Below are 57,421 nucleotides of genomic sequence, written 5' to 3' on the forward strand. Positions count from 1 at the left end.
CTTCGTAGGTTCCGGCCCATACTTTTACCTTTCCAACAAAAGGCAAACCGTGGTTCATATCCTGAGCATCTCCTCTGGCCTTATCCATGTTTGCGTCTAGCAAAACCAGCTCATCCATCCTATGGCGTAGTAATAATGTATAGGCAGTAGTTGAGCCAACTGCGCCAACTCCTATTACAACAATCCTTGTTTTTTTTGATGATGTACTCATACTGTTTTTCTAAGTTAAAATTTAAGGTTTACAAGAAACATATTTTTAACCGGATTTTGTTTTACGTGAAAAAATATCTTTCACTTTGCTTTCATGTTCTGTGACGGTTGTTTTGAGATCTTAGTTTTCCTGTTAAGAAATACGATTATATTTAGCTTCGTTATGAAGGCACTATCCAGCACTCTTCTTCTCCTGATATCCAGTCTGTCACTAATAGCACAAGACAAGGCCTATGCACAAAGAATTATTGAAGAACTAACTTCTGAAAGATATTTCGGGCGGGGATATATAAAGGACGGATTGGACAAGTCTCGTGAATTTATTGTAAAAGAGTTTAAAAAATGGGACGTTGCACCCATGTCATCCTCTGGCTTCCTTCAAAAGTATTCATTTCCAGTAAATACCTTTCCCGGAGATATGATGCTGGAATTGAATGGTAAAAAATTAAGAGCCGGAATTGATTTTATAGTTAGTCCTGAAAGTGCAGGATTAAAAGCATCAGGAAAGCTTCTTATGAGGGATAGCATTCATTATATGGATCCTCAAAACCGCCTCCAAATCTCCTTCCTAAAAAAGTTAACCTGGTCGGTAGCTGGCGAACAAGCAACAAACACTTCAATTTTTATCGACCATAAGCTATTAGAAGACAAACCCGAATCTTATAGCGTCAGCATTGAGAATAAATTTATCGAGAGCTTTCCGGCAAGCAACATCTGTGGTATTATTAAGGGCAGTAAAAAGCCTGATTCGCTCATTCTTATAACCGCACACTACGATCATTTAGGCGGCATGGGGCAGGAGGTTTATTTTCCCGGTGCCAATGACAACGGAAGTGGTATTAGCCTTTTACTTAACCTGGCAAAATACTATTCAAAAAACAGTCCGGACTATTCCATTGGTTTTATCTGCTTCTCGGGAGAAGAAGCGGGACTTTTAGGATCAGCGTATTTTTCCAAAAATCCTATGATTGATTTGAAAAAAATCCGCTTCCTTATAAATCTTGATTTAACAGGAACAGGCGAAGAAGGGATCACAGTAGTTAATGCATCCGTGTTCAAAAACGAGTTCGCCTTACTTAATAAGGTTAACGATGAAACAAAGTATCTCAGCAAAATAACACCAAGGGGAAAAGCTGCTAATAGCGACCATTACTGGTTCAGCGAGATTGGGATACCTTCATTTTTCATATACACTAATGGAGGAATAAAGGCTTATCATGATGTATATGATAAAGCTGAAACACTACCATTGACCGAGTTTGAGGACCTTTTCAAGCTGATCGTCAGCTTTAATAAGAAGATAATGGCCTCTAATAGGCAGTAAACCGAAACTTAGGCATCGTGTTTTTCAAGTAACTTAACCAGAGTAGCAAAATCCTTTGGATAAGGTGCTTCAATTTTTACAACCTCAGTCTCATTTATCTTAAAGGTTAGCTCCTTGGCATGTAGAGCAAAACGCTTCATTATTGGCAACTCTTCCTGATCTTTCCCCAAATGATATCCACGTTTCAGATGAGATAAAAAGACAGGCTTACCTCCATACATGTCGTCTCCTGATATTGAAGCTCGTTGAGTAGCGAGATGGATCCGAATCTGGTGCATTCTTCCCGTGATAGGCTGGCATTCAATAAGAGTGTAATGCTTGAAGTATTTGATGGAATTGAATATGGTTTGAGCTTGCTTCCCTTCAAGTTTATTGATGGAAACGTTCTTGTTTCCAAGATTGAGAATAGGCAGGTCTATTTCCAGATCATTAAAAACGTGGGTTCCATCAACAACAGCGTGATACACTTTCTTTATCTGTCTATGCTCAAACTGCATGGAAATGAAACGGTAGGTTTCAGGATTCTTTGCTATGATCAAACATCCTGAAGTTTCCTTATCTAACCTATGGCAAATTTGGGCATCAGGAACCGACTTTCTCACAATGTTTAGCATATTGATATCTCCCCCTTCCCGTTCATGAAGAGAACTAATAAATGGGGGTTTATTTACGACAACTAAATCATCGTTTTCAAAAATCGTAATGTCTTTTAATGCCGGAACTTTCACGGGGCAAAAGTAATGATTTTACCCGGTAACGGGCAGCGGGTATTAATAATTGCTGGTTCACCTACCCTTTAGGTAAGAAATCCAACCGGAAGCTTAAAAGGATGACTATAACATAATTTATAAAAAGAAATACTTACCTTTGCAAGTAAGCAGATGATCTGTTTCAATTGAACCTAAAGAAAAAGATATTTTGCCTCGTAGGGCCTTTGCATCTTTGATGCAAAGGCTTTGTTATTTTCAAATGCCGGATTTAGATTTATATCCCTTCCACTCTATTCAATATTAGTTCAAATACCGAGAACAGATTTTTTAAAGTTCCAATATCGGTTATAGCCTCGTCCTCTATAAATAACTCTAAAAATGGCTCTTTTACTCCGGATACGTGATGAGTATGAATACCTAGAGAGAAGTTATGAATTGATAAAAGTGTCTTTCGCACATCTTCATCACTAAACACTGACCTTACAGTCTTTTCATCATTTGTCCGCACCAACATTCGTTTGTCGAAAACCTCATCACCTATCTTCACATCCTGCATTCCGAAAAACTTTCCTATTTCATCAATAAAGTCTTCTCTATGCACTGCAAACCGAAATTCTGTACTATGGGGAAGCATTGTGCTGAACGAAGTACTTGCATAACCTCCTTCAAAACCTCCTCCCAAATCAACGTCTATATCCAAAATTACTTCTCTTCCCTTTGTAGGAATTACAGCTTCATAATCTAATACGTCTTCCTTTAGCAGATCAAGTTCTATTTTTTTCCAGGTAGCTTCTGCAGCCTCACCTGAATTAATTATTGCTTCATTCATAACAGTAAAACTTACTACAAAATACCATTTGACCGATGTTTTAGTTTTTTAATATTCAAGAACTCTTCTTATTCTTTTACTTAATTTCCTTGGCAATTATCACACAAGTCTTAAATTTGTGGGGAGATTTATTGTAAGGATTCACAATTAACCTACCTTTGTTTCAAATGAGTATAATTTCAAAGACTGCTGAGGAATCGTTAACCATAATGAATGAATTGGTTATGCCTAACGATACCAATGCACTAAATAATTTAATGGGGGGGCGTTTATTGCAGTGGATGGATATAGCTGCCTCAATTTCGGCACAGAAACATTGCAACAGTATTGCTGCCACTGTTTCTGTCGACAATGTATCTTTCAAACAGCCAATTAAATTAGGAGATGTTGTTACTATAAAAGCTAAGGTTACACGCGCCTTCCACAGTTCACTTGAGGTAAGACTTGTTGTTTGGACAGAGAACATTTCAGGTGTAAAAACAAAAAGCAACGAAGCGTTCTATACCTTCGTATCGCAGGATACCAGCGGTAAAGTACTTCGTATTCCGGAAGTTGTGCCAGAAACTGAAGAAGAAATGCAGCTTTATGATGGTGCTTTAAGAAGACGGCAATTAAGGCTTATGCTTGCCGGAAAAATGAAACCAGACGATGCAACCGAACTAAAGGCTCTATTTTTCCCGGAAGAATAATAATGAAACCGGTTTCTATAAATTATTTTTCTGACTGAAACCTTTTGTATTATTTCATCTTCTATTAAAGAATGCATCTGAATAACTGCGTTATGGTGCAAAAAAGGTGATTTGAAAGCTGAATATTTTTTTGTAAAATATTAATGTTGCAGCAATAAAATTTGAATATATTTGTTTAGAGTTTAATAAATATCTAAGCGTCTTGCTAAAACACATTAGTCAATACTTAAATCCAGTTTTTAGAATAATTTTGAAAAAAAATTAAGGCTAGTAAGTCTTTTTTAAGATCTTTGCATTTATATCTCAAGCCTTGTATCTCAAATCCAGGGTTTATCGTAAAAAAGTAGGTAGCAACTTTATATTTACATAATCTACCACCATTGTTATTAAATTATGTCAAGAGTTTTTGTAGGAGGTTTCCCCCGCGATCTAGAAGAAGAAGAATTAAAAGAAATATTTCAGGCATTTGGGCTAGTTGAAGCCGTTAAAATTGTCAGAGACAAACGAACAGGAATAAGCAGAAGATTTGGTTTCGTTGACATGGACAGTAAAGAGACAGCTGACCTTGCTATACAAAACCTTCACGAGGGTTCCATCGATGAAGATGTGATCAGCGTTAAGCATGCTGTTGTTGAAGAGCCTAAACCTAAACCGGAAGTTCAGCCTCAAAGAGAAAGAGCCCAGAAAGTGCAGTGGAAGCCTAAAACCCAGGGTTACAATAAGGGCAAACCAGGTAATGGTTACGGAAAATCAAACTACGGTTCAAACCGGTCGAATAATGGCGGTGGAGGCTACGGTAACCAGAACAGAAGTTATGGAAACCAAGGTAACGGAAATGGTAGCGGCGGCGGCTATGGCAACCGTAATAATGGTAATGGATACGGTAATCAAAATAATGGTTATGGTAACCAGAACAGTGGTTATGGCAATCAAAATAGTGGATATGGCAACCGTGACAACGGAGGCTATAACAGTCAGGGTTCAGGCTATAATAACAACAATGATTACAGATCAAATCGTAATAACAATGATTCAGGATCTGGATCTGGTCCAGGAAAACCAAAAAGACCGCGGATAAATCGTAACGGATAAATACATATAAAGAAGGGAACACTGTTGAAGAGTGCTCCCTTTTTTTATAGATTTAATGTTCGTTCTCTGAACCAAGGAAAGGATACCTGAAATCTTTGGGCGGATTGAACGTTTCTTTGATTGTTCGTGGTGATACCCATCGCAATAGGTTGAGCATTGCTCCTGCCTTATCGTTAGTTCCTGAACCTCTTGCTCCACCAAAAGGTTGCTGTCCAACTACTGCACCCGTACATTTATCATTTATATAGAAATTTCCCGCGGCGTTGCGTAGTGCATAAGTGGCAGTCTGAATAGCATATCGATCTGTAGCCAGCACAGCCCCAGTTAGTGCGTAGGGAGACGTTGAATCAATTACTTTTAAAATAGAAGTATATTCTTCATCTGGGTATAGATAAATACTTAATACAGGACCAAATATCTCCTCGCACATCGTTACATAATCAGGCCGATGGACGAGAACTATTGTTGGCTGAATAAAATATCCCTGACTCTTGTCGTATTCTCCACCAAACAAGACTTCCACATCAGGGTCAGCTTTCGCTTTTTCAATATAGCTGACGATTTTATCAAATGACTTTTCGTCAATTACAGCATTTACAAAATTTTTAAAATCTTCTACTGGTCCAACTGTAATACTTTGTAAGTCTTCTAACAAAAATTCTTTTATTTCCGGCCATAAGGATTCGGAGATATATGCCCTTGATGCGGCAGAGCATTTTTGTCCCTGGTATTCAAAAGCACCCCGAACTAAAGCTGTTGCGGAGGCTTTAGCATTAGCTGACGAGTGTACCAGTATAAAATCTTTTCCTCCTGTCTCTCCCACTATTCGTGGATAGCTCTTATATAAATGGATGTTTTCACCAATAGTCTTCCATATTTTCTGGAATACTGCGGTTGACCCTGTGAAATGAATACCAGCAAAATCACGATGTTTGAAGATAACCTCACCAGCCTCTGGACCGTCAACATATATTAAGTTAATCACGCCCGGAGGTAGGCCTGCTTCTTTGAAAACCTTCATTATTACTGCAGCAGAATATATTTGAGTATCGGCAGGCTTCCAAACCACAACGTTTCCCATCAATGCTACACAAGAAGGAAGATTACCGGCAATAGCAGTAAAGTTAAAGGGAGTTAGTGCAAAAACAAATCCTTCCAACGGCCTTTGCTCCACCCGGTTCCACGACCCCTCAGGTGAAACGGGCGGTTGCTGAGTGTAAATATCAGCCATATATTGCACATTAAATCGAAGGAAATCAACCAGTTCACATGCAGAATCGATTTCAGCCTGGTACACGTTCTTCGATTGGCCAAGCATGGTAGCGGCATTAATTTCATACCTGTATGGTCCGGCTATAAGATCAGCTGCCTTTAAAAAAACAGCTGCCCGTTGCTCCCATGGCAGGTTTTCCCATTCTTCCTTCGCCTCGAGGGCCGAGATAATCGCTTCCTCTACATCACCAGTTCCTCCTCTATGATAATATCCGAGAATTTGAGCATGATTATGTGGTGGAGTAATCGCAATCCGATCTCCAGTCCGAACCTCCTCTGCTCCTATATACATCGGGAGATCAACATTCATTTGGTAAGCCCTTTCCAGAGCTTCCTTTATTTTTACCCTTTCAACACTTCCGGGAGCGTAATTTAAAACCGGTTCGTTTTTAGGGGAGGGTACTTTGAAAAATGCTTTTGTCATACCTCAATTTACTAAACTAATTTTGCAAACTTTAACCCGTTCAATAAATTATATAACAATCTATATATATTAATACCACAATAAAATGAAAGAACCATTTGACATCGAATTACAAGGCTTTACATATGCTGTCTTTCCTGAAGAAGACGACATCTATACGATCTTTCTTGAAGGTCAGGAATATCTTAAAATTCAAAAAGATACCGAGAGCCATTGGATAACCATAGATCCAGATACCGACAACCCAATATTTGAAGAAAATGAAGAAGCTCAAATGCTGGGAAAGGAAATTCTTGAATATAAGGAAGAAGAGGAGGATGAAGAAAATGAGCAAGACAAGGAATAGCTGGTGTACTCGTGAATCATTTTAATAAATAACGTATATCATTTATAACCGGCGAGCGAGGTTCGTCCTTTGTAGAAGAAAATAAAAAGTATGTCTGACTACGAATCTAGACTTGATATTCCCTCTAAAAAGAAATTTTTCTACGCTGTTAGGGATATCTTAAGGGAATACCTTCTTAAATATAACCGTGAAGTTAAACTGCCGGTACAATATTCTGATCTGCTGCGTTTTCAGATGAGTGTTCCCCTACTCGATAAGAATGGGAACGACACCTTGTGGCAAACGGTTTATTATGATCAGAGCGAGATGAATGAGCTTTTTCCAAACCTTACCTATATCTATGCATTAATGAATGCGGCGGGGGATATGGAAGTAATGGACCATTTGCAGATTGCACAGATCGACTACTGTACGTTTGGAAATTCAAAGCCCTTCAGAATTAGAGTGATTAATAAGTTTAACGATAACTATGACTATTTCTACGTGAAGGTTGCAGATGCGTCAAGGGTTTATGGATTAGAACTTGAACATATCCTTTCCCCTAATCGTCTGACCTACTTAACGGATAATCATACACTTATTGAAGAACACATTTCTGGTCTGCCTGGCGACTTATTTATCCGTCAAAGGATAAACACTTCCAAGTTCAATCAAATCAGGATCTGTAAAGAGTTTGTAAAGTTCAACGAAAGATGCTTTATCAGATTATTGGGAGACATGCGTTCTTACAACTATGTCGTACACATCACTCCCGACATAGAAGGAAATCAATATAGAATTAGAGCGATCGACTTTGACCAGCAATCCTATGAAGGAAGAAGGCAGTTCTATTTGCCTCATTTCTTCAAAGAAAATAACCCTCTGGTCAGTCTGGGTATCGAGCATATGGACAAAAAAACCATGAGACAGTACCAGGAAGAAGAACGAAGCTTGATCAAGAACCGGGCTAAACTAGTGCACTATCGGTTAGCAGATATATTAAAAGCAATGAAACAGGACGAAATTTCACCTGTGGGAAAAGTGAAACAGCTTGGATCTGATCTTGCAGATTTTCATAAACAGGATATTTTCAGGAGATGTAATTCCATGGGAGAATTGGTGGAAGAGCAGTTGAATATATATTTATCCGGGAAATTTACTTTATACTTTTAGTCTTTATGTTCACAATTTTATTAAAAATATAAAACTACACTTAATTAAGTATCGTTTTATTATTTTTGAATCAACTTCGACTATGAAATTGATTTACGCTCTCCTGGTTCTTGCTATAGTAGCAGGTGCCAGCTCTTGTAAAGTTAAATACACAGGTGCCGCAGGCAAACAAGTTGACTTTAAAAGGTATCGGAATTAACCGGTACCTTTTCTCTTTTTTTCCTATCCTTCTTAATAACTCATCTCGTCTAACTTTACCTTCCCTTTGAAAGTCCAGAATACAAATGTAGTATAGGCAATCACTAGTGGAACCCCAATTGCAGCCACTAACAACATGATTCCGAGAGATTTTTCTGAAGAGGCAGAATTATATACGGTTAGGTTATACGCTGGACTGGCGGTGGAAATAACCATGTTCGGGTACAGCTCTACAGCTACAATGATCAATAATAAACTTACTGTAATGCTGGAGGATACAAATGCAAAACGATATTGTCTTTTTGCAACCATCCTTGTAATATTGGCAATAGCAAAGACCATTGCTACCGGAATGAAGAACATCCAGCTATTATTCCTGATGGCGTTTGAAAGGTGAGGGATATACAATAGGGTGTAGAAGCTTAACAGCAATATTGATATCGAAAAAAAGATTGTAGTATTCCTAACCATCACTGTAAGCTTTGCATATAACCGGTCTTCTGTTTTCATAACAAGATAGATGGCTCCATGCATCATAAACAAAGCGAGTGTGGTAATACCTACCATTACTGAGTAAGGATTAAGAAAATAGGCAAGGGTGCCTGTAAAGTTCCCCTTATCATCGATTGGTATCCCTAACAATAGATTTCCCAACACAACTCCTAGCAAGAAGGCAATCGTGGCACTAGACAAGCAATAACAAACATCCCACATTTTACGCCACCAGGGCATTGCTTCCTTGCTTCTAAATTCGATAGAGATCGCTCTAAAAATAAGAACAGTTAGAAAGAGCATGAAAGGCACATAAAATGCAGAAAAAACAGCAGCGTACACACCGGGAAATCCTGCAAATAAAGCCCCTCCTCCTATTACCAGCCAGACCTCGTTGCCATCCCAAACAGGACCAATAGCATTCAAGGCTATTCTTCTGCTGGTTTCCTTATTAAAAAATAAATGCAAGGCTCCTGCTCCGAGATCGAATCCATCTAAAATAGCATAGCCTGTAAATACACCTCCAATTACGAGGAACCAAAGGGTTTGATAATCAAGTCCAAAAATTGTAGCCATTATTTTGTGTAACCTAATTCGTTTGCCATACTTTTTAATTGCGGACTGTGGTCAATGTCTTCCTCCGGATGACTCGGCCCGTGCTTTATCTTTTTATTCAGCAGATAAATAAACAATGCAAAAAGAAGCGTATAAACCACTGAGAACAAGATCAGAGAAAAGACAACTTGCTCAGCTTTTACCGCCTGAGATAAAGCGTCTGAAGTCCGTAAAAGACCATATACAACCCATGGCTGCCGGCCTGTCTCGGCGGCGAACCAACCAGCCTGATTAGCAAGCTGAGGAAGGAATACTGACCACATAAAAACATGCATCAACCATTTCTTCTCAAAAAGAGAGTCTTTGTACCAATGCCAACAAGCGAAAAGAGTTAGGGCGATCATAAACATTCCAATGCTTATCATGAGATGGTAGGTTTGAAAAACGACGTTCAGGGCCTGGGGCTGATCTTGCTGACGGAAGTTATTAAGACCTTTTACAGGAGCTTTAAAATCACCATGAGTTAAAAAGCTTAAGCCGCCTGGAATATTTAATCCTACCGTCTTTTTGTTCTTTGTATCTATGTAACCCAAGAGGTACATATCAGCAGCCTTGTCCTTTTCGAAGTGTCCCTCCAAGGCAGCAAGTTTTGCAGGTTGATGTTCGGCTACTACATCTGCAGAAGCATGCCCCGCAACTAACTGCAAGAGAGAGGAAACAGTAGCAACACAAAGAGCTATTTTAAAAGAGGACCTTGCGAAAGGAAGATGTTTTTTCCGTAGGATGTAATAAGCACTTATACTTAAGACCAGGAAAGCTCCTGCTATAAAAGAACCGATCCAAACATGCGATACCCGTTGTATGGAGGATGGATTGAAAACCATTTCCCAAAAGTCGGTGATCACTGCTCGGGCAGCTAAACCTTCGCCTTCTATTTTATACCCTGTTGGGGTTTGCTGCCAGGAGTTGGCTACCACAATCCATATTGCCGAAAACATAGAGCCAAGGGTTACCATTACCGTAGAGAAGAAGTGAACACGGGGACTCACTTTATTCCAGCCAAAAAGTAATACGCCCAGGAAGCCCGATTCTAGGGCAAAAGCAAAAATACCTTCAGCAGCAAGAGCTGAACCGAATACGTCTCCAACATATTTTGAGTAAGTTGCCCAATTGGTTCCGAACTCGAACTCCATTACAATACCCGTGGCTACCCCTATTCCAAAAATCAGAGCAAAGATCTTAGTGTAGAACTTAGTCATGTTCTCGTAAAGCTTGTTTCCGGTCTTCAGATAAAGGCCTTCCATCGCGACCATTACCAGACCGAGTCCAATACTTAAAGGTGGATAGATATAATGAAAGGAGATGGTAAATGCGAATTGTATTCTTGAAAGAATTTCTACATCCATTTTGTCTTGATTCTGGTGATCCAACAATTGATGTAAAAGTACGCTGCTTTAAATAATTATCAAGGTTGTTACAATTAGGATTTTGTCGTATTCTTAATTTAAAATGGTTCTATTTTGATATTTATATCCTTCTTAATGGAAATTTTATACTACGTATTAATACTCATCTCTTTAAACTATCCTGTGCTGCTTTCTTCTCCCGGCGGCTTTCACGGGCTGATTTAGTCTTATCTTTTTCTTTCTCATCCTCTTTTTCATCATCGTCTTTCTTACCGAGCTTTACCTTCAGGTTCCCGTTCTCATCATCCGAAGCAGTCAGATTAAGCACGATCCCTCTTTTAATACGCTTCTGTTTTAAGCTATCGGGAAGATCTTTGTCCCTTTCGGGGTTCCTCAAAGGGATCTGTAAACCGATGTTTGTGCCACTTTGAATTCCATAAGTTCCCTCCACAATCATGTTTAAAACACTAGTCATCACGGTCATTTGTGGAATTACAATTTTATCACCTTTAACAATAAGTGTGTTAGAAAGATTACCGATGGTGATATTAGAAAAATCCCGGTTGGGGAAAGCAATTCTACCAACTTTTGCCATTGGTGCAAATCCGATTAAGGCTCCGTTTCTTAGCTTAAAATCTATTTTACCTTTAAAAGACCGTGGTACGATAGTCCCAGATTGATTCATCAAGCCCTTTACATTTACCAGAGCCGAAAACTTCCCCTTTATATTTTTACTTGTAATGCTCTGCTGCCCAAAATTTTCAAAAGCATAGAACAGGTGTTGAATATCCACATTCTGGAGCCTGGACACTACTGCTATTGGATTTATACGAACCGCTTTCTGATCAATACTCCCGCTAATATTCAGTTTTCCACCGGCATGCTCTAAACTCACATCTCTAATAATTATTCCGTTTTGGTTTAGGTTCAAGTTAGCATGTGTATTGGTTGCCGCAAATCTCTTATAAAGCAGTTTATCTGATTTCAACTCAAGATGCACACTTGCTTCATCAAGAACGTTGTTCAATTGCCGGAATAATCTGCCAATTTTATTTTTGCGGTATTTTCCTTTAATCTGTTTCCTGGCTGCAAGGAAAGCCAGGAACTCCTTTAAATTTATCTGAGGGCTGGAAATATTCCAGTCAAGTAGGATCTTCTTAGGATCGGTGTAATAAAAGTTGACAAAATTCTTAACCGTTCCCTGCATGTTAAGCCTACTAAAAGCCGTCTGCACAACAAAGTTCCTCAGATATAGGTCCTGTCCCTGAAACTTCAACTGGCCATTCACGTTTTTAAAAAGCAGATCTCTTGGTACGTAATTCAACTCTCCCTTACGAATATCAATTGTGCCGGAAATAAACGGCTCTATAATACTGTTTGAATTTAGTGGGGCTTTATAAAACAAATTTATACTAGCAGTACCTCTATTTGCAAGAAAGGTCTCTGAGCCGGATGCTTCATTTAATTGTTTAAGCGGGAAGTTGGAAACGAAGCGCCCTTGAAGAACAGGAAACTTTAAATTGAAAACTTTTAATGAATCTGAGCTGAATGGGATACCTCTCCAATTTCCCTTGAAATTGCGCAGGATTATCATAGAGTTGGGATCTGTCCTTGGCTTTCCTCTCACTACTTCGTTAGAATAAGCGCCAGTGAAGGTACATTTGTCAATAAGTTCTCCAGTAAGAGCTATGCGGCTATTTTTGACGGCCCAGTTAACATTTACAAGAGGAGTATCGGCGCCCTTCAGTTTTCCACGAATGGAAGCTGAAGTTGAGAAAGCTTCCGCGATCTCATAACGTTTTAAGACTTTCGAAATTTGAGGGGTGAGCAGTGTAAGAACTTTAGGATATGTAATTGATGAAGCTTTTATATTAAGGGAAAAAGCTGAGCTATTGGGGGCAAAAGAAAATTCTCCTCCCAAGTTGAGTGGAGCTCCTCCTATTTTGATTCTTTGAGAGGGAATACTTAATATATGGCTCTCATGATCGTAATTTAAATCCAAATTTGCCTGTAATTGTTGGTTCTTTATAAAACTCCCCTTACGGCTTTTGAAAGTAAGAGAACTCACCAGAGTGTTTATCTTCACCTTTGCCTTCCAGTTTTTAGGATAGTACTTTACCCTACCCTTAAAATCTTTGATAGAAAAATCAAAAAGCTTATCTTTTAACCTGTTATCATAAACAAACCTCACGTTCCTAAGCTCAATTCTATTGAATTTGTTTCCAGGCTTCCCACTCCCACCTTTCCCAGAGGATTTAAAAATTTCAGTATTCTTATAGCCAAGGCTGTCCGTATATAGGTAAATGGCCGCATCTTCAACTTTCATCCATTGAAATGTTGGCTTTCCCTTGAGTAAGGAAAATGAATTTATTGCTACGTAGATCTGGCGGGCCCGTAACAGGTCGTGCTTGTGGTCTTTGTATAGGCTATCCCTGAGCAAAACATTCTTCAGAGATACTGCCACTCCAGGAAAGCCCTGAATTAAAGAAGGTTCCATACTTTCTATGGTTAGTTGCCCACGGATATCCTGATTTATTTCCTCGGTCACCTTCTCTAAGATCTCCTTCTTGTTTATCGTAACGTAAGCTGCCACCCCAAGCCACATGATTAAGATCAAAACTGTAAAAACCCCAAGGATGATAAGGCTTACTTTAACGAATCGGTTCATACAGAGAGCGATAGAATTAACATTTTATAAAGAATGATTTGCTTTCAAACAGGTTAATCCTCAAGATGTTCGATATCCCAAGAAATGTTTTTTGCAACACTATCCTGACTAAACAATTGCCCATGTCTTTTGTACTAGATGAGATGGACGACTCAGATTCAATTATCAGATTATTTCTACTGGCAATACCAATTGCCTGCGTAGCCTGGACTGTAACCCATGAGGAAGTTTTCAGGGAGCCTCGTGAATTCTGCGTTGAGAAATCCCAGAAAAGCAGGCATCTTTTGAAAAGGAAATTCTTCTATCTGTTTACCTGCGAGTATTGCTTCTCACACTACGTTACAGCACTATTTCTTATAATGACTAACTATCAGCTTCTATTCGACGATTGGAGGGGTTACATTATAGGAGGCTTTTCACTGGTTTGGATAGCGAATATCTATATGAGCCTTTATGCTATGATCAGGATCGATTTAAAGAAAAACCGCATTGTGGCGAAAATAGAGGAAAAAAAGGCAGAAGAGTTAGAATGAAAAAAGGGAGAAAGCTCTCCCTTTGATATTTATAATGATCTAAATTTCTTCGTTAACATCCCAGGTTTCAAGGTAATCCGCAACTCGTTTAAGGAATCTTCCTCCAAGAGCTCCATCTACCACCCGGTGGTCGTATGACATCGATAAGTACATTTTATGTCTTATAGCTATCACATCCCCATGCTCGGTTTCTAATACTGCAGGTTTTTTCTGTATACTACCTACTGCAAGGATTGCAACCTGGGGCTGATTAATCATGGGCGTTCCCATGATATTGCCGAAGGGGCCTATATTGGTAATAGTAAAAGTTCCGTCCTTCACTTCATCTGGCTGCAGTTTATTGCTGCGAGCACGCTGTGCAAGGTCATTAACCGCTCTTGTAAGACCTACCAGGTTTAGCTGGTCTGCGTTCTTAATTACCGGAACAATAAGATTTCCACTTGGAAGAGCAGCAGCCATCCCAATATTTATATCTCTCTTCTTTATGATCCTTGTGCCGTCTACAGAGACATTGATAAGCGGAAAATCCTTTATAGCCTTTGCTACTGCCTGGATAAAAACAGGTGTGAAGGTGATCTTTTGGCCTTCCCTTTTCTCAAAAGATGATTTTATCCGATCCCGCCATTTAACAAGGTTGGTGACATCTGCTTCAACAAAAGAAGTAACATGAACAGAAACTTCCTTACTCATTACCATGTGCTCTGAAATCAATCGGCGCATACGGTCCATCTCTATGATTTCATCACCTGGTCCAATGGTTATCATTGGCTGGTGCTCTTTTGATACGCTTCTTTCGATGGGATATTGGTATTCCTGGAAAGTGGTGGGCCCTTCCGTAATTGCGTTTGTTTGGTTTACTTCCGCTTTTGCAGAAGAAGATTGACCAGATTTTTTTGATTTAACAAATTCAAGCACATCCTGCTTGGTGACTCTACCCTCCGCACCAGTTCCTTCAATACCATCTAACTCTTGTTGGGAAAGGCCTTCCTCCGTAGCTATACTTCTTACCAGAGGGGAATAAAAACGGATTCCTTGTTTAGGAGCAGGGGATTTCTGTTCTGAAGTTTTAAAGCTTCCTGAATTATTAGGAATCATTACATCGGCCCCAGGAAGGTCCTTAATCACAGGAGGATTATTGAAAACTTCTTCAACTTTTTTCTCTTCTTTATCCTCTCCTTCTGTTCTGATGATCGCGATAACAGAGTTTATTTGAGCTACATCATTATGCTGATAAAGCTGACTAACTAAAACTCCGGCTACCGGCGACGGCACTTCTGAATCGACTTTATCTGTCGCAATTTCAACCACAGCTTCGTCTTCCTTTATGGTGTCTCCTGGCTGCTTAAGCCATTTAACGATGGTAGCTTCAGCTACGCTCTCTCCCATTTTCGGAAGCAATAATTCGAATTGAGCCATATTATTGAATAAAGTAGGGTGCAAAAATAAATCTTTTTAACACTTACACATGCTCTTCCTTAAGTAATTTAAAGAGCATAATTAAGGCATTAATTGCAGAGCGTTCAATATTTTGCTGTCTTCTGCTTCCAAACTGAAATTTACTTGTAACTACTTTCCTTTTTCCTGCCACTGCTACCCAAACTGTTCCAACGGGTTTTTCTTCAGTTCCACCACCGGGACCTGCAATTCCTGAAATTGCAATACTGTAGTCTGGCTCAAAATTGCTGAGTGCACCAAGCGCCATTGCCCTTACTGTTTCCTCGCTTACTGCCCCAAATTGCTCTAGGGTGTTTAACGGGACGCCTAATACGGATTGTTTCAATTGATTGGAATAGGTTACTGCTCCTCCCATAAATACCTCGCTTGATCCTGGATGTTGGGTAAAAAGCTGTGAAAGGAAACCTCCTGTACAACTCTCTGCAACAGCCACTGTCAGGTTCCTCTCCTTCATGAAATCCATTATAGCTTTCTCCAGAGGCTTATCCTCTGAAGTTACAACAAAGTCGCCAACAAGAGCAGTAATCTCATCTACATAGATTTTGATTTGATCACGAAGGATTTGTTCGTTTTGGCCATAAGCGCTGAGGCGTAATCTCACCTGCCCTAGCTTGGGAAGATAGGCCAGCTTTATATGAGCGGGCAAGGCATCCTCCACTGAAGCGATGGCTTCAGCCAGAAAGGATTCCCCTATACCAGCGGTAAGGATAGTATGATGGACAATAGCCTCAAGATTAAAGTGAGCCTTAATTCTCGGCATTACTTCCCCCTCTACCAGATACATCATTTCAAACGGAACGCCTGGCATGGACACATATATCTTTCCATTGTTTTCGAACCACATTCCCGGCGCCGTACCGTTCTTATTTAGAAGGACTGTACAGTTCTCCGGGACATCAGCCTGACGGATGTTTATATCTAACAGTGGACGATTGTGACGTTTAAAAATACCCGCTACCACCTCAAGGGTTGCAGCATCTCTTTTAAAGCCTACATTAAAATATTCTGCAAGCGTTTTTTTAGTAATATCATCCTTAGTAGGTCCTAGCCCACCTGTAATAATAATAATATCTGCCCTTTGTTCAGCTTCTTTTAAACCCTGAATGATATGCTGCCTGTCATCAGATATAGAGCTGATTTGTTTTACCCGAACACCAATGGAATTAAGTTGTTGAGCAATCCAGGCTGAATTGGTGTCTACGATCTGTCCGATCAGGATCTCATCGCCAATAGTTATTATTTCTGCTTGCATTATAGAGTGATTGGGTTGTAAGCACTTCTTCTGCTCAATTTCAAATCTTGTAAAATAGAAGCTCTTACTCTTAAGTCAAAACTATAGCTTTTATATGGACCGAAGGGCACCCAGTTAAAGGACATATCCCAGCAATGGAGATCTCTTGCAATAGAAAATGAGGTCATTGTAAAAGTTTTCTGTTCAAAATCCCATCCGGAAGTATACATTACTTTCCACTTAGGCGTAACGCTAAAGTCACCATTAAAATTCAGTGAATTGACTAGATTATTTTGCGCGCCCAGATTATTATAAGTTTTGGTATAGGTTAAACTATACGTGAAGTTGAACGACCAGGGAATAGTAAAGTCGACGAATTGATTAGGGTTGTTCAGGATCGTAGAGATATCCTGTCTCTGCTGCTGACTAATCTGAGGATTCTCTTGTTGTTGCTCGAGGTTCTCCTGTCTTTTCTTCAACGCTGCAGAGTTGAAATTATACCCCGTACTAAAGGTAAAGGCAGTTAGGCGTGGCAACCTGCCATTACGGAAAGTATAAGCATCGATCTCCCTTCCATTCGCACCAACTTGATAAGGGTTAAAAGTTCCCCCAAAGTTTAAGCCTAACTTCTGATCAAATAAAGCCGTACGACCACTGAAGGAAATTGGAGAAAGTTTAAAAGAATCTGCAAGGAAGTTATAGCTTCCTGTGAAGTTCAACCCTTGCAAAATTGGAATCTTTTTGAATGCATTTGCTGTATCACCAGTTGTTTTAACTTTAGCCTCAATAGTGTTATCCAAGGAGAATGACATACTAGCACTTCGCCCCATGCCCGGAGCAGAAATGCCTGAACCTTCGAATATGGAGTATCTGGTTGTGGCGCCGGTGGTTGAGTTATAATAAGACCGAAAGAAACCGAAGTTATCAGAGCCGAAGTTCGGGGTATAATTAAAACTTGTAGAAGGAGTAACAATATGGCGGATAGCACTAACTTTTCCTTTCTTGAAATTTTTCATTCCATAGAATTTAGTAGACAAACTTCCATTCAGCCCATAATCGAAATTCCTGGCAAAACCTCTTACATAACTTGTATCAACTTTTTTTGCTTCTTCATTATAATTATACCGTACCGTTCTAAAAGTCCAGCGTTCATTGTAGCTGGTACCTGTACTAAATTGCAGATATTTAAGGGGACTGAACGCAATACTGATTGGAATATTCTGGGTAATACCGTTCTGAGCATTCTTAAAACCTTTGTCAAACAGGTCGTACTCTTTTTCTGTCACACTGTTATTTCCCTGCATGCTGTACCCTACGGAGATCTTTTCATACCATTTCTGCTCACCCGTTCCGTTCTTATTCTCGAAGGGGTTGAGGGTAGTCATACTCAGGTTGAACGAAGGGAGCTCCAAGTTTACAGTGGAGTTACTAAAGTCCTGGCTACTTCTGGCGCTGGCACTAAAATTAAAAAGATTATTCGCGAAAGTCCTTCCATAGTTGATACTGGAAGAAGATTGAGACCGTGTCAATTGATTTACATCATAACTGGCTCCGGCACGACTTTCAGTAAAATACTTTGCGGTCTGGATAGACACGTTAGCTCCAAAGTTTACGCCAGGGTGTGCTGCTGCATTCTGCTGATGTGTCCAACTTAAGCTGAAGTTTTTAGATGGTTTGTAAGATTCAGTCCCTTCTACTCCTCTGCCTGGCAATGTAGAGCTATAAGCAAAGTTTAAACCTCCGTTAAACTTATAGTTCTTACGATAGCGCACTGCCAGATTTCCCAAATAAGAGCCCTTACTATAAATGGTTGCCAGAACATCTGCATCCCAATAATCATTAATTCCAAAGTACCAGCCGGTATTCCTTAAATAAAAACCTAAAGTACCGTCCTCTCCTACGCTTGGAAAATGGAATCCGGAAGCTCTTTTATTCGTTTTAGGGAAAAATCCAAAAGGTAAAACGGCGGGAAAAGGGATATCCTCTATCTCCAGATAAGAGGGTCCGCTTACAATCCTCTTCTTAGTAATAATTCCCTTAGAGATGTGAATACCAAAGTGTGGATGAGGAAGGTTACAGGTACTGTAAACCCCATTTTTAAAAGAAACTTCGTCGTATGGGCTCTTTTTAGAGGTGGCAGCTGAAATGTAACCACCTTCCACTTCGGTAAAAGAGCTATAGACCAGCCCCTTTTTACTTTCCATATTATAAATCAGGGAATCCGTACTAACCGGAGGTTCTTGTCCTTGCTTAAAAATAGGACGACCACGATACTTACCATATTTATCTTTTAGCCCACTGGCGAACATAGCTTTGTTCTTCTGGTCAAGCCTTATAAAATCGGCAGACAATTCCATTTCCTCATAAGAAACACGGGCATTTCCATAGAGATAAACAATAGTTCTGTCTATATTGAACCTGATGGAGTCTTCAGCATGATATTCTATTACAGAATTTAAACCAGAAGTAGACTTTTTTTTCAAAGTATCCGTTAAATTTGCAGTTACCGTATCAGTCTTGCGGGTAATGGGTTTAGGAGTATTTTGTGTCTGTTGTGCATCAAGTTTCATACTAAATGCAACCATAAAAACCAAAAATACGTATCTCGAGAATATAAAATTGATAGATTCCAAGTGTGATGATGTATATTAATTTTTCAATTAAAAATTACAGTTCAAATTTAATGAAATTAAAACCATTAAAACGATTCATTATTGCCTTTGCAGCCGTAATGCTGCTGCTTCCCTTCTCATCTTTCTCTAATAACTCCAACATACCCCCCTATCGTATAAAGACTATTGTAATTGACGCAGGGCATGGTGGTGAAGATGGAGCGACGCGGGGAGCAATTGCTAAAGAAAAGGAACTGGCATTACAGGTAGCACTCAGGCTTGGGAAAGCAATTGAAGATTCAATGCCGGATGTAAAAGTGGTGTACACACGTACCAGTGATGTATTTGTCCCTCTTTATGAACGTGTTGGACTGGCCAATCAGGTTAAAGCAGATCTGTTCATCTCGATCCACTGTAATGATATGCCGAAAAACTTTAAGGGCAGAAGCTCGACGAAAGGTGTCGAGACCTTTGTATCAGGTTTTCACCGTCTTGATGAGCAAAATAAAGCCATTAAAGATATTGCTACACGTGAAAACGAATCTATCTTATTAGAGAAAGATTATAAGAACAACTATGATGGTTACGATCCTAACGATCCGGAAAGTATGATCATTTTTTCTTTAATGAAAAATGCATTCCGGGAGCAGAGCATAAAATTAGCTTCTTTTATGCAGAACGAGTATGTAAAAGTTGGACGCATAGATCGCGGTGTTAAAGAAAAAGGATTAGCTGTACTGGCACGTGCAGGGATGCCCGCAGTCCTTACCGAAATTGGTTTTGTATGTAACAAGGAAGAAGAAGAGTACATGGTGTCAGAATATGGTCAAAACGAAATCGTAAATTGTTTGTTAAAAGCAATTCAGGGTTATAAGAAGCAGGTAGAGCTTTAAAAACCTGAAAGGTATACTATATTTGGAAAAATTATTAACGCTTTGAAAATAACAAACGAAACTAAAGTAGGAATATTAGCAGCTGTTGCCATCACTATTTTAATTTTAGGATATAGCTTTTTAAAAGGAAACGACGTTTTTTCGAGAGAAAATGAGTATTACGCCATCTACGAAAATGTAGAGGGCGTTGCTGTTTCAAAACCAGTATTGGTAAATGGCTATCAAATAGGGCGAGTTTCTAACCTTACCTTGCAACCTAATGGCACAATACTCGCCGAGTTTAAAATTAAGCCCGAGTACGAAATCCCTAAGAATACCATTGCGAAAATAGAAAGTACCGACCTGCTTGGCAGTAAAGCAATTGTATTTGAGCTTGGAGAGGGAGGCGTTTACGCCACAAGCGGGGATACGCTGAAAGCTAATAAATCAAAAGATCTTTTGGAACAGGTGCAGCCTGTACAGAAAAAAGCTGAACAGATCATTGCGCGTTTAGACTCTATATTGACTTCAGTAGATAATACTATCAGTCCCGAGTTTCAACGTAACTTCAACAGCAGTTTCGCGAGTATCGCCAAATCACTTAAGACCCTTGAATCTACTACAATGAAAGTAGATCATATGGTTGGAGCAGAAAGTAGCCGCCTACATGCTATCTTCTCAAATCTGGAGTCAATTTCAACAAACTTTGCTCAAAACAATAAAAAGATCACGACCATCATGTCGAACATTGAATCCGTGTCTGATCAGTTCGCCAGAGCAAACTTTGAAACTACTATTAAAAATGCTGATAAGGCGATAGCAGACCTTCAGACAGCAGTAAACAAGGTAAATACGGGTGAAGGTTCTTTAGGGCAATTACTTAACGACAAACAACTCTATAATAACCTCAATAGCTCAGCTGAAAATTTAAATAAGCTAATGATAGATCTTAAAGCAAATCCCAAAAGGTACGTGAGTTTTTCAGTATTCGGTGGTCGCAAAGATTAGGTAGAAGATATACGTATAAAAGGAAAGCCCGTTTAGTTTTAAACTAGACGGGCTTTCCTTTTATACGATTTCTGATCGTTACAATTGAAAAACAGTACCTTCAATAGCTAATTTCGAATTAGGAAATACCGTTTGCGCTTCGAGCAGTAAGGGCTCCAACTCTCTGTACCGGGCTGAAAAATGGCCAAGAAGTAATTGTTTAGCATTAGCTTTTACAGCTATTTCGGCTGCTTGCAAAGCCGTGGTATGAAAGGTCTCCTGAGCTCTGTCAATCATATCATTCATAAATGTCGACTCGTGATAAAGTGTATCAACATCTTTGATAGAATCTAGATATTTCCAATTACAGATGGTATCAGAACAATAGGCGTAAGATCTCGGCTCGTCCGGATCAGTAGTAAAATCTTCAGATCGATACACCTTTCCATCCATGTCCGTAAAATCTGCACCCCTTTTAAAAAGATGGATTGCTGGTAATGGAAGATCCAGTGCCTCTACTTTATCCTTTAATAACTTTCGTAAACGCTTTTTCTGGGTAAACTTAAATCCGGTGCAAGGGATACGATGCTCGAGGATAATAGTTTCTACTATTACATCCTGGTTTTCGAATATCTTTTCCGGAACTTCCGGATTGGTAAAGTAATATTCTATAGGATAACGAATATCAGTCTGTGAGTATTTAAACTGAATCTCGAGGATCTCTTTTAATTCAGCAGGAGCATAAATAAAAAGAGGCTTCTTTCTTCCGTTCAAATGCATGGAAGAAAGAAGCCCTACAAGACCAAGATAATGATCGCCATGTAGATGGCTTATAAAGATATGCTCAATTCGCTGGGCTTTGATACCGTTTCGCAGTAATTGCAGTTGAGTACCTTCACCACAGTCTATAAGGAAATATCTCTCATTAATATTTAAAAGCTGTGCGCTTGGATATCTGTTAAAAATTGGGGTAGCTGAACTGCTTCCTAAAATAGTTACATCAAACCTCATGAACTCAGTGAAGCAATTATCTCGCCTCTTTTTTCAGTTCACGTTCAATCTCCTCCATAAAAATCAGATCGATCGCTTCTTCAACAGTAGGCACTATTGTTAAAACGCTTTCTAATTGTGAAATAGTAATGAGGCGATCAATATTTTCGTTAACGCCGGTAATTATAAAACTACCATCAGCATTTTTACAGAGGCGGTGACCTACTAACAGGCTACTTAAGCCTGATGAATCAGAGTATTTAACCCCCGAAAGGTCAAGAACTATATTGCGAATCCCCTCTGTATTAATTAGAATCAACTCCGATTTAAGTTGAGGAGAGATAAGGCTGTTGAGCTTTGCTTCATTCAGCTTAATTAATACGTATTTCTCGTGTTTGTCTACCGTAAATTTCATAGTTACCGTCTGCAATATGCTTTTACAATATTAAAAAATTATTTCTAACGGCACAATTGTTTTTAGTCGCAATTGCCCTTCTGTAGATGATTTTCTTAATAATATTACAATAATCCCACCAGCCTAAACAATTTTGAAATTCTTACCCTAAACGATTAAGACTTTCAAGTATATTATTTTCTACTCTCTTAAGAACTTCTGAGGCTTCGGCTTTCCTAAAAGCATCGCCTGTTATATGTTCATAAAGCTCTATGTAGCGATCTGAGATGGATTGTATCAAGTCAGGTGTCATCTCTGGAATGGTTTGACCCTCCTTGCCCTGAAACCCATTTTCAATAAGCCATTTCCTTACAAATTCTTTCGATAATTGCCTTTGAGGTTCACCCTTCGCCTGCAACTCTTCGTAACCTTCCTGATAGAAATAGCGTGAAGAATCAGGTGTATGAATTTCATCGATCAAATAGATCCTTCCATCCGCTTTTCCAAATTCATATTTAGTGTCGACCAGAATTAAACCTCTTTCCTCTGCAATTTCCGTTCCTCTCTGAAATAATTGCCTGGTATACTCTTCTAGTTTCAGATAATCTTCTTCTGTGACAATTCCCTTGTTCAGGATCTCTTCACGGGAGATATCTTCATCATGCCCTACAGATGCCTTTGTTGTAGGCGTTATAATTGGCTCCGGAAGCTTATCATTCTCCTTCAATCCTTCGGGAAGCCTTACTCCACAAACTTGTCTCCTACCAGCTGAATATTCTCTCCAGGCGTGGCCTGCCAGATACCCTCTAATAACCATTTCAACCTTAAAAGGTTCACAGATTTTACCAATAGTTACAGACGGATCCGGAACATCGATCACCCAATTAGGTACAATATCTTGTGTTGCATTAAGAAACTTCGCAGCAATCTGATTTAGCACCTGTCCTTTGTAAGGGATAGGCTCAGGTAGTATTACATCAAAAGCTGAAATCCTGTCGCTTACTACCATTACAAGATAGCTATCAGAGATAGTATATACATCCCTAACTTTTCCTTTATAATAATTGGTCTGACCCGGAAATTTGAAGTTTGTTTCTTTTATTGCCGACATGGGTGGTGTTGAAATGAATTTTTTATTGAATGAATGAGTGAGTGAATTATTTTAATGAATGAATGAATGAATGAGTGAATGAGTGAATGAATGATTGATTGACTCGTGAGTTAACTAATAAATTCAGTAATGAGGCAAAAATAGTTTTTTTATTGATTTCGGTCATTAGAGAAATTAAAAACAATCATTCTATCATTCCATCATTCTCTCCTTCCATCATTCTCTCTTTCTATCATTCATTCATTCTATCCTTCTATCATTTCCTCCTTCTATCATTCCATCACTGTATATCTCCGTAAGCCTTAAGGATCTGCTTAACAAGCTTATGCCTTACCACATCTTCTCCGCTCAGATAGATTATATCAATACCCTTAATGTCCTCGAGGATCCTAAGAGCTGTATGCAAACCGGAATGCTGTTTCTTTGGCAAGTCGATCTGGGTGATATCCCCTGTTACGATGAATTTAGCTGAAGGTCCCATACGGGTCAAAAACATCTTCAATTGCATATCCGTCGCGTTCTGGGCTTCATCCAAAATCACAAAGCAGTTATCTAGGGTACGTCCACGCATAAATGCAAGCGGAGCCACTTCTATTGTCCTGTTCTCCAGATAAGCCTTCAGTTTTTCAGGAGGGATCATATCGTCCAACGCATCATATAAAGGACGTAAATACGGATCTATCTTCTCCTTCAAATCACCAGGTAGAAAACCAAGGTTCTCGCCTGCTTCAACGGCTGGACGAGTAAGAATGATGCGCTTTATCTCTTTATTTTTCAAAGCCCTTACCGCAAGCGCAACGGCTGTATAAGTTTTTCCTGTACCAGCAGGACCAATGGCGAATAGTATATCACTTTTATTAAGCCCTTCTACCATCCTGCGCTGATTTGCAGTCCTCGCTTTTACAACAATACCGTTAGGGCCAAAAACGATCGGTTCACCTCCACCACCTTGGGGCTTATCTCCGCCTTCACCTTCTGTCTGTACACTCACAGAGGCCCCAAGAAAATGCTCAAGGTCGTTATTGTTAAGACTATTGTAACGCTCCACATGTTTTAAGATTTCTTTAAAACGATTGTTGAAAGCATTCAGCTCCGCATCATCTCCCAGCACTTTTACTTCTGTCCCACGGGCAACAATTTTTATCTTTGGGAACTGTCTTTTAATTACTTCGAAATACTCGTTATTAGGGCCCCAGAGAACAATGGGGTTAACATTCTCAAGATCAATCTTTAATTCGTTCAAGTTATCCTTTTTTTAGTTTTTGATTTATTTGTGCAATTAAAATTCAATATTTGCAGCTTCAATCTATAAGCAAGATTAATAATTAATATTCACATTTTAATGGCAATAATTACTTTAACAACCGACCTCGGTTACAAAGATTTTTATCAGGCTGCCCTTAAAGGAAGTATCTTAAGCCTGATGCCGCAAGTGAATATTATTGACGTTACTCACAGCATTTCTGCATTTAACATCCTTCAAGCCGCTTTCGTTTTAAAAAACGCTTTTCCATATTTTCCAAAAGGAACTGTTCACCTAATTGGTATTGATTCGGTGTATAATGAAAACACGCGTTACCTTGCTGTGAAGTATAAAGATCATTATTTCGTAGGATCAGATAATGGCGTATTTTCCCTGATGTTTGAAGGCAATCAACCAGAGGAAATTGTAGAGCTTAACATCATGCAGGATTTGAAGTTCCTTCACTTTCCGCTAACTGATATTTTCACTAAAGCGTCCTGCCATATTGCAGCTGGTGGAAAACTGACAGACATAGGTATTCCAGTTTCGGGACTTGAAGAAAAGATGACGCTTCATCCTGTTATTGAGAAAGATACTATTCGTGGAAGCGTTATCTATATTGACTCTTTTCAGAACGTTATTACGAATATTTCAAAAGAGCTTTTTAACCGGGTGCAACAGAACAGAGCCTTCACTCTATACTTCCGGAAGAACGAAACTATATCACAACTGAGCTGGCATTATAACGAAGTGCCTGAAGGGGAAAAGCTTTGTCTTTTTGGAATAAGTAATCACCTCGAAATTGCAATAAACAAGGGAAATGCAAGCGGTCTTCTTGGACTTCATTTGGGGGATATTGTGCGGGTTGAGTTCAGATAATATTACTCTTTCCTGATTTTACCCCACATCTAATGCTGTAAATAAAACCTATTTTTGTGCGCGCTCGAAAAGCGCTTTTTTTTTATCAGGAGACGAGATGGCCCGTAACAGATTTAATAGTGGAACTACACCAGAAGAAGAATTACCAAAGGCTAAATTAAATAAAGAGAGCATTAAGAGAGCAGAAGGATTACTTCAATACATGAAACCTTATCGCTGGAAATTCTTCATTGGCTTGTTTTGTTTGTTTGTATCCAGTATAACTTTTCTAGCTTTTCCTGCCATATTAGGGGCACTACTAGATGCAGCGCAAGGGAAGCATAAGTTGCCTTTTATTCAACCTAGTATAAATGCTTTGGGGTATGCAGCTTTTGGTATTCTGTTTATTCAGTCGATTGTTTCATTTATCAGAGTTCGCTTTTTTGTTGAGGTTGCGGAAAAAACAATCGCAGATATAAGAAAGGATACCTATTTCAAACTTATAACTCTTCCTATGGATTTTTTTGCCAATAGAAGAGTTGGGGAATTGAATAGTCGCTTATCTGCAGATCTCTCTCAAATACAGGATACGTTAACCACCTCTCTCGCCGAAATTATTCGACAAACCGTAATGTTAATCGGGGGTATTGCTATATTGATTTTTGTATCGCAACATCTAACGCTTTTTAGTTTGGCTATTTTGCCTCTTGTGGTAATATGTGCAGTATTATTTGGAAAAAAGATCAGAGCGGTATCGCGGGAAGCTCAAGATAAATTGGCCGAATCAAATACGATCGTTCAGGAAACGCTTCAAGGAATATCGAATGTAAAAGCCTTTGCTAATGAAGCCTATGAAACAAAAAGGTATGACAACAGCTTAAGGGACGTAGTTTCTATTGCATTGAGAGGTGCAACTTTGAGGGGTGGCTTCGCGTCCTTTATAGTGTTTTGCCTTTTTGGTACCGTGGTTGGAGTCGTATGGTACGGTGCTACTCTAGTTGCTAATAAGGAATTATCAGTTGGGCTTCTAGGGACCTATATCCTCTATTCTGCTGTAGTTGGGGCAGCTATGGGTACTTTTCCTGACTTATTTGCTAACCTCCAGAAGGCGATAGGCTCAACTGAAAGAGTGATGGAAATCCTCCGGGAGCAAAATGAGCCTATTTCTATCGATCCAGAAGAAAACAAAACCAGGCAGGTTATCAAAGGCTGCCTTGAGTTCGACAATGTGTTCTTCTCCTACCCTTCCCGGAAGGAAATTACAGTTTTAAAGGGCTTGTCTTTTAAGGCTACCGCCGGAGAAAAGGTGGCTATTGTCGGACCCAGCGGCGCAGGTAAATCTACCATCGCCTCTCTTATCCTTCGTTTCTACAATCCTCAGGAAGGTGAAATACTGTTTGACGGCCTTACATCTGAAAGCTATGCATTAACCGACATACGTAACCAGGTTGCTATCGTTCCTCAGGACGTGCTTCTATTTGGAGGAACGATCCGTGAGAACATCGCTTACGGAAAGCTGAACGCGAGCGATGACGAGATTACAACGGCAGCAAAACAGGCAAATGCCCATAACTTTATCCATAGTCTTCCTGAAGGCTACGATACAGTTGTTGGAGAACGGGGAATTAAACTATCAGGAGGTCAGCGCCAGCGTATAGCTATTGCGAGAGCTCTACTAAAAGATCCGGCTATTTTGATCTTAGATGAAGCCACATCCTCCTTGGACTCGGAATCTGAAAGATTAGTACAGGAAGCCCTGGAAGTACTGATGAAGAACAGAACTTCTATTATTATTGCTCACCGCCTTTCAACCATCCGTGAGGCCGATAAAATTGTGGTACTTGAAAAAGGTGTAGTTGCTGAAAGCGGTACACATGAAGAGCTGATCCAGAACGAAGAAGGTTTATATCGCTATTTAAGTCAGCTTCAGTTTGAAGCATAGGCTGATTTACGAATTACGGTCTTAGATTTACGATTAACAGAACAAAGCATTCCTAATTGAGTGTTATTTGAGAGACGTAAGATCATTACCTTAAAAAGCATTTAATGAAGTTAACTATTTGGGGTGCAGCACAACAGGTAACTGGAAGCATGCACCTTCTTGAAATAAATAATTATAAGATACTTGTCGATTGTGGCCTGGACTATGAGAAAGGCACATGGCTGGAAGAAAATGAGCTTTTCCCTTTTAACCCTGCGACGATTGATGTTGTGATCCTCACCCATGCTCATGTTGATCATTCAGGAAATATCCCCACCCTCATCAGGCAGGGATTTGAAGGACAGATCCTGAGCACTCCTCCCACTGCAGACCTAGCTGAAATCCTATTGATGGACTCAGTGAATCTTTTTTTGGGAAAGGAACAAAGACATGCCAGGAAAAAGAAAAAACGATCTTCAGGGCCTAAAGCGCTTTATCTGCAAAAGCATGTAATGGATACGATGGAGCGATTTGTTACCATTGGTTTCCATAAACCTTTCCGTCTTAATGGAGACATTTCCCTTGAATTTATTCCTGCGGGGCATTTATTAGGTGCAGCAGTAGCTGTTTTGACGGTTAATGACCACGGATTCGAAAAGACCATTGCCTTCACAGGTGATATTGGCAGGAAAAATTATCCTGTACTTGTAGAGCCTCAACCACTACCTGCAGTTGATTACCTGGTTTGCGAATCGACTTATGGGGGAAGGTTTCACACGAAGGGGAAGAGCGTTGAGGAGGTGCTGACTGAAGTGATCGAAGAAACATGTATCAAGACGCCTGGCCGACTTATCATCCCTGCTTTTAGTATTGGAAGAACGCAGTCCCTTGTATTTTCGCTAAACAAGATATTCTCGTCGGGCAAACTTCCACCAGTGAAAACGTTTGTGGACAGTCCGCTTGCAAACTTTGCTACTGATGTTTATCGTAAACATCATCAATATGTAAGCGAGGACGCCAAGGAATTTTATAAGCACAAAGGTGATGAATTCGAGTTTGATAACCTGTTCTATGTTCAGAATCTGAAAGAAAGCAGGGAAATCTCCAATTACTATGAACCTTGCGTCATTGTTTCCTCTGCGGGGATGCTGGAAGGCGGAAGGATACAAGATCATTTGTTCCATAATATCCAAAACTACTACTGTACTATTCTTTTCATTGGCTATAGTGCAAAGGGAACCCTTGGTAACCGCTTGCTAAGAGGTGATCCTATTGTTACGATCAGGGATAGGGAACTTTCAGTGTATGCCACAATAAAACAGACGGACGTTCTGAGTGGACATGGAGATCACGACGATCTTTTGAATATCATCAAGAGTCAGCCAAAGGATAAATTAAAGAAGGTATTCCTCGTGCATGGAGAACCTCAAAGTATGGAAGCCCTAAAAAAGGATCTTACAGATGAAAGTTACAATGTAGTGATCCCTGAAAAAGGTGAAGTTTGGGAAATCTAATAAAGAAAATGGCAGGCTTTTAAAGCCTGCCATTTTAAATTAATTTCTAATTCAATTTATCCATTCACAATCTCACCTCCATTAGGATGCAGAACCTGGCCTGTCATATAACTGGAATCATTGGAGGCAAGGAATACATAACATGGAGCTACTTCCTCCGGTTGTCCCGGTCTTTTTAAAGGCACCTCACTTCCAAACTGAGCAACTTTATCTTCCGGGAATGTTGACGGAATTAAAGGTGTCCAGATTGGTCCAGGAGCAACACCATTTACCCGGATGTATTTGTCAGCAAGCGACTGAGCCAGGGAGCGGGTAAAGCCCACAATTGCACCTTTAGTAGAAGCGTAGTCTATAAGGTTAGCACTTCCGCGGTAGGCGGTAACGGAAGTAGTATTGATAATAGCCCCTCCTTTTGGTAAATATTTCAAAGCCGCTTTTGCCATGTAGAAATAGGCAAAAATATTGGTACGGAAAGTTTTCTCAAGTTGTTCCGCGCTGATCTGTTCCAAACTATCCTGGGGATACTGTACAGCAGCGTTATTTACCAGGATATCCAATCTGCCGAATTCAGCTACAGTTTCTTCCACTATTTTTATACAATGTTGTTCGTCACCAACGTCTCCTGGTATAAGAAGGCATTTTTGGCCTTCCTGTTCAACCTGCCATTTTGTTTCTTTAGCATCTTCATGTTCATCCAGATAAACGATAGTAACATCTGCGCCCTGACGTGCAAAAGCTACAGCTACAGCCCTTCCAATTCCACTGTCGCCACCCGTTATGATCGCAACTTTATCTGCAAGCTTTGAAAAAACATCTGATTGTTCTCCTTCATAAGCCGGTCGCGGTGTCATTTCAGATTCCAGCCCGGGCTGTTTCTCCTGATGTTGAGGAGGATTTACGTTTTGGGGTTCATTTGATTTTTGCATAGATAGATCGTTTTGCCTTGGTAACAAAGTAAATCCTGCTGAGTTTGTACAGTCTTAAAAAGGAGTAATTAGCCTGCAAATGAATGGAAGGATGTTTCTTTACCAAGTAATAGGTTACAAGGATAGCTGGAGGACTAAAAGGATTTTCTTCCCCCCAGAGGAGGTTTAGCTAAGACCCAAATCCAGCGACATAACTACTTTAACCGCAGCTTTTCAAAATCAAGGCTATCTCCTTTAAATACGTTCATGTCCACATCATGGTTAACTCCATTGATAGTTGCTCGGTCTGAGTGTTGCCAGAACTTCCAGTTCGCATCCTTACCCAGGCGCATCTTGCTCTGATAGTAGTTTGCTATCCAGAAAACGTAGCCTTCGAAGTCTTTTTTCAGATAGTCCTGGTAAAAAGATAAATTCGTATAGATGATGGGTTTTGTATCGGTTTTAGCTTCCACATATTTGATAAAAGCCTTTAACTCTTTCCGCATCTTTTCGGAGGACTGTCCGTCTAATGTTTCTACGTCCACTACCAATGGAAGGTCCCCCCTTTCCGGTCTGGCATTCTGCAGAAAAAACCTGGCCTGCCACTTACCGTCTTTGAAAGGACGGAAGAAGTGATAAGCACCAACCACAATTCCTGACTTCGGCGCTTCTCTCCAGTTTCGCTGAAAGTATGGATCCACGGTCAACAACCCTTCAGTAGCTTTTATAAAAGCAAATCTAATTTTAACTCCATCCTCCTCCATTGCCCTGACCTTCTCCCAGTCAATTTTTCCCTGGTAGTACGAAACATCTATTCCATGAATAGTATAGTTCTCAGGAATTGGAATACCAAAATCGTCATAGGAATGGTACCCTTTTTTTACCCCTATATCTTTGAACCATCTGAAAGTAGACGTGAAAATGCCTAGAACATAACCGTAATAGAATGGAGATAGCAGGATCAAAAGTAAAGCTGCCACCGGAATCTTCCAGTTAAAGCCTGGCTTCTCTCCTTTCTTAGCTCTGCTCTTAACAGTTCTTTTCACTGGCTTCTTTGCGCCTGTTGTCTTTGCTGGTCTCTGTACGGCCATAATAGGGCTGTAAAAGTACAAATATGATTGAATGCTTAACGAGCAAAGGACTTAAAACGGTGCAGATGTTGAAAGATTTAGGGGTATCTTCTTTTTATTTATCGTCAAATAGCAGCAACACACGTTCGTCATGGTCGCGCCATTCCCCGCTTTCGTCTTTTCTCCATGCTTTGATGAGAATCGCAGGATCAGGAAGAAGCTTCTGATTCGAAATATCCTCGGCAATTTCCCAGGTTAATGACTCTAATGCCTCTTTAGCTTCGCTGAAATACAGGTACTCCCGTTCACCTAGTATTGGTCCGTAAACTAATTGATCACCCCTTTTCTCCTCTTGTTGAATACTTATCTTCCCTTGATTCTTTTGTTCCATAGTTATACTTTTTCGAATGAGGAACAAACACATTCTAAAGAATGTTTCTAATTATGAATACTGTGGATAGAGTCGAAAAAAGTCCGGGCAATTCAGAGAGTAATTAAACGATTTACATTTAGTGCTTTCTATCGGACTATCTGTGCTTTATCCGGGGAGTATCTGGGGAGTATCCCCGGAGTATTTGAGAAGCTATTGCTAACCAGCCAGCCCTATCTGCGCCCTGTTATATTTATTTCTATATTCGATCGGCGACAAGCCCGTAGTCCTTTTAAATGTTGTTCTGAACGCCTTTGTATCGGTATAACCCACTTGATACATTACTTCGTTAATGTTGATCCTGGAACTCTCCAGGCTCTTTTTCGCAGCCTCGATCTTAACACATTGCATATACTCCACGATAGTATTGGTGGTTGCCTTCTTAAATCTTCTTTCAAGACTTCTTCGATTGAGGGCTAACATATCAGCGATCTGGTCAACAGTGATCCTTTCCTGATAATTCTTCTCAATATACTCCTGCGCTTTGCGAACCAGATCATCCCCATGCTCCTTTTGTCCCTTGAAAATAATGAAAGGAGACTGGCTATGCCGGTCCATTTCGATCTCAAAAACTTTTGAGCACATTATAGCCATATCCCTGCCAGCGTACTTTTCGATCAGGTATAAAACCAAGTTCATTGATGAGAATGCTCCCCCGCTCGAATACAAACCAAACTCGTCTGTTATAATCTTATCAGGTACCATCTTTACTTCGGGAAACATAGATTTAAATTCAGCAGCTGAAAGCCAGTGTGTAGAGCATTCTTTTCCATTGAGGAGTCCCGTGGAGGCGAGAATAAAAGCTCCGATACAAAGACTTGCCACTTCTGCCCCTTGCTTGTACTGGCTGATGATCCATGGCACATAGTCCCGGTTTAGCTCCAGAATATGTTTTATAGGACCATGGACTGCCGGAATAATTATCAGGTCAGTCTTTATCAGGTCTTTTATCGTCAGTTGCGGAATAACTGTAAACAGCCCGTTCGTTAGGCGTGTTTCCTTAGAAAGCCCTACCATCTGCACCTTGAATAAAGGTGCTTTTCCGGCACTGGCAAGAAAACCATTAACCATGTTAAACATTTTGTAAGTGGCCTCCAGGTTGCTTAAGCTGGTTTCTCCTTCTAAAGCAAGGATCGATATGTGCTTCATAATTCAAATTTAACATCTTCCATTGTCGCAATCAACCCCTTAAATAGACGTAGATACACCTCACTTAAGGCAACCACCCCGGCTAACTTTACATCAATAAATGCTGGAACCAGATGCAGACGGTTGAAGTTTTTAAAACGGATGTACAGAAAGATTGTGAGGCTAAAGCATTAATTGAAATTCTTGTAAAGATTTCGCCTGGCTGCCTCATTAACTTTGATCTCGATGATTGTGATAAAATTCTTCGTATTCAGGGTGAAAAAATAGTGATCAGGGATATTGAGACGATCGTATCGCAACGTGGGTATGTTTGTGAATGCCTTGAATAGCAAAAAAGGAATAAACATGAAAAAGATTATTTTATCGGTAATGGTTTCTCTTGACGGCTATATTGAAGGACATAATAAGGACATAGACTGGCACGTGTGGGACAAGAATATGGACGATTACATGAGCGATTTCTTCAAAGGTATAGATCGTATAATTTTAGGAAGAGTTGCCTACCAGTTAATGGCAAATTATTGGCCCAGTTCTTCTGCTGAATCAGAAAATCCTTTAATCGCCCATAAAATGAATAAGCTGCATAAGCTGGTTTATTCCAGGTCGCTTAAATCCTCTGATTGGCGAAACACTGAAATTATTAGTGAGCTGACGGAAAAAGACGTCCTTGAAATCAAAAGTCAGGGAGAAAATGATATAGTAATTTTTGGTGGGGCTGAAATAATTCAGCAATTTATCGATCTTGACCTCATTGATGAGTACCGGCTTATTATCAATCCGGTTATCCTTGGAAGCGGAAAACGTCTTTTTAAAGAGGGAGCTGAAAAACAAAAGAATTTTAAACTACTTCAAACTATCCATAATAAATCAGGGAATGTAATTCTTTGCTATTCCCGGAATTAGAACACCAAAAGATTACCTCAATATAAAAACCATGAAAGTCATGAAAATCGTGTTATTTACCCTTGCTGTTATTATCGCCCTTCCTTTGATTGCTGCCATATTCATTAAAAAGGACTACAGCATTAAAAGGGAAATAATCATTAACAAACCAACGGGCGAAGTTTTTAATTACGTAAAGCTGCTCAAGAATCAGGAGTATTATAGCAAGTGGGTGATGTTAGACCCCAATTTGAAAAAGCAATATAAAGGCACTGATGGAGAAGTTGGATTTGTGTATTCGTGGGAGGGAAATGATAAGGCAGGCAAAGGGGAGCAGGAAATCAAAAACATAGAAGAGGGTAAAGAAGTGAATATAGAAATCAGGTTTGAAAAGCCGTTCAAAGGAATAGCTTATGCCCCTATAACTACAGAGGCTGTGAATGACAAACAGACTAGGGTAACCTGGGGAATGAGTGGAAAAAGCAACTACCCGATGAACTTCGTGAACCTTTTTAACGATAAAATGCTGGGTGGTGACATCGAGCAGAGCCTTGCTTTACTTAAAAAGAACCTGGAGCAGAGAAATTAATTATTCATAAACTTAAGAATACACTTATGCTTACTATTCATCCCTATTTAAATTTTTCCGGCAACACTCTTGAAGCCTTTAATTTCTACAAGAAAGTATTTGGCGGAGAGTTCTCGCTTGTGTTACGGTTTAGAGATACATCCGAGGCAGGTCGTGTTCCTGAGGAACATCTGGATAAACTAATGCACATAGCACTTCCTGTAGGTCAAAGTGTTTTAATGGCTACCGATGCCCTGCCCGAGATGGGTCACCATCTTCAGCCGGGCAATAATTTTCACATTTCTATCATGCCTGATAACAAGCGGGAAGCCGAGCGTATCTTTAATGAGCTATCTGAAGACGGAAAAATCTCAGTACAATTCCAAAAAGAATCATGGGGAGAATATTTCGGCATGTTTACCGACAAATTCGGAATGAACTGGATGGTTAATTGTAAAGCAGAAGATTAAATAATAGAAGTATATTTAATTAAATTACGTTTACCATGAAAACAGTAGAATCAATTAAGAGAACTCTAACTCTTAATGCTCCTAAAGAGAAGGTGTGGGAAGTATTGACAAAGGACGAATACACCCGTGAATGGTATAAAGAATTCAGCGAGGGGTCTCATGCAAAGAGCGATTGGAGGGAAGGTAGCAAGATTACCTTTCAAGATTTAAGCGGACAAGGAATTATAGGGGTAATAACTGTTCTTCAGCCCCATGAGCATCTCGAATTTAGGTACAATGGTATTTTAAATAAGGGAGTTGAAGACTTTGAGAGTGAAGAAGCTGTGGCTGTAAAAGGCTTTAAGGAACTATACCTTATCAAGGAAACAGATGGCGTTTGTACGCTGAAAATTGAAAGCGATATGAACGAAGAATATGTCCAGATGATGGAAGAAGCCTGGGACAGGGCGTTGAAAGTTCTGAAAACATTAGCTGAGGGCTAAAAGAATTGTGATCAAATAATAATTAAGGGAGTTGTGGATTAACCCTCATGGTAATTCGCAACTCTCTCACTCGCTGATCAATGGAAAAACTAGTATTAACCGAGTCAATAGATTTATTTTGCATTAGGGCAAAGTCCTTTCCTGAAGGCATTAAAGATGCATTCGATACGCTTTCAAATCTGTTAACTGATTCTTCCTCAGAAAGAATATTTTATGGTATCTCCTACCCTGATGAAAAAGGTTCTATTGTTTATAAAGCGGCCGTGGAACAAAAAGCAGAAGAAGATCTGGATAAAGCAGAATTAGAAAAATTTACTATTCCTTCCGGTATTTATTTAACAGAGAAAATTGAAGACTTTATGCATAATATCCCGGCAATTGGAGATTGCTTTATGAGACTTCTTGCCAATCCTGAAATTGACCGGTTTCCCTGCATCGAGTGGTACAATAACAGCAAGGACGTGATCTGTTTGGTAAAGCTTAAAGATTGACAGCTTTCCTAAATAGTAAGCTGTAAAATAAGATCTGAGTATTTATAACTGCAGGTTACGCTTGTATTCACAACTTTCGATTGCCTTCTTATAATCTTCCAGCGTATCGAAGTTCAGGCATCTTTGAATGGCTTTCTTGTAACACAAGATCGCTTCATCATAATTCAACTGGAATTCTTCAGCTATACCAAGACGATAGTATATTATAGACTTATCTACAAGAGGAATATGCAATGCTTGATCGGCTATAGGCCTGATCTTGGACCATTCCTCCAGGTTTGTATACAGAATAATTAAATTACTGTAAGGATGAGGATAGTACTTGTTAGTCTTAAGTGCTTTAAAAAAATGGTTCTTTGCCCGCTCATAATCGTCAAGTTGCGTACGATAGATCCAACCCAGGGAATTGTGAGCAGGAACATAGTCTGGCTCTTCATTAATGATAGACTCCAGCAACTGTTTAGCGTGAACATAGTTAGCGTTACGAATAGCTTCCTCTGCTTCCAGGTAAATATCTTCTAAATGGATCATTTCTTCTCACAAAACTAAGCCACAAAGTTAAATATCATACCGATAAAACAAATCGCCCGGGCTTGTTTCATAATTTCATCCTCCAATATTCTTTCTACCTTAGACATAAATTGGACATTAGATGAAGTTATACCAAAGATCGTTAAGACTAAAAGCAAGAAGAAGAGGGTTTCATATCATTACTTCGGAGGTGGCTCAGGCGTTGCCGGAAATAATTACTATCAAAGCAGGAATGTGTCAGGTATTCATTCAACATACTTCAGCCTCTCTTACCATAAATGAAAACGCAGATCCCACCGTAAGGCAAGATTTCGAAATGTTCTTTAATAAAACCGTTAAGGAGAATGATCCGGATTATCTGCATGATTATGAGGGATCTGACGATATGCCTGCTCATTTAAAAGCATCGATCCTGAGCTGTTCTGTTATGATACCCGTTAGTAATGGAAGGTTGGCGTTAGGAACGTGGCAGGGTATTTACCTTTGCGAACATCGAGATCAGGGAGGTGAAAGGAACTTAGTGATAAGCTTATGGGGTGACTAAGGCTATCGATGAAAGCATAAAAAAGCACAGTTTCTTTTTGAAACCGTGCTTTATATTATTTAAACTGAGACTAGCCTAACTTTGCCTCAAGCGTGATAGCTACTGAACTTAATGCTTTACTTACCGGACATCCAGCTTTGGCTGCATTAGCAAGCTCTTGAAACTGCTCTTCAGAAATACCCGGAACCTTAGCCTCAAGTTTCAAAGTGATAGCAGTAATACTAAAACCACCCTCTGATGGATCAACACGAACAGCTGCTTCAGTTTTTAGTTCTTCAGGAACAAAACCAGCTCCTGATAATTGAAAGCTTAAAGCCATTGTAAAACATCCCGCATGTGCTGCAGCGATTAACTCTTCAGGGTTTGTTCCTGCTTTACCGTCTTCGCTTTCAAAACGTGCTGCAAATGAATAAGGGGTGTTACTTAATACTCCACTTGTTGAAGTTAAGGTTCCTTTTCCTTCTTTACCGGAGCCGTTCCAAACGGCAGATGATCTTCTAATCATATTGAAATTATTTGTTGCTAAAATTAAAACTTCAACATTCAATTCCAAACGAAGTTTTAACCATCTAAAGTAAAATTTTACTGCTTACTTCTTTGTCAATTGTGATATAACCGGGGTAAGTGATCTTTTTGCCACCCAAGCCGATAGTTGGCTTAATTTTAATGGTCATTATTCCTTTGTCTTCTTTTCCGCTTTTGCCTGCTGTTATAAAATCTGCAATATCCTGGGCGGCTTTAGTATCTGAAAGCAGATCGTAAATATTCGAATTAAGTTTGATGGGCACGGTGGTTTGACCTCCACCAGGTTCAACTGCGATCGCCTGATTAACTAAGCCTTCTGCAAGCTGATGGTTCTTAAAAAGTATCTTGTACTCAAACTGGTTAATTGCGGCGAGGTCAGCAGAAGGATTAGTTACCTTTAAATTTAACTTTGCGGAAAACGGTACATCTCTTCGAAGCAGGGCAAGCGCTAACCGTGGTGCCTTGGCATAATCAAAGCCCTTCTCGCCCACCAGGTTCATAACCGGAACATTAGCAATCGAAACACTGTCTGCAGAGAGCAAATCATACTTACATTTTTCAAAAGCTTTTAATTGCTCAACTTGTTTATTAATGCCGCAGGCTGCTAACAGCAGGATAACACTGCAGGACAAAATCAATTTCTTCATGGTTTCTTTAACGTAATTTGTAAATAAAGTGTGTGTTTCTTTTTTTAAGACGATAGAAATTGCAATAAGGTTTAATGCTTTTTAAAAGAAGTTGGAGAGGATCATGGCCACCGCTGCCCCAATGAGGGTATTAATAAAATTAACAGCATTATTACCCAGGATCCCCTTGCGTTCCCAGGTAGCGCCAAGAACGGAATCACTCAGATTTCCGACTAATCCGGCAACTATGATGGTAAAACTCCACGGTAAATTATTGCTGTAGTAGAAAAAAATACTAGCGACAAGTATGCTTCCAGCCAACCCCGCGATAGTCCCTTCAAGACTTATTACACCATCCAGGCCACGTTGGTCATTTTTAAAAGTCAGTACATTAAAATATCTGCTACCATAAACGTTTCCCAGCTCGGAAGATAGCGTGTCAGCCGTTGCGGAAGAAAAAGCTCCTGCAATCCCAGCATGAATAAAGCCATTCCACTCTGGAAAAAACAAGGCGCAGTACCCTATCAGAGCAGCTATACCTCCATTTGCCAATACCTGGCGTACATCCCTTTTTCCATGATTTGCTTCACGAAGGCCAAGTTTTTCTTTAGAGGTCTTTCGCCATGAAGTTGCCAGGGTTGCAAGCAAAAAAAATGCGCCAAGCATAAGTATGCCTGGATAACCTGCACCTGAGAAAACCCCAATCGCGACAATACCTCCGGCCAAAGTTCCAGCTGCTGTCAACTTTTGAGCACGATACACCAGGAGCATTAAGAGAATTAAGGTAGACAGAGGAACTATATATTGAGACATTTGAATTAAACGATAGGCTTTTTTACAATAATAGCACTTGAAAAACAATATAATTACCATTAGCAATAAAAATCGTTTGAAAGCTTACTCATTAGCCCTACTTTTGCGGCCAATCTTTTGGAAACGTTTTGATGGACAAGAGTCGGTACAGAGCATTTTTAACAATATTCTTTTTTATAGCAGGGGTTTGTTTTTCCACCTGGGCATCACGGATACCCACCGTAAAAGCAAGCTTTCATCTTAATGATGCTGAATTAGGTACTTTACTTTTGACTATGCCCATATCCTCACTGATAGGTTTACCTATATCAGGCTTTCTGGTTTCAAGGTTTGATAGTCGCGTGCCACTTACTATAGCATTTCTCGGGCATGCTTTGGCCCTCACCCTTATAGGATTTGCAAGCTCGCTTATAGTTCTTGTTGCTTCAGTTGCACTTTTCTCTTTTAGCACCAGGATCTTAAACATCTCTATGAACACGCAGGCTATCACTATTCAAAAGATGTATGACCGTAAAATTAACGGATCATTTCACGCGCTTTGGAGTACAGGAGGGATAGTAGGTATAAGTTTTTCTACACTGTTGCTAAAGCTGCATGTTCCTATTCACATCCATTTCAGCATTGTTGCAGCATTTACCGCCATTGCCACTTTAATATTTTCCAATCATCTGCTCAAAGGTGACAGGTCAGAAAAGGGCAACAAAATTATTATTGGGAAGCCCGATCCTTTTGTTCTCTACCTTGGGGTAATCGTCTTCTTTTCAGCAGTGTGTGAGGGAGGAATGTTCGATTGGAGTGGGATCTATTTTAAGGAAGTTGTTGGCGAAGACATTTTCACCGCAGGCTACCTCATCTTCATGACATTCATGGCGCTCTCCCGTTTTGTTTCCGATCGTATTGTTGAAAGAATAGGGATGGCAAAAACTTATATTCTAAGTTCAGCACTAATCGTATCGGGAATACTTTTGGCTATTCTTTTTCCTCATTTCTGGTCAGCTCTTGTCGGTTTTTCTCTTGTCGGTTTTGGAACCGCCTCCGTCATCCCTATGACCTTTACTCTTGCCGGAACCTCTAAGAAGTACTCTCCCGGACTAGCTATATCCATCGTAACTACTTATGTTATTGTTGGAATGTTGCTGGGCCCGCCACTCATCGGCTATATAGCTCATGCTTTTGGTTTGCAAAGAGCTTTTATTGCCTTTGCCATAGCGGGTTTAATGATAACTCCGATGTCCAGGATGTTCTTTGCGCATAAAAGAAAGATAGAGGCTGCCGACTAGTTTATCCAGGCCTTGATCATTCGCTCTTTCCCCTGTAAGTCGGTACGAATCTCAGAATGAAAGCCTTTTTCCTTCAGCATGCTCTGGGTGTCCTTTCCTAAAGCCTCGTTGATTTCAAGGAACAGCAAACCATTTTCGCTTAAGTGCTTGACTGCGAAGTCGGCGATTTTGTTATAAAAAAGCAGAGGATTGTCATTAGGAACGAAGAGTGCGGTATGAGGCTCATGTTCCAGGACATTTTTGTGCATTTGTTCTTTTTCGTTCTCGGCAATATAAGGTGGATTACTAATGATAAAATCAAATGTTAGAGGTAATAGATTGAACGATTCCTTCAGGATATCAGCAAGAAAAAAATGAACCTCTGTCTGATTTAAAACTGCATTTTGAACTGCTGTATCCACAGCTTCCTGAGAGATGTCACAGGCACAAACTTCCGCTCCCGGAAGGTTTTTCTTTATAGCAATAGGGATACAACCAGTACCCGTACCAAGATCAATAATATTAAGGGCGCGCTGTTTGCCTTCTTTCACGCATTCTAACACCCAGAAAACTAACTCTTCGGTTTCTGGTCTTGGTATCAGAACGCTTGAATTTACTTTGAATCGCATTCCATAAAAGTCGGCTTCTCCCAATACATATTGTAATGGCTTACCAAAGCGTAACTCATCAAGCACTCTGATCAATGACGTTTCTTCCTGCAAAGTCAAATCATGCCCCTTATGAAGCATAACATAGCTTTTGCTTTGATTACAGATAAATTGAACGGCTAACTGTGCAATATTCCTGGCTTCCTCTCTATCATACATTGGAGGAAGCTGATCTACGTAAATACTTTCAATTTCGGCTATGGTCATAGTTTGGCAAAGTAATCAGAAATAGCCTTAGGCTAATATATTTTTTATCACTTTTGTTAAGCGTTTTTATACAATTAAGTTTTAGAAGAATTACAATTTGTGAATTTAGAAAGATACATGCGACGCTGTTTAGATCTGGCTGAATTGGGGGCTGGACATGTAAGTCCGAACCCGATGGTGGGATCTGTAATAGTTCATAATGATAAGATAATAGGAGAAGGTTATCATCAGCAGTATGGTCAAAGCCACGCCGAAGTAAATGCTATAAATGCGGTTATAGATATTTTTGGAGATCAAGCCGAAGCTTTGCTAAGGGAGTCAACACTGTTTGTGACTTTGGAACCTTGTGCACATTTTGGAAAAACGCCTCCTTGTGCCGACTTGATTATCAGGCATGGAATCCCGAAGGTTGTTATAGGTTGTCCTGATCCCTTTGAACATGTAAATGGAAGAGGAATTGAAAAATTGCGGAATGCAGGTGTTATTGTGGAGGAAGATATACTCAGAGAAGATTGTGAATTTCTAAACCGGCGTTTTTTTACAAGGGTTCGAAAACAACGTCCTTACATCATTTTAAAATGGGCGCAAACAGCCGATCTTTATTTTGCTCCGGAGGGAAATGAACAAAAATGGATAAGTTCTCACCTTGCCAAGACCTTATCTCATAAATGGAGATCTGAGGAAGATGCGATCCTGGTAGGGAAGAAAACAGCCTTAATTGACAACCCGCAACTTAACGTACGGGAGTGGCCCGGAAGGAATCCAAAGCGTATAGTGATCGATCGCAATCTTGATCTTCCGGAAGATCTTAAGTTGTTCGATCAATCCCAGGATACGATCGTTTTTAACAGCAAAAAGACCTATGTTAAGAACAAAATAAAATATTTGGAATTAGAAGATTTCGATCACTATTTACCGCAACTTATCTCCTATCAGCTTTACCTGATGGATGTTCAATCCTTGATTGTTGAGGGTGGAGTAAAAACCCTGGAGCTATTCATAAAGGCAGGTTTATGGGATGAAGCCAGAGTGTTTACCAGTGAGGAATATTGGGGAAAAGGTTTAAAGGCTCCGGAAATTAACCGACGACAGGCCAGTAGGACGAAGGTGGAAACAGATGTTTTAGAGGTCTTTTTTAACAAGTAATAATTCTTGATTAAATAACATAATAATAATGGCAGTATTAAAATACAGTGAGGCAGAGGTACAACATCCTTCTGAAGGAATTGAACGCAGATTAGTCCATTTAGATAAAATGCTTACCGCGGTGTTAGATTTTAGTAATGGACCTCAAACAGAACCTGATCCGATGCACTCCCATCCCCATGAACAAACTAGTTATATTGCAGAGGGCGAGGTACTCTTTTTTATGGAAGGAGAAGAAACCCAACATCTTAAAGCAGGTGACTTGTTCTATGTGCCTTCAAATAAAAGGCACTGTATACAGTTGCTAACAAAGACAGCCAGGCTGGTTGATAGCTTTTCTCCTGTTCGTGAAGACTTTTTAAAGTAAAAAGATCAATAGGCCAACGTAATTAATCGTTCTCTACAGCGGCGAATGCATTAGCGGTTACTAGTTTAACCGCTTCATCCATTTGATCCAGTACCAATCCCATCAGGGGAAGATATTCCTTACTTTCCTCACTCGGCAACGTATTGATCAGGTACATTAAACCTTTCATCGTAGCTACCGGACCACTGATCTGGTGTGACATTACAGTAGCGAGCGATTGTAACTGCTTGTTTTGAGCGTCGTATTTTTCCCTCAACATTTCTTCTGAGCTTTGCATGTTTTTTTTCTGATCATTTACCAGGTTTAGAGCTATTCTTAATTCCAGAAGGTAAATGACATGAGTTGAAAGCATTTTTAGGCTCTCAATTTGATAGGTGCTTAGTTGTTTGGCATTAGAATCAATTATACAAAGTGTACCGATATTATAGCCCGCATGAGTCTTCACTGGCATTCCTGCGTAAAACCTTATGTGAGGCTCACCGGTAACAAAGGGACTGTTCTGGTACTTAGAGTGTTTGCTAGCATCAGGGATGATGACCAGGTCATCTTGCTGAATAGTATCTACGCAAAAGGTTTGGCCTAAAGGCACACTTTCGACATCTATACCTTTTTTTGCAATCAAAATTTGATTTATATCATCCATCAATGATACATAAGCAGTAGGGACGTCACAGATCTTAGATACCATTGCCACCACGTCTTCCAAATTTTTCAGATTCTCTATATCCTGCTCCAAATATCGTTTGGCTGCAGCAACCCTTAAATGCTCGTTTACAAATTGATTTTCAACACCCCCGATGTCTACTAAACTCATACAATTAATTCCTTAGGGTAAATTAAAGGATTTTTATTGTAGCAAAACAAATTTTACGGGAGTTTTTTTTACATATTGGGCAATCCCATCCCCTACGCACACTTCCAAACAAAGACAAATATCAACCTAAGCACCTGATTACAAATATTTTGAAACCAATCACAAAGGATTGAAAATTATTTAAAAAAAATCAAACCAAAATCATGCCTCTCTGTTGAAGAAAAATCTTTTTTTAAACTATTCACTTAATAGTCGTCTGTGGGAAGTAATCCTTTTACTGCTGGATGCTGTCAGTTTCCTAAGTACTTTTTTCCCGCGTGATTGCATTGCTGCAGATCCGTCTTTTAATAAAAATTCTGTTTCAGCCCTTAGCTCCTCCGCAATCCAATCTTCCTGATCTTTCAGGGCCAGCAATATGTCCAGGCAATTAACCTTAACTGCCACAGGGCATTCCGGGTCTGTCAGCCACTCAAAGGTCGATTCAATAACAGGGCTCCAATCAAAGTTTCCCAAGCCTATTTTCTGCGTCTTTTTATGAAGCATCCACATCAGGATCTTTGTAAAATGCCTGCGACAACTATTATTAGATTGACCAGTATATCTATCCAGAAAAAAGCCGGCGCTATCCCAGAATTTGTCCGGGTGTAAGTTGGCGGCAGTTTCAAGGATCCAGCTGGCCCGAAAAGCGATGGCTTTATCCTTATGAAAACTAAGGTCTATGAGATCATTAAACTTCGAATCACTTCTACCCGCAATGGCAGCTAATTTTTCAACTTTCACCTTTTCCAGGGTCTGTTTTATTTCTGTAAGAAGCTCGTCCTTCGTCATTTGGGACTAAAATAAATCTTTTAAGCTAACTGGCATATCTTATTCCTATTGACTAGCTTTGCACCTCAAATTACAAGGCATGATATCGGTTTCTAATCTATCTCTACGTTACGGAAAACGCACTCTTTTTGAGGATGTTAACTTAAAATTTTCACACGGTAACTGCTATGGGGTCATTGGAGCTAACGGCGCTGGAAAATCTACTTTTATGAAGATCTTATCAGGCGACGTAGATCCAAGCACAGGTTCTGTTGCAATTACCCCGGGAGAGCGTATGGCTGTTCTAAAACAAAATCACTACGAGTTCGACGAGTTTCCGGTGATTGAAACTGTTTTGATGGGTCATAAGGAGCTGTACAACGTGATGAAGGAAAAAGACGCTTTGTACGCGAAAGAAGACTTTACAGACAAAGATGGGGAAAGGGCTGGAGAGCTGGAAAATATCTTTGCTGAAATGGATGGCTGGAATGCTGAAAGCAATGCTGCTACACTTTTAAGCAATCTGGGAATTAAAGAAGAGCTTCATTATAAATTAATTAAAGAATTAGACGGTAACCAAAAAGTACGCGTGTTATTAGCACAAGCTTTATTTGGTAACCCTGATATCCTGTTGCTGGATGAGCCTACCAACGACTTGGATATCGACACTATTGGCTGGTTAGAAGATTTTCTTGCCGGATACGAAAACATCGTATTGGTAGTATCCCACGACCGTCACTTCCTGGATACCGTTTGTACCCATATTGTCGATATCGACTTCGGTAAAATGACTATTTTCACCGGAAACTATTCGTTCTGGTACGAATCCAGTCAGTTGGCTCTACGTCAGCGTGCAGACCAGAACAAGAAAATGGAAGATAAGGTAAAGGAATTACAGGAATTTATCCGTCGTTTCAGTGCCAATGCTTCAAAGTCTAAACAAGCTACCAGCCGTAAAAAAGCTTTGGACAAGATTAATCTGGAAGAGATTAAACCGTCGAACCGTAAATACCCGGGAATATTATTCAATAATGTAGCCCGTGAAGCTGGCGACCAGATCTTGCAGGTTGAAAAACTTAAAAAAGTATCTTCTGGAGAACTGCTGTTTGGTAACATCACTTTTATGGTGAATAAAGGTGATAAAATTGCTTTAATTTCACAGAACAGCTTAGCTACCAGCGCCTTCTATGAGGTTTTAACGGGAAGAGATAAAGATTTTGATGGGGAGTTCAAATGGGGAGTCACTATTAATCCCGCAGATATTCCTGCTGATAACTCCGAGTATTTCGAAGGAAAAGACCTGAACCTGATCGACTGGTTGCGCGAGTATTCAGAGGGGGAAAAAGATGAGCAGTTTATCCGTGGATTCCTTGGAAGGATGTTATTTTCAGGAGAAGAAGTTCTTAAAAAATGTTCGGTACTTTCAGGGGGTGAAAAAATGCGTTGTATGTTCTCCAAAATGATGCTTCAGCAAGGAAACGTCCTTTTGTTTGACGAACCGACCAATCACCTTGACCTGGAATCGATTACTGCCCTGAACAATGGAATGAAAGATTTCAAGGGTACCATCCTGTTCACTTCCCGTGACCACGAGCTTACCCAAACTGTTGCAAACCGCATCATCGAGATCACTCCGAACGGCATCATTGACAAACTGATGAGCTATGATGAGTATATCACCAGCGAAACGGTTAAAAAACAAAGAGAAGAATTGTATGCCTTAGCATAAAATTATACCGTAGTCAACTTAGAAGGCCATCTCCCAAAGGATGGCCTTTATTTTTGCAATTGTGTTTCTACTAAAACGGTTTCACTTCTTTAATTTTTCCCTCAGCGTAAGCAGAAGGCACGGTTCCAAATTCTGCTTTAAAGTATTTCGCAAAGTATTTTGGATTATTAAAGCCTGTTCTAAAGGCTACTTCTGCTACGGTTAACTGTGACTCCAGCAGTAATTGCGCGGCTCTCTTCAACCGGAAGCTTCTAATGAATTCTGCCGGAGCTTTCCCTGTCAAGGCCAGCATCTTTTTATATAGAGCAACCCTGCTCAGATTCAAAGAGGAGCTCAGCTCCTCCACAGAGTAATCTGCATTCGCAATGTTTTTCTCAAGCTCTGCTAATGCTCTACTGATAAACCGCTCGTCTGAACTTTCAATCTCTACCTTGACCGGAGAAGCGTCCACCTGTTTTACATAGGTTCTCTTCAACGTATCCTGCTGTTGTATAAGGTTCCGTATTTTGGAAAGCAGTATTTCGAAATTAAAGGGTTTTGTCATATAATCCGTTGCGCCAGTTTCTAAACCTTTCAACTGCTGTTCTTCTCCAGCGAGAGCCGTAAGCAGGATAACTGGGATATGGGTAGTACGCTTATCCGCTTTCAACTTCATACAAAGATCGATACCGTTCATCTGCGGCATACTTATATCCGATACGATAAGGTCTGGATGAGTAGCCAGTGACTTCTGCCATCCCTCCTTTCCATCACCTGCTTCAAGTATGTTGAAGAACTGCCTCAAATTATCCTTTAGATAAAACCTGAAATCGTCGTTATCCTCAACCAGCAATACCGTTTTCTTCTTATGGTTCAATTCCTGCTGCTGAGCAGGGGAAGGCTTATTTTCTGCTATTTCCTCGATCTCCACCTTTTTGGCCTGCATTGCATCCGTAATTTTAAAAGTAAAGTTCAAAATAAAGCAGCTTCCCAAATTTTCCTCACTCTCTACCCGGATAGTTCCACCATGCAAAACTACAAACTCCCTGGTAATGGCAAGCCCAATGCCGCTTCCCTGGTTTACTATCGAACCCGGCATCTCATTCTGGAAAAAGCGCTCAAACACTTTATCACGCTTTTCTGCGGGGATGCCGATACCCGTATCTTTCACCCGTATTTCTAATGAAACCTGTTCAGTCTCTTGCCTGCTTAGAATTTCCAGGCTTATCTGACCATTATTAGGAGTAAACTTAAAGGCATTTGATAAAAGGTTGAAGAGTATACGCTCTATTTTGTCGGAATCAAATTCGGTGTTTAGACTGTCGATATCAGATTTGAAACTGAAGCAAATATGTTTTTTATCGGCGATATCTGTAAATGAAAAAAAGGTATCTCTCATAAAATCGATTAGATCACCTTTTCGTGTATGTAACCTTAATTCCCGTACTTCCATCTTCCGGAAATCCAGTAGCTGATTTACCAGGTTGAGCAAACGCCTCCCATTGCGATGGATCATTTGCAATTGATGTTTTCTCTCTGGTTCATGAACCTCTGTCAGTATCCTCTCTACTGGCGCAAGGATCAGAGACAAAGGAGTACGGAATTCATGACTTACATTAGTGAAGAACTTGATCTTTAACATATCCAGTTCGTGCATCCTGCGGGCCTCCTGGCGCTCGTGCTCAAGTGCAAACTGTCGCTTGAGCTTTTCAATGCCCCTCCGTCTAATAAATAATAGAGCTCCCACCGCCGCAAGAAAATAGAGGAAATATGCAACGGGAGTTTTCCAAAAAGGAGGGTTAATTACCATATTTAAAGAGAGGACTTCCTCGTTCCAGGAACCATCATCGTTACTTGCTTTTACCTTAAAGGTGTAATGTCCTGGATCAAGGTTGGTGTACGTAGCCTTTCTTAGCTTCCCATCTGTATTGAACCATCTCTTATCAAAGCCCTCGAGCATGTAAGCATAGTTCACTTTTTCGGGATTACCGGCGCCGAGAGCAGCGAACTCTATTGCAAATACATTTTGGTCGTGATTAAGAACTACTTCTTGAAGCGAATTGAGCGATTCAGGCAAAATAACATCATTGTCTACTTTCTCATTAATCCCCACACTTTTATTGAATAATGAAAAGTCTGTAAAGGCAAGCTTATGAGGTTTTCGTGTAGAATGAAGGCGTGCGGGAAGAAAAATATTGAAACCGTTTGGTCCTCCAAATATCAGTTCGTCTGTTGATGTCCTCAGCGCTGCATTCTCATTAAAAGACCTGCCTTGCAAACCATCAGCTTCGTCGTAGTTTTTGAATGAAAAGTGGCCTTCTCTACCATCCCTTATAGTAATTTTAGATAATCCATTTGGTGTACTGATCCAGAGATTGCTATGAGCATCTTCGAGAATATTGAGTATTGTATTATCAGGTAGGCCATCAGCACTGCTAAGCGATTTAAAATAGCCCAAAGCAGGATCATAATAATTTAATCCACTTCTGGTGCCCACCCAAATCAATCCTCTTGAATCGCATAGCAGCGAGTAGACAAAATTATTGCTTAGAGAATGAGGATTACTTTCTAAACGCACAAAATTAGTGAACCTTCCAGTCTTACTATTCCTTACGCTAAGCCCGTTTGCTGTCCCAACCCAGAGGTTCCCTGCTTTATCTTCAGCAAAAGCGGAGATATAAGTTGAATTTACCGAATTGGCTCTTCCGGGAATAAAATGTCTGAATTTTCCAGATTCTCTATCCAGAAGGTCCAGTCCCGAAGAAAGAGTTCCTACCCATAAGTTCCCCTTTCTGTCTTCCAAAATCTCCCAAACCTTATCATCCGACAGGCTCTGCGGATCTTTGCTATTGTGCTTGTAATGCTTAAAGGTCTTTCCATCAAAGCAATCCAGGCCTCCGAAGAATGTGCCGATCCAAAGCTTATCAGACCTATCTATCCACAAGCTAACAATTACATCATTACTTAGACTATTAGTATTTCCAGACTGGTGCTTGTACTGCCGGAAGCTGTTCTTTGATCTATCAAAATAAATTAAGCCTCCTCCGTTCGTACCAATCCATAGATTACCCTTTCTATCTTCCGCAAAGCGATTCACGTCATCATAGGGCAAGTTTGAATTATTATAAGGCTGATGCTGATATATAGGGAATCGAAATGCATTCTCATTATAGTAGCTAATTCCCCTTTTATACGTCCCTGCCCATATAAATCCAGCCTCGTCCCTATAGATTGTTACAAGGCTGTTCTGAGCAATACTCCTTCCGTCACCTTCCCTGTTTTGCAGATACCTAACTGTAAAATCATTTTTATTGATGATGTTTATTCCTCCATGATCTGTACCGAGCCATATATTTCCCCTTCCGTCTTGCACAACGCCATTAATTAAATTACTACTAAGCGGACATCTGGACGAGCCTTTATTAAAATGGGAAATGGACTTAGCACCCGGATCCCTATAAAAAACCCCTTGAGGGTTATCACTTACATACAGCCAAATCCCGTTTTGCTGATCTATAAAAAATTTATTTCTACCATGAGCTTCAGTTTTAGTTCGCTCCAGAATTCTGCGGCACAAGTGATCTCTTTTCTCTATAGAACCGTTTGTATAAGATAGCCAAAGATTACCTATGGCATCGTTGTTAATGAAACTAATATTCTTTGTTCCAGGAATTTTTGCAACGATGTCATCCCCAGGCAATAAGCGATATAGTTCATCGCCTGCAATAAACCAAAACACCTGCTTGGTATCCTTGTGAACATAGGTTACGGTAACCGGAAGTTGAAGTTTTTTGAAATAATCAACAGCTTCCCGGTCGAAGGACTCCGTATCAGGGTCATATATATTAAATCCCGATCCTGTTTCAATCAGCATCTTTCCTTTAGGAGCATCATATATTGCAGTAACGTACTCGTCGCTTAAACTTACTTTGTTATTCTCATCGTGCCGGAATATTTTAAAGCGGTAACCGTCATAGCGGTTTAGTCCGGCTAATGTTCCTATCCATAGAAAGCCTTGTTTGTCTTTATATATCGTATTTACCTGATTGTGCGAAAGGCCCTGACTATTATTAAGATGCGAAAATGTATAGGTGCTTTCCTGTGCCTGCAAAGGGAACTGTACAATTGCCAGAGAAAGAGACAATAACAATGCGATACGGAAGATAGACATGAATTGTAGCAGGATAATTGGTTATTACAAGTATAACTAAAATAGCTAAGGCTTTGCAGGAAAACAAATTTGTAATTAGCTCAGCTTTTCTTGTAAAGGGGCAACTCAACAAGTACCTTTGCAAATCCCATAGCAATACTTCTTTAATGCGAAATTCATTTCTTATTATACCGTTTGTTGTCCTGCTGAGTGCATGCCAGTCTGGTTCAGATAATAAACTTCCCATCCTTGGGAACCGTGAAGCTGTTGAAAAAACAGTTGACGGTAAGACAGTTGTTGACACTGTTTATCAAACTATACCTCATTTTAGTTTCCTTAACCAGGATAGTGTTGCCCTTACCGACAAAGATTTTGACGGTAAGATCTATGTAGCGGATTTCTTTTTTACCTCCTGCCCTTCTATCTGCCCTGTGATGCACCGAAATATGCTGAAAGTATTTGAGGAGTTTAAAGGAAATGAAGAAGTGGGGCTTTTATCGCATACCATTGATTACAAATACGACACTCCATCTAAACTCAAGGCCTATGCACAAAAACTTGGTGTTTATGGCAAGCAATGGCAATTCGCCTGGGGAGAACGCGACGTGGTATACCCGCTTGCAGAAAAAAATTACCTTGTGGCCGTAAATCAGGATAAAGACGCCCCGGGGGGCTACGTTCATCAGGGCTGGTTTATACTGGTGGATAAGGAAAAACGCTTGCGTGGAGCATATGATGGAACGAAACCCGACCAGGTGGAGCAAATGATCAGGGACATGAACACCCTGCTTAAGGAATACAAGTAATGAGATTAAGGGGCTTAATTTTTATCGTATCAGCTGTCTCTTCATTTATTGCGCTCGACTCTTGCCAGAATCAGGATCAATTGAGCTATGTGCGCTATTACACTAACGGCAAAATGCTGTACGACCAACATTGTCAAAATTGCCATAATGCAAATGGAAACGGCTTAGGGAAACTTATTCCTCCATTAACTGACTCTTTATTCCTCAGGAAAAATAAGGCTCTTCTAGCCTGCATTATCAAACACGGTCTTAATGATTCCATCACAATAAACAACACTATCTACCATGAGCAAATGCCTGGGAACTCTCAGTTAACCGACATTGACATAGCCCAGATCATTACGTATATAACTAATTCTTTCGGAAACAAGCAGGGCTTTTACGATGTTTCTAATGCCGGCAACGACTTGAAGAACTGCCGTGATTAGACTATGAGTGACCAGGTTATAGGCATTATTGCCGGTATTTTAACGTCAGCCTCAACGCTGCCTCAATTAATAAAAACTATAAAAAAGAAGGAGGCATCCGATCTGTCTGCCTATATTTTTATCATGCTGATAGTAGGCACAGGGCTTTGGGTATATTATGGAGTTCTAAAAGATGATATTCCAATCATTGCCACAAACTCCTTTTCTGTTTTACTAAACGTGATCGGACTTTTCCTTAAGTTTAAGTATTCGCCAAAAGAAGAGATGTTATCTTAGAATTTATAGGTATTCAAAAATAGCAATCCCTGCCCTCTATCCAGCAGCGATTGCTATTTATATAAAGTATTATCTGGAATTTGCCACTCCTGCAAAGTTTGTTTTCCCGCCTTCAATTGCTTCATATATCACATCCTGAATCCTTGGCCGGATTCTTAAACTGTTTAATTTATTACTAGCACTTGGGTAAACCCTGTTAGATAGGAAAATATAGATCAGGTTTTCTTTCGGATCAACCCACACGCATGTACCGGTATATCCTGTATGACCAAAGGTTTGGTTAGAAGCATAATGACAGGGGTAGCTTCCGCCACTGGATCTGTCAAATCCTAATCCTCTCCTGCTAACGTTAGACTGACTTGAAGTGAAAAGATGAATAGTTTCGGACTTCAAAAACTGTTTCCCACCATAATTACCTCCATTCAATAGCATTTGATTCAATATTGCAAGGTCATTCGCGCTGGCAAACAATCCCGCGTGCCCCGAAACCCCGTTTGACAATGAAGCTCCGGAATCGTGCACATAACCCTGCAATAGCGTTCTCCGGAAATAGGTATCTCTTTCAGTAGGTACAATCTGGTCCTTATTAAATCTTCTGAGCGGCAAATAGCCGGCAGTTTTCATTCCCAATGGCTGATAAAAGTTATCGTAAACATACTTATCAAGAGTAGTTCCTGACTGATGCTCAATTACCTCTTTCATCATAAACATGCTCAAATCGCTATACACGTATTCACCTTTGGTAGGAAGTGATGTACGAACCATCTTGGGCCACATTACATCTCTGTAAAAATCTCTCCTTAAATAGTAGTTATCAGAGATCTTAACAGGAAAAAAGAAAGAGGAATCAGTGCTGTGATCAGCAGGTTTTACATAACTTAAGAAATCAAGATTAACAAGGCCTGCCTGATGTAACAGAACATCGCGAACAGGAATGAAATCTTTATTTGTGCCCCTAAGATCTTCAAGGTAGGTACCTAAACCAGCGTTTAGATTTATCTTCTCCTCATCGAACAGCTTCATCGTAGCTATTGTAGTAGAGGCAATTTTGGTAACAGATGCTAAATCAAAAATATCCGAAGTACGGGTTGGCTGGTCATCTCCATAAGTATGATTTCCGTAAGCCTTTTCAAATACCACATTACCATCTTTCACTACCATTACCACTGCTCCCGGGGTAGCATGTTCCGAGATCGCCTCGTCCATAATGTTGTCGATCTTTTTAAGCTTCGAAACATTCATTCCAAGGGACCCGTTGCTTATATAGCTGAGTCTTATCTTCTCGGTAGCGAAACCAGCACCAGCAACAAAGCTTGTGCTGATAGTAACAGGTAACCGGCTATTAAGGGCTTCCCCTCCGAAAATAATCTGAGCGGAATGCTGAACAGCCAGAGGAGTTTGCTCAGGGTTCCAGATAATTGGAAAAACACTACTATCAAATCTCTGAAGAGCGGCAGAGGGACCGAAACCCGCTACAATCACATCCTTTTTTTGTGCAAGGGTTGTAATAAAACTAAGTGCATCAGCGGATAAAAGCGCCGCTGAGGAAACGTTAACTATGATAGTAGAATATGAGTTAAGCTCTGAAATTGTATTGAGGGGGTAATTAAAACTTTTTATCTGAGCATACTTACCTAGCATATCATCAAACGCTACGCTATTAATATTTCCGATATTAACAGAAGCAATCCTTCTTCCGGCAAGATTTTTGAGCGGAATGGCAGAGGTTTGATTATTGAGAAGAACAGGACTTTGAAGGACTTCATTAGTCCCTTCCAGAGCTCTTAACAGCTCGTTCCTGGGAACAGAATGTCCAAATCCGCCGATAAGTACTACCGATAAAAGAAAAGCAATTTTCAAGGCATTGCTTAAACCTGTTGTTTTAAATAAGAAGTTCCTTTTCACGTTACCCTAAACAGATGTTAACCCTTGTACGAATAGACTCTTTTCAAGTTACAAACGACTTGATAATAAATATATTGGATTTAATGAAAATAAAAAGGACGTAATTAATCCGGCGGGAAGTACAGGAAGGGAGTTACCTATAGAATGTGCAAAAAAAAACGCCCGGAATTTCTCCCGGACGTACTCGACATATTAAATTTCTAGGTAATACTCTATTGAAACAAGTTACTTGTACTTGAATATTAAATAAATCTATTAATGATATTCTCAAGGTACTCTTGTTTTCCACTTTTTGTTTCAGGCTCACCGTTTTCAACAGCATAGGCTCTCAAATCTTCAAGCGTCAACTTACCTTCTTCAAATTCCTTACCTTTTCCGCTATCAAAAGAAGCATAGCGCTCCTGGCGGAATTTTTTATAATCAGATTTCTGAAGAATGTTATCAGCAGTGATCAAAGCACGTGCGAAAGTATCCATACCACCAATGTGAGCAATGAACAGATCATCTGTATCTGTAGAATTCCTTCTGATCTTAGCGTCAAAGTTTACACCTCCTCCCTGTAAACCACCGGCTTCAAGGAAGATTAACATCGCTTCTGTTAATTCATTAATGTTATTTGGGAACTGGTCTGTATCCCAGCCATTTTGATAGTCACCACGGTTTGCATCGACAGAACCTAGTACCCCTGCATCTGCAGCTACCTGTAATTCATGCTGGAAGGTATGTCCGGCAAGCGTTGCATGGTTTACCTCGATGTTGATCTTGAAATCGTTTAACAGATCGTGCTCACGTAAGAAGCCGATAACCGTTTCACAGTCGAAATCATATTGGTGCTTTGAAGGCTCAGCTGGTTTTGGTTCGATGAAGAAATTACCAGTGAAACCATTTTTACGAGCATAATCCTTCGCGGTGTGTAAGAAACGGGCCAAGTGTTCTTTCTCACGTTTCATATCTGTATTTAGCAAGCTCATATAACCCTCACGACCGCCCCAGAAGACGTAGTTTTCACCACCCAAGGCGATTGTTGCATCAAGCGCTGCTTTTACTTGTGCTGCTCCATGTGTTAATACATGGAAATCAGGATTAGTAGAAGCTCCGTTCATGTATCTTCTGTGCGAGAAAAGGTTAGCAGTTCCCCACAAAAGTTTAATTCCTGTTTCTGCTTGCTTTTGCTTCGCATACTCAACGATAGCTTGTAAACGTCTGTCGTTTTCTGCAATGTCGTTACCGTAATCTACCAGATCCACATCATGGAAACAGTAATAAGGAAGATTCAACTTGGTAAGGAACTCGAACGCTGCATCCATTTTATCTTTTGCACGCTCTACTGCATCAGACTTCTGATCCCATGGGAAAATGTGGGTTTGACCACCGAATGGATCAGAGCCATTACCACAGAATGAATGCCAGTAAGCGCCAGCGAATTTGAAATGCTCTTTTAATGTTTTACCTGCAACCACCCTATTCTCGTCGTACCAACGAAAAGCTAAGGGATTGTCAGACTCAAGGCCTTCAAATTTGATTTGGCCAATTCCTTTAAAATACTCTGTTTCTACAGATGAACTAATTGACATGGTATTAATTTTTTTTATTTAACGATTTATAATTAAAGAACTACTTCTTCAGATTTTGAAACTATAGTCCCCAACTGGTTCTCTAACTGTTTTTTCCATTCCTGGTACACCTTCTCGTACTCGCCAGCTTTTGTCGGCTCTATTAGCTGAAGAGGTTTCATATTGCTAAAAGCTTCTTCTTCAGAGCTGAAGATTCCTGCACCAATTCCTGCTCCGAGGGCAGCACCTGCACTACCATCGTTGGCATAAAACTCTACAGGAACATTTGTAGCATTAACAAATGCTTCGGTAAATACTGAACTTAAGAACAGATTTGCCTTTCCAACCCTGATCACTTTCGGGTCCATTCCATTCTCGCGCATGATATCCAGTCCATAGCGGAATGCAAAAGCTATCCCCTCTTGTACAGCTCTGAAAATATGAGCGTTAGTATGGATATTAAGATCTATATTACTGAAATGAGCTCCTACGATCCTGTTGTTCAGCATACGCTCAGCACCGTTTCCAAAAGGCAGCACCCTTAGTCCCTTGCTTCCAATCTCAATAGACGATGCTTTAGCATTCATTTCACTGTAGGAAACGCCTGAGCCGATTAAATCCTTTACCCAGCGATTTAAGATCCCTGTACCGTTAATACATAACAAAATTCCCAGTCGCCTCTCGTTTGTAGTATGATTGACATGTGCAAAGGTATTTACGCGGGACTGAGGATCATAAGCCAGGTTATCACTTACACCGTATATTACACCAGAAGTTCCTGCTGTTGCCGCTACCTCTCCCGGCTTTAATACATTTAATGACAAAGCATTATTCGGTTGATCGCCTGCCTTATAAGAGACCGGAATTCCAAACCTTAACGAAAGTGATCTTGCTACCCCCTCAGAAACTTCACCGTGATTTGTAAACACGTTCTTTACCTCGGGAATTATTGTCGCGTCGAAACCGAAATAGGATATGATATCCTTCGATATCTCTTCATTTTTGAAATCCCAAAAGATTCCTTCAGACAGAGCTGACTCGCTTGTGGTTATTTTTCCTGTAAGCTTCATGGCAATAAAATCCCCGGGAAGCATCACTTTATGAATTCTGGAGAATATTTCAGGCTCATTTGCTTTTACCCATGCTAGTTTAGAAGCAGTAAAGTTACCTGGCGAATTTAAAAGATGAGATAAGCTTTTCTCCTCTCCTATTGTATCAAAGGCTCTATTACCGATTTCAACTGCCCGGCTATCACACCAGATGATGGAATCTCTAAGAACGTTTTGATCCTTATCTACCACCACCAGGCCATGCATCTGGTAGGCAATTCCAATTGCTTCAATATCCTGAGGATTGTAGAGACCTGAAGAATTCGCTTTTAAAATTGCTTGCTGAACATGTTCCCACCACATATCCGGCGATTGTTCAGCCCAACCTGGTTGAACTGACTTTATCTCCGATTCGGTTTCTGGAAACTGTGCGGAAACAATGATCTCCTGCGTTGCTGATTTTACGATTGATACCTTAATTGAGGACGTACCTACATCTATTCCTAAAAGATACATTTTATAATTGGTTGCTTTATTGCCAACGTTGGCATAAAGGTATAGGTTAATAATTCAAACGCAAAATATTTTTATAAATAATTCGCATTTTTGAGAAATAAACCAGACTAGTTTGAAAAGGGTAACCATACTTGATATAGCCAAAGAGCTTAATATAACATTCTCGACAGTAGCAAGGGCCTTGAATGACCACCCTGCTATCAGCGACGCGACAAAGAAGGCTGTAAGAGAAACGGCAGAAAGGTTAAATTACAGACAAAATAAGATCGCATCGTCTCTGAGGTCTGGGCGCAGTAATGTTATCGGGGTAATTGTTCCCTCTCTTCATGTCAGTTTCTTCAGTTCCGTTGTTCATGGCATTGAAAAAGTAATGAACGCTAATGGTTATGCAATCCTGCTCTATCAAACCAACGAATCGGAAAAGCAGCAAGCCAAAGGGATCGACACCTTTCTGCAATCACGGGTAGACGGAATCATTGCATCTATCTCTCTTGATACGCAAGATGATTCTTCTTTTCAGGAAATCATTAAAAGAAATATTCCATTGATATTCTTTGACCGTTCTTTTGAGGACCTGAATGTTTCTTCAGTAACCATAGACGACTATAAGGGAGGATTTATTGCGACGGAACATCTGATAAAACAGGGTTATAGAAAGATCCTTCATATTACTGCAGAGCAGAACATCTCCATTTTTAAAGAGCGCCTTCGTGGCTATGTTGACGCACTTGATTATTATAATATCCCGCTCAATGAAGATCTGATCATCAAAGGCAATTTCTCGCTTGAATTCGGAAAGGACGTAGTGAAAGAGATGAAACAGAAAGGCATTGATTATGATGCTGTTTTTGCTCTGGAAGACTACACCGCTGCAGGTGTCATCCAACAGCTAATGGAATATAATATTCGCGTTCCTGAAGAGGTTGGTGTAATTGGCTTTGCAAATGAAGCATTTGGAAGTCTGGTAACACCGCGTCTTTCCACAATTGACCAGCAAACAGTAAAGATGGGAGAAGAAGCTGCAAAGTTGTTTCTTGAGCTTAACAAGAAAGACAAAAACGCTACTGAAAGCACACGTAAAACAATAGTATTAGACCCCGTTTTACTTGTCCGGTCCTCATCAGACAGGAGATTTTAAAAAGCTGAACAAAGTGTAAAAAATACACTATAAAAAATATTGAAAAAAAC

55 protein-coding genes (1 of these 55 running past the window's edge) are annotated in these 57,421 nt (G+C 40.0%); 26 read left to right on the plus strand and 29 right to left on the minus strand.

The features are described from left to right. Positions 1 to 211 carry the 5' portion of an L-lactate dehydrogenase gene (locus tag J4N24_RS09275; RefSeq protein ID WP_207533389.1) on the minus strand. It extends 716 nt beyond the left edge of the window, so only the first 211 of its 927 coding nucleotides appear in the window; the start codon lies at positions 209 to 211; the stop codon falls past the left edge of the window. Between the two features lie 162 nt (positions 212 to 373). Here J4N24_RS09275 and J4N24_RS09280 point away from each other — a divergent pair, with 162 nt between their 5' ends. After that, positions 374 to 1,534, plus strand: a complete 1,161-nt coding sequence (locus J4N24_RS09280; protein WP_207533390.1) for a M28 family metallopeptidase — start codon at positions 374 to 376, stop codon at positions 1,532 to 1,534. 8 nt (positions 1,535 to 1,542) lie between these two features. Here the strand turns inward: J4N24_RS09280 and J4N24_RS09285 are convergent, their stop codons facing one another. Together J4N24_RS09285 and J4N24_RS09290 are read right to left on the minus strand one after the other, a co-directional pair. After that, a complete protein-coding gene (locus J4N24_RS09285) occupies positions 1,543 to 2,262 on the minus strand; it encodes an RluA family pseudouridine synthase (protein WP_207533391.1) in 720 nt (239 codons plus the stop codon). 256 nt (positions 2,263 to 2,518) lie between these two features. Beyond that, complete coding sequence (locus J4N24_RS09290) at positions 2,519 to 3,073, minus strand: hypothetical protein (protein WP_207533392.1); 555 nt, start codon at positions 3,071 to 3,073, stop codon at positions 2,519 to 2,521. A 167-nt stretch (positions 3,074 to 3,240) separates the two neighbouring features. Between J4N24_RS09290 and J4N24_RS09295 the strand changes: the two genes are divergently transcribed. Together J4N24_RS09295 and J4N24_RS09300 are read left to right on the plus strand one after the other, a co-directional pair. Continuing rightward, a complete protein-coding gene (locus J4N24_RS09295; protein ID WP_207533393.1) occupies positions 3,241 to 3,762 on the plus strand; it encodes an acyl-CoA thioesterase in 522 nt (173 codons plus the stop codon). A 393-nt stretch (positions 3,763 to 4,155) separates the two neighbouring features. Then, on the plus strand, positions 4,156 to 4,854 hold the full coding sequence (locus tag J4N24_RS09300) for an RNA recognition motif domain-containing protein (RefSeq protein WP_207533394.1): 699 nt from the start codon (positions 4,156 to 4,158) through the stop codon (positions 4,852 to 4,854). Positions 4,855 to 4,906: 52 nt separating this feature from the next. On the opposite strand, the gene pruA is transcribed toward J4N24_RS09300, so the two are convergent. Continuing rightward, positions 4,907 to 6,550 (minus strand): L-glutamate gamma-semialdehyde dehydrogenase, encoded by a 1,644-nt coding sequence (gene pruA / locus J4N24_RS09305; RefSeq protein WP_207533395.1) that lies wholly within the window; start codon positions 6,548 to 6,550, stop codon positions 4,907 to 4,909. A gap of 85 nt (positions 6,551 to 6,635) precedes the next feature. On the opposite strand from pruA, the gene J4N24_RS09310 reads away from it, so the two are divergent. After that, entirely contained in the window at positions 6,636 to 6,896 is a 261-nt protein-coding gene (locus tag J4N24_RS09310; RefSeq protein WP_207533396.1) for a hypothetical protein, read from the plus strand. 90 nt (positions 6,897 to 6,986) lie between these two features. Further along, the gene (locus J4N24_RS09315; protein ID WP_207533397.1) at positions 6,987 to 8,048 is read left to right on the plus strand and encodes a hypothetical protein; all 1,062 of its coding nucleotides are present in this window, start codon (positions 6,987 to 6,989) and stop codon (positions 8,046 to 8,048) included. Between the two features lie 231 nt (positions 8,049 to 8,279). Here J4N24_RS09315 and cydB read toward each other — a convergent pair whose 3' ends face one another. The 3 genes from cydB to J4N24_RS09330 form a co-directional block, all read right to left on the minus strand. Beyond that, entirely contained in the window at positions 8,280 to 9,314 is a 1,035-nt protein-coding gene (gene cydB / locus J4N24_RS09320; protein WP_207533398.1) for a cytochrome d ubiquinol oxidase subunit II, read from the minus strand. Further along, the gene (locus J4N24_RS09325) at positions 9,314 to 10,699 is read right to left on the minus strand and encodes a cytochrome ubiquinol oxidase subunit I (protein ID WP_207533399.1); all 1,386 of its coding nucleotides are present in this window, start codon (positions 10,697 to 10,699) and stop codon (positions 9,314 to 9,316) included. Before J4N24_RS09325 ends, cydB begins: the two co-directional genes overlap by 1 nt. 163 nt (positions 10,700 to 10,862) lie before the next feature. Further along, a complete protein-coding gene (locus J4N24_RS09330; protein ID WP_207533400.1) occupies positions 10,863 to 13,367 on the minus strand; it encodes an AsmA-like C-terminal region-containing protein in 2,505 nt (834 codons plus the stop codon). Positions 13,368 to 13,489: 122 nt separating this feature from the next. Between J4N24_RS09330 and J4N24_RS09335 the strand changes: the two genes are divergently transcribed. Further along, the gene (locus tag J4N24_RS09335; RefSeq protein ID WP_242691573.1) at positions 13,490 to 13,900 is read left to right on the plus strand and encodes a hypothetical protein; all 411 of its coding nucleotides are present in this window, start codon (positions 13,490 to 13,492) and stop codon (positions 13,898 to 13,900) included. Between the two features lie 39 nt (positions 13,901 to 13,939). Here the strand turns inward: J4N24_RS09335 and J4N24_RS09340 are convergent, their stop codons facing one another. From J4N24_RS09340 to J4N24_RS09350, 3 genes are read right to left on the minus strand one after another with little or no spacing between them, the layout of a single operon-like run. Continuing rightward, the gene (locus tag J4N24_RS09340) at positions 13,940 to 15,316 is read right to left on the minus strand and encodes a dihydrolipoamide acetyltransferase family protein (RefSeq protein ID WP_207533401.1); all 1,377 of its coding nucleotides are present in this window, start codon (positions 15,314 to 15,316) and stop codon (positions 13,940 to 13,942) included. 43 nt (positions 15,317 to 15,359) lie between these two features. Beyond that, positions 15,360 to 16,607 (minus strand): competence/damage-inducible protein A, encoded by a 1,248-nt coding sequence (locus tag J4N24_RS09345; RefSeq protein WP_207533402.1) that lies wholly within the window; start codon positions 16,605 to 16,607, stop codon positions 15,360 to 15,362. After that, entirely contained in the window at positions 16,607 to 19,156 is a 2,550-nt protein-coding gene (locus J4N24_RS09350) for a putative LPS assembly protein LptD (protein WP_207533403.1), read from the minus strand. The genes J4N24_RS09345 and J4N24_RS09350 overlap by 1 nt, the downstream gene beginning before the upstream one ends. Positions 19,157 to 19,269: 113 nt before the next feature. Here J4N24_RS09350 and J4N24_RS09355 point away from each other — a divergent pair, with 113 nt between their 5' ends. Then, a complete protein-coding gene (locus tag J4N24_RS09355; RefSeq protein WP_207533404.1) occupies positions 19,270 to 20,091 on the plus strand; it encodes an N-acetylmuramoyl-L-alanine amidase family protein in 822 nt (273 codons plus the stop codon). 42 nt (positions 20,092 to 20,133) lie between these two features. Continuing rightward, positions 20,134 to 21,078: an MlaD family protein gene (locus J4N24_RS09360; protein WP_207533405.1), complete on the plus strand. Its 945-nt coding sequence runs from the start codon at positions 20,134 to 20,136 to the stop codon at positions 21,076 to 21,078. Positions 21,079 to 21,156: 78 nt separating this feature from the next. Here the strand turns inward: J4N24_RS09360 and J4N24_RS09365 are convergent, their stop codons facing one another. The 4 genes from J4N24_RS09365 to J4N24_RS09380 form a co-directional block, all read right to left on the minus strand. Further along, on the minus strand, positions 21,157 to 22,068 hold the full coding sequence (locus tag J4N24_RS09365; RefSeq protein WP_207533406.1) for a ribonuclease Z: 912 nt from the start codon (positions 22,066 to 22,068) through the stop codon (positions 21,157 to 21,159). Between the two features lie 16 nt (positions 22,069 to 22,084). Then, positions 22,085 to 22,462, minus strand: a complete 378-nt coding sequence (locus tag J4N24_RS09370) for an STAS domain-containing protein (RefSeq protein ID WP_207533407.1) — start codon at positions 22,460 to 22,462, stop codon at positions 22,085 to 22,087. A gap of 142 nt (positions 22,463 to 22,604) precedes the next feature. Beyond that, entirely contained in the window at positions 22,605 to 23,552 is a 948-nt protein-coding gene (locus tag J4N24_RS09375) for a phosphoribosylaminoimidazolesuccinocarboxamide synthase (protein WP_207533408.1), read from the minus strand. Positions 23,553 to 23,832: 280 nt separating this feature from the next. Beyond that, positions 23,833 to 24,795: a PhoH family protein gene (locus tag J4N24_RS09380; RefSeq protein WP_207533409.1), complete on the minus strand. Its 963-nt coding sequence runs from the start codon at positions 24,793 to 24,795 to the stop codon at positions 23,833 to 23,835. A gap of 99 nt (positions 24,796 to 24,894) precedes the next feature. Here J4N24_RS09380 and J4N24_RS09385 point away from each other — a divergent pair, with 99 nt between their 5' ends. The 3 genes from J4N24_RS09385 (at position 24,895) to J4N24_RS09395 (ending at position 29,088) form a co-directional block, all read left to right on the plus strand. Continuing rightward, positions 24,895 to 25,674 (plus strand): SAM hydrolase/SAM-dependent halogenase family protein, encoded by a 780-nt coding sequence (locus J4N24_RS09385; protein WP_207533410.1) that lies wholly within the window; start codon positions 24,895 to 24,897, stop codon positions 25,672 to 25,674. 97 nt (positions 25,675 to 25,771) lie between these two features. Beyond that, complete coding sequence (locus J4N24_RS09390) at positions 25,772 to 27,595, plus strand: ABC transporter ATP-binding protein (protein ID WP_207533411.1); 1,824 nt, start codon at positions 25,772 to 25,774, stop codon at positions 27,593 to 27,595. 104 nt (positions 27,596 to 27,699) lie between these two features. Beyond that, positions 27,700 to 29,088, plus strand: a complete 1,389-nt coding sequence (locus J4N24_RS09395; RefSeq protein WP_207533412.1) for an MBL fold metallo-hydrolase RNA specificity domain-containing protein — start codon at positions 27,700 to 27,702, stop codon at positions 29,086 to 29,088. Positions 29,089 to 29,144: 56 nt separating this feature from the next. Here J4N24_RS09395 and J4N24_RS09400 read toward each other — a convergent pair whose 3' ends face one another. The 4 genes from J4N24_RS09400 to J4N24_RS09415 all read right to left on the minus strand — a co-directional run bounded on the left by J4N24_RS09400 (position 29,145) and on the right by J4N24_RS09415 (position 32,642). Further along, positions 29,145 to 30,014: an SDR family oxidoreductase gene (locus J4N24_RS09400; protein ID WP_207533413.1), complete on the minus strand. Its 870-nt coding sequence runs from the start codon at positions 30,012 to 30,014 to the stop codon at positions 29,145 to 29,147. A gap of 194 nt (positions 30,015 to 30,208) precedes the next feature. After that, complete coding sequence (locus J4N24_RS09405) at positions 30,209 to 31,084, minus strand: glycoside hydrolase family 25 protein (protein ID WP_207533414.1); 876 nt, start codon at positions 31,082 to 31,084, stop codon at positions 30,209 to 30,211. A 94-nt stretch (positions 31,085 to 31,178) separates the two neighbouring features. Beyond that, entirely contained in the window at positions 31,179 to 31,454 is a 276-nt protein-coding gene (locus J4N24_RS09410) for a hypothetical protein (RefSeq protein ID WP_207533415.1), read from the minus strand. Positions 31,455 to 31,652: 198 nt separating this feature from the next. Further along, entirely contained in the window at positions 31,653 to 32,642 is a 990-nt protein-coding gene (locus tag J4N24_RS09415; RefSeq protein ID WP_207533416.1) for a GlxA family transcriptional regulator, read from the minus strand. Positions 32,643 to 32,755: 113 nt separating this feature from the next. Between J4N24_RS09415 and J4N24_RS09420 the strand changes: the two genes are divergently transcribed. From J4N24_RS09420 to J4N24_RS09445, 6 genes are all read left to right on the plus strand, one after another. Then, positions 32,756 to 32,971, plus strand: coding sequence for a hypothetical protein (locus J4N24_RS09420; RefSeq protein WP_207533417.1), 216 nt, complete (start codon positions 32,756 to 32,758; stop codon positions 32,969 to 32,971). Positions 32,972 to 32,987: 16 nt separating this feature from the next. Next, positions 32,988 to 33,545, plus strand: coding sequence for a dihydrofolate reductase family protein (locus J4N24_RS09425; RefSeq protein WP_207533418.1), 558 nt, complete (start codon positions 32,988 to 32,990; stop codon positions 33,543 to 33,545). A 31-nt stretch (positions 33,546 to 33,576) separates the two neighbouring features. Further along, positions 33,577 to 34,113, plus strand: a complete 537-nt coding sequence (locus J4N24_RS09430) for an SRPBCC family protein (RefSeq protein ID WP_207533419.1) — start codon at positions 33,577 to 33,579, stop codon at positions 34,111 to 34,113. Positions 34,114 to 34,139: 26 nt separating this feature from the next. Then, a complete protein-coding gene (locus J4N24_RS09435; RefSeq protein ID WP_207533420.1) occupies positions 34,140 to 34,562 on the plus strand; it encodes a VOC family protein in 423 nt (140 codons plus the stop codon). A 35-nt stretch (positions 34,563 to 34,597) separates the two neighbouring features. After that, positions 34,598 to 35,044: an SRPBCC family protein gene (locus tag J4N24_RS09440; RefSeq protein WP_207533421.1), complete on the plus strand. Its 447-nt coding sequence runs from the start codon at positions 34,598 to 34,600 to the stop codon at positions 35,042 to 35,044. Positions 35,045 to 35,124: 80 nt separating this feature from the next. After that, a complete protein-coding gene (locus tag J4N24_RS09445; RefSeq protein WP_207533422.1) occupies positions 35,125 to 35,535 on the plus strand; it encodes a hypothetical protein in 411 nt (136 codons plus the stop codon). A 42-nt stretch (positions 35,536 to 35,577) separates the two neighbouring features. Here J4N24_RS09445 and J4N24_RS09450 read toward each other — a convergent pair whose 3' ends face one another. Continuing rightward, positions 35,578 to 36,066: a tetratricopeptide repeat protein gene (locus J4N24_RS09450; protein WP_207533423.1), complete on the minus strand. Its 489-nt coding sequence runs from the start codon at positions 36,064 to 36,066 to the stop codon at positions 35,578 to 35,580. A 121-nt stretch (positions 36,067 to 36,187) separates the two neighbouring features. On the opposite strand from J4N24_RS09450, the gene J4N24_RS09455 reads away from it, so the two are divergent. Next, positions 36,188 to 36,610, plus strand: coding sequence for a secondary thiamine-phosphate synthase enzyme YjbQ (locus J4N24_RS09455; protein WP_207533424.1), 423 nt, complete (start codon positions 36,188 to 36,190; stop codon positions 36,608 to 36,610). Between the two features lie 70 nt (positions 36,611 to 36,680). Here the strand turns inward: J4N24_RS09455 and J4N24_RS09460 are convergent, their stop codons facing one another. The 3 genes from J4N24_RS09460 to J4N24_RS09470 all read right to left on the minus strand — a co-directional run bounded on the left by J4N24_RS09460 (position 36,681) and on the right by J4N24_RS09470 (position 38,574). Next, positions 36,681 to 37,115 (minus strand): OsmC family protein, encoded by a 435-nt coding sequence (locus tag J4N24_RS09460; protein ID WP_207533425.1) that lies wholly within the window; start codon positions 37,113 to 37,115, stop codon positions 36,681 to 36,683. A gap of 64 nt (positions 37,116 to 37,179) precedes the next feature. Further along, positions 37,180 to 37,782 carry an LEA/WHy family protein gene (locus J4N24_RS09465; RefSeq protein WP_207533426.1) on the minus strand — a complete coding sequence of 201 codons (603 nt, stop codon included), beginning with the start codon at positions 37,780 to 37,782 and terminating at the stop codon, positions 37,180 to 37,182. An 81-nt stretch (positions 37,783 to 37,863) separates the two neighbouring features. Continuing rightward, positions 37,864 to 38,574: a DUF92 domain-containing protein gene (locus tag J4N24_RS09470; protein ID WP_207533427.1), complete on the minus strand. Its 711-nt coding sequence runs from the start codon at positions 38,572 to 38,574 to the stop codon at positions 37,864 to 37,866. A 131-nt stretch (positions 38,575 to 38,705) separates the two neighbouring features. Here J4N24_RS09470 and J4N24_RS09475 point away from each other — a divergent pair, with 131 nt between their 5' ends. After that, positions 38,706 to 39,854 (plus strand): MFS transporter, encoded by a 1,149-nt coding sequence (locus J4N24_RS09475; protein ID WP_207533428.1) that lies wholly within the window; start codon positions 38,706 to 38,708, stop codon positions 39,852 to 39,854. Here the strand turns inward: J4N24_RS09475 and prmC are convergent. Further along, positions 39,851 to 40,708, minus strand: a complete 858-nt coding sequence (prmC, locus tag J4N24_RS09480) for a peptide chain release factor N(5)-glutamine methyltransferase (RefSeq protein WP_207533429.1) — start codon at positions 40,706 to 40,708, stop codon at positions 39,851 to 39,853. The genes J4N24_RS09475 and prmC overlap by 4 nt on opposite strands. A 117-nt stretch (positions 40,709 to 40,825) precedes the next feature. Here prmC and ribD point away from each other — a divergent pair, with 117 nt between their 5' ends. Next, the gene (ribD, locus tag J4N24_RS09485; RefSeq protein WP_207533430.1) at positions 40,826 to 41,854 is read left to right on the plus strand and encodes a bifunctional diaminohydroxyphosphoribosylaminopyrimidine deaminase/5-amino-6-(5-phosphoribosylamino)uracil reductase RibD; all 1,029 of its coding nucleotides are present in this window, start codon (positions 40,826 to 40,828) and stop codon (positions 41,852 to 41,854) included. 28 nt (positions 41,855 to 41,882) lie between these two features. Continuing rightward, positions 41,883 to 42,221 carry a cupin domain-containing protein gene (locus tag J4N24_RS09490; protein WP_207533431.1) on the plus strand — a complete coding sequence of 113 codons (339 nt, stop codon included), beginning with the start codon at positions 41,883 to 41,885 and terminating at the stop codon, positions 42,219 to 42,221. Between the two features lie 22 nt (positions 42,222 to 42,243). Here the strand turns inward: J4N24_RS09490 and J4N24_RS09495 are convergent, their stop codons facing one another. Together J4N24_RS09495 and J4N24_RS09500 are read right to left on the minus strand one after the other, a co-directional pair. Next, positions 42,244 to 43,035 carry a GAF domain-containing protein gene (locus tag J4N24_RS09495; RefSeq protein WP_207533432.1) on the minus strand — a complete coding sequence of 264 codons (792 nt, stop codon included), beginning with the start codon at positions 43,033 to 43,035 and terminating at the stop codon, positions 42,244 to 42,246. Between the two features lie 237 nt (positions 43,036 to 43,272). Beyond that, a complete protein-coding gene (locus J4N24_RS09500; protein ID WP_207533433.1) occupies positions 43,273 to 43,863 on the minus strand; it encodes a HEAT-like fold family protein in 591 nt (196 codons plus the stop codon). 79 nt (positions 43,864 to 43,942) lie between these two features. On the opposite strand from J4N24_RS09500, the gene J4N24_RS09505 reads away from it, so the two are divergent. Continuing rightward, a complete protein-coding gene (locus tag J4N24_RS09505; RefSeq protein WP_207533434.1) occupies positions 43,943 to 45,571 on the plus strand; it encodes an ABC-F family ATP-binding cassette domain-containing protein in 1,629 nt (542 codons plus the stop codon). Positions 45,572 to 45,641: 70 nt separating this feature from the next. On the opposite strand, the gene J4N24_RS09510 is transcribed toward J4N24_RS09505, so the two are convergent. Beyond that, positions 45,642 to 49,721, minus strand: coding sequence for a hybrid sensor histidine kinase/response regulator transcription factor (locus tag J4N24_RS09510; protein ID WP_207533435.1), 4,080 nt, complete (start codon positions 49,719 to 49,721; stop codon positions 45,642 to 45,644). Positions 49,722 to 49,867: 146 nt separating this feature from the next. Here J4N24_RS09510 and J4N24_RS09515 point away from each other — a divergent pair, with 146 nt between their 5' ends. The 3 genes from J4N24_RS09515 to J4N24_RS09525 are packed head-to-tail and all read left to right on the plus strand — an operon-like array spanning position 49,868 to position 51,210. Beyond that, positions 49,868 to 50,506, plus strand: coding sequence for an SCO family protein (locus J4N24_RS09515; protein WP_207533436.1), 639 nt, complete (start codon positions 49,868 to 49,870; stop codon positions 50,504 to 50,506). Beyond that, positions 50,506 to 50,934, plus strand: a complete 429-nt coding sequence (locus tag J4N24_RS09520; RefSeq protein ID WP_207533437.1) for a c-type cytochrome — start codon at positions 50,506 to 50,508, stop codon at positions 50,932 to 50,934. The genes J4N24_RS09515 and J4N24_RS09520 overlap by 1 nt, the downstream gene beginning before the upstream one ends. Before the next feature lie 3 nt (positions 50,935 to 50,937). Next, complete coding sequence (locus J4N24_RS09525) at positions 50,938 to 51,210, plus strand: SemiSWEET transporter (protein ID WP_207533438.1); 273 nt, start codon at positions 50,938 to 50,940, stop codon at positions 51,208 to 51,210. Positions 51,211 to 51,279: 69 nt separating this feature from the next. Here the strand turns inward: J4N24_RS09525 and J4N24_RS25865 are convergent, their stop codons facing one another. The 3 genes from J4N24_RS25865 to J4N24_RS09540 all read right to left on the minus strand — a co-directional run bounded on the left by J4N24_RS25865 (position 51,280) and on the right by J4N24_RS09540 (position 56,233). After that, positions 51,280 to 53,115, minus strand: coding sequence for a serine hydrolase domain-containing protein (locus J4N24_RS25865; protein WP_207533439.1), 1,836 nt, complete (start codon positions 53,113 to 53,115; stop codon positions 51,280 to 51,282). Positions 53,116 to 53,357: 242 nt separating this feature from the next. After that, positions 53,358 to 54,689: a xylose isomerase gene (gene xylA / locus J4N24_RS09535; RefSeq protein WP_207533440.1), complete on the minus strand. Its 1,332-nt coding sequence runs from the start codon at positions 54,687 to 54,689 to the stop codon at positions 53,358 to 53,360. A 32-nt stretch (positions 54,690 to 54,721) separates the two neighbouring features. Further along, positions 54,722 to 56,233, minus strand: a complete 1,512-nt coding sequence (locus tag J4N24_RS09540) for a xylulokinase (protein ID WP_207533441.1) — start codon at positions 56,231 to 56,233, stop codon at positions 54,722 to 54,724. A gap of 112 nt (positions 56,234 to 56,345) precedes the next feature. On the opposite strand from J4N24_RS09540, the gene J4N24_RS09545 reads away from it, so the two are divergent. Then, entirely contained in the window at positions 56,346 to 57,371 is a 1,026-nt protein-coding gene (locus J4N24_RS09545; RefSeq protein ID WP_207533442.1) for a LacI family DNA-binding transcriptional regulator, read from the plus strand. Positions 57,372 to 57,421 lie beyond the last annotated feature (50 nt).

The organism is Desertivirga arenae, assembly GCF_017355785.1.
Taxonomy (GTDB): Bacteria; Bacteroidota; Bacteroidia; order Sphingobacteriales; family Sphingobacteriaceae; genus Desertivirga; species Desertivirga arenae.

What these genes read in the sequence shown, in the direction of transcription:
- J4N24_RS09330 (WP_207533400.1), bottom strand. Translation starts at nt 13,367, where the DNA reads ATGAACCGATTCGTTAAAGTAAGCCTTATCATCCTTGGGGTTTTTACA.
- J4N24_RS09495 (WP_207533432.1), bottom strand. Translation starts at nt 43,035, where the DNA reads ATGAGTTTAGTAGACATCGGGGGTGTTGAAAATCAATTTGTAAACGAG.
- J4N24_RS09425 (WP_207533418.1), top strand. Translation starts at nt 32,988, where the DNA reads ATGAAAAAGATTATTTTATCGGTAATGGTTTCTCTTGACGGCTATATT.
- J4N24_RS09310 (WP_207533396.1), top strand. Translation starts at nt 6,636, where the DNA reads ATGAAAGAACCATTTGACATCGAATTACAAGGCTTTACATATGCTGTC.
- J4N24_RS09515 (WP_207533436.1), top strand. Translation starts at nt 49,868, where the DNA reads ATGCGAAATTCATTTCTTATTATACCGTTTGTTGTCCTGCTGAGTGCA.
- J4N24_RS09445 (WP_207533422.1), top strand. Translation starts at nt 35,125, where the DNA reads ATGGAAAAACTAGTATTAACCGAGTCAATAGATTTATTTTGCATTAGG.
- J4N24_RS09435 (WP_207533420.1), top strand. Translation starts at nt 34,140, where the DNA reads ATGCTTACTATTCATCCCTATTTAAATTTTTCCGGCAACACTCTTGAA.
- J4N24_RS09405 (WP_207533414.1), bottom strand. Translation starts at nt 31,084, where the DNA reads ATGGCCGTACAGAGACCAGCAAAGACAACAGGCGCAAAGAAGCCAGTG.
- J4N24_RS09440 (WP_207533421.1), top strand. Translation starts at nt 34,598, where the DNA reads ATGAAAACAGTAGAATCAATTAAGAGAACTCTAACTCTTAATGCTCCT.
- J4N24_RS09450 (WP_207533423.1), bottom strand. Translation starts at nt 36,066, where the DNA reads ATGATCCATTTAGAAGATATTTACCTGGAAGCAGAGGAAGCTATTCGT.
- J4N24_RS09335 (WP_242691573.1), top strand. Translation starts at nt 13,490, where the DNA reads ATGTCTTTTGTACTAGATGAGATGGACGACTCAGATTCAATTATCAGA.
- J4N24_RS09520 (WP_207533437.1), top strand. Translation starts at nt 50,506, where the DNA reads ATGAGATTAAGGGGCTTAATTTTTATCGTATCAGCTGTCTCTTCATTT.
- J4N24_RS09345 (WP_207533402.1), bottom strand. Translation starts at nt 16,607, where the DNA reads ATGCAAGCAGAAATAATAACTATTGGCGATGAGATCCTGATCGGACAG.
- J4N24_RS09460 (WP_207533425.1), bottom strand. Translation starts at nt 37,115, where the DNA reads ATGATTAGAAGATCATCTGCCGTTTGGAACGGCTCCGGTAAAGAAGGA.
- J4N24_RS09540 (WP_207533441.1), bottom strand. Translation starts at nt 56,233, where the DNA reads ATGTATCTTTTAGGAATAGATGTAGGTACGTCCTCAATTAAGGTATCA.
- J4N24_RS09400 (WP_207533413.1), bottom strand. Translation starts at nt 30,014, where the DNA reads ATGCAAAAATCAAATGAACCCCAAAACGTAAATCCTCCTCAACATCAG.
- J4N24_RS09415 (WP_207533416.1), bottom strand. Translation starts at nt 32,642, where the DNA reads ATGAAGCACATATCGATCCTTGCTTTAGAAGGAGAAACCAGCTTAAGC.
- J4N24_RS09430 (WP_207533419.1), top strand. Translation starts at nt 33,577, where the DNA reads ATGAAAGTCATGAAAATCGTGTTATTTACCCTTGCTGTTATTATCGCC.
- ribD (WP_207533430.1), top strand. Translation starts at nt 40,826, where the DNA reads ATGCGACGCTGTTTAGATCTGGCTGAATTGGGGGCTGGACATGTAAGT.
- J4N24_RS09390 (WP_207533411.1), top strand. Translation starts at nt 25,772, where the DNA reads ATGGCCCGTAACAGATTTAATAGTGGAACTACACCAGAAGAAGAATTA.
- J4N24_RS09300 (WP_207533394.1), top strand. Translation starts at nt 4,156, where the DNA reads ATGTCAAGAGTTTTTGTAGGAGGTTTCCCCCGCGATCTAGAAGAAGAA.
- J4N24_RS09505 (WP_207533434.1), top strand. Translation starts at nt 43,943, where the DNA reads ATGATATCGGTTTCTAATCTATCTCTACGTTACGGAAAACGCACTCTT.
- J4N24_RS09475 (WP_207533428.1), top strand. Translation starts at nt 38,706, where the DNA reads ATGGACAAGAGTCGGTACAGAGCATTTTTAACAATATTCTTTTTTATA.
- J4N24_RS09315 (WP_207533397.1), top strand. Translation starts at nt 6,987, where the DNA reads ATGTCTGACTACGAATCTAGACTTGATATTCCCTCTAAAAAGAAATTT.
- prmC (WP_207533429.1), bottom strand. Translation starts at nt 40,708, where the DNA reads ATGACCATAGCCGAAATTGAAAGTATTTACGTAGATCAGCTTCCTCCA.
- xylA (WP_207533440.1), bottom strand. Translation starts at nt 54,689, where the DNA reads ATGTCAATTAGTTCATCTGTAGAAACAGAGTATTTTAAAGGAATTGGC.
- J4N24_RS09280 (WP_207533390.1), top strand. Translation starts at nt 374, where the DNA reads ATGAAGGCACTATCCAGCACTCTTCTTCTCCTGATATCCAGTCTGTCA.
- J4N24_RS09290 (WP_207533392.1), bottom strand. Translation starts at nt 3,073, where the DNA reads ATGAATGAAGCAATAATTAATTCAGGTGAGGCTGCAGAAGCTACCTGG.
- J4N24_RS09525 (WP_207533438.1), top strand. Translation starts at nt 50,938, where the DNA reads ATGAGTGACCAGGTTATAGGCATTATTGCCGGTATTTTAACGTCAGCC.
- J4N24_RS09395 (WP_207533412.1), top strand. Translation starts at nt 27,700, where the DNA reads ATGAAGTTAACTATTTGGGGTGCAGCACAACAGGTAACTGGAAGCATG.
- J4N24_RS09500 (WP_207533433.1), bottom strand. Translation starts at nt 43,863, where the DNA reads ATGACGAAGGACGAGCTTCTTACAGAAATAAAACAGACCCTGGAAAAG.
- J4N24_RS09510 (WP_207533435.1), bottom strand. Translation starts at nt 49,721, where the DNA reads ATGTCTATCTTCCGTATCGCATTGTTATTGTCTCTTTCTCTGGCAATT.
- J4N24_RS09470 (WP_207533427.1), bottom strand. Translation starts at nt 38,574, where the DNA reads ATGTCTCAATATATAGTTCCTCTGTCTACCTTAATTCTCTTAATGCTC.
- J4N24_RS09355 (WP_207533404.1), top strand. Translation starts at nt 19,270, where the DNA reads ATGAAATTAAAACCATTAAAACGATTCATTATTGCCTTTGCAGCCGTA.
- J4N24_RS09420 (WP_207533417.1), top strand. Translation starts at nt 32,756, where the DNA reads ATGCAGACGGTTGAAGTTTTTAAAACGGATGTACAGAAAGATTGTGAG.
- J4N24_RS09465 (WP_207533426.1), bottom strand. Translation starts at nt 37,782, where the DNA reads ATGAAGAAATTGATTTTGTCCTGCAGTGTTATCCTGCTGTTAGCAGCC.
- J4N24_RS09350 (WP_207533403.1), bottom strand. Translation starts at nt 19,156, where the DNA reads ATGAAACTTGATGCACAACAGACACAAAATACTCCTAAACCCATTACC.
- J4N24_RS09370 (WP_207533407.1), bottom strand. Translation starts at nt 22,462, where the DNA reads ATGAAATTTACGGTAGACAAACACGAGAAATACGTATTAATTAAGCTG.
- J4N24_RS09340 (WP_207533401.1), bottom strand. Translation starts at nt 15,316, where the DNA reads ATGGCTCAATTCGAATTATTGCTTCCGAAAATGGGAGAGAGCGTAGCT.
- J4N24_RS09410 (WP_207533415.1), bottom strand. Translation starts at nt 31,454, where the DNA reads ATGGAACAAAAGAATCAAGGGAAGATAAGTATTCAACAAGAGGAGAAA.
- J4N24_RS09295 (WP_207533393.1), top strand. Translation starts at nt 3,241, where the DNA reads ATGAGTATAATTTCAAAGACTGCTGAGGAATCGTTAACCATAATGAAT.
- J4N24_RS09455 (WP_207533424.1), top strand. Translation starts at nt 36,188, where the DNA reads ATGAAGTTATACCAAAGATCGTTAAGACTAAAAGCAAGAAGAAGAGGG.
- pruA (WP_207533395.1), bottom strand. Translation starts at nt 6,550, where the DNA reads ATGACAAAAGCATTTTTCAAAGTACCCTCCCCTAAAAACGAACCGGTT.
- J4N24_RS09490 (WP_207533431.1), top strand. Translation starts at nt 41,883, where the DNA reads ATGGCAGTATTAAAATACAGTGAGGCAGAGGTACAACATCCTTCTGAA.
- J4N24_RS09375 (WP_207533408.1), bottom strand. Translation starts at nt 23,552, where the DNA reads ATGTCGGCAATAAAAGAAACAAACTTCAAATTTCCGGGTCAGACCAAT.
- J4N24_RS09325 (WP_207533399.1), bottom strand. Translation starts at nt 10,699, where the DNA reads ATGGATGTAGAAATTCTTTCAAGAATACAATTCGCATTTACCATCTCC.
- J4N24_RS09385 (WP_207533410.1), top strand. Translation starts at nt 24,895, where the DNA reads ATGGCAATAATTACTTTAACAACCGACCTCGGTTACAAAGATTTTTAT.
- J4N24_RS09365 (WP_207533406.1), bottom strand. Translation starts at nt 22,068, where the DNA reads ATGAGGTTTGATGTAACTATTTTAGGAAGCAGTTCAGCTACCCCAATT.
- cydB (WP_207533398.1), bottom strand. Translation starts at nt 9,314, where the DNA reads ATGGCTACAATTTTTGGACTTGATTATCAAACCCTTTGGTTCCTCGTA.